The following is a 57,671-nucleotide window of genomic DNA, read 5'->3' as shown; positions in this document are numbered from 1 at the left end:
CTGATCGACGCCATGCTGGCCCACCCGATCCTTATCAACCGCCCCATCGTGGTCACCCCCCTCGGCACCAAACTGTGTCGCCCCTCGGAAGTGGTGCTCGATATATTGCCCGATCAGCAAAAAGGGGCCTTCGCCAAGGAAGATGGCGAGCAGGTGGTGGACGAGCAGGGCAAGCGCCTCAAGTAACCCCTTAAACCCCTTCGACGGGCCGGGTTTTACCCTGTTTCGGGTGGGACCCGTGCCCTTTTTGAAAAAGTTGCCCCTGCCAATCGTTTTACCGCTTTTTCTGTGATACCAATCACTGTACCATCGCCGCCCGACCTGCCACCCGGCCGCATTTTTCCTTGCGACGGCGCTGGCGTCACCCGATACATGCTGTCACCCGGAACGTGAATGACCCCAGGATGGGACCCGCCACTAACCTGTAGGTTTGTGGTCTGTGTGTCGCGTGGGTCGGCCGCCTCCCGCCTGACCGTCTCGCGACACCCGTCTGCAGACTTGCCGTATGAAACTCCTCTCTTCATAGGTGCAAGATGACACTGTTATTGAGTCTGGTCGGTATGCTGGCCCTGATGTTTATCGCCTGGCTGGCGAGTGAAAACCGCCGTGCCATCCGTTGGCGAACCGTGCTGGGGGCGCTTGCCCTGCAGACCGGCTTTGCCGCTCTGGTGCTTTATTTCCCCCCCGGTCAAATCATGCTCGGTGCCATGAGCAATGGCGTCTCCGCCCTGCTCGGTTTTGCCGACAGCGGCATCCGCTTCGTGTTCGGCGATCTGGCGACCAACGGCTTTATCTTCGCCGTGCGGGTGCTGCCGCTTGTTATCTTCATCAGTGCGCTGATTGCCGTGCTCTATCACTTCGGCATCATGCAGTGGGTGATCCGGGTGCTGGGAGGTGGCATTCACCGCCTGCTCGGCACCAGCCGCGCCGAATCCCTGGTGGCCACCGGCAATATCTTCCTCTCGCAAGGGGAATCTCCGCTGCTGATCCGCCCCTTCCTGGCCGGCATGACTCGCTCCGAGCTCTTTGCGGTGATGACCTGCGGCATGGCCTCGGTGGCAGGCTCCGTGCTGGGCGGCTACGCCGGTCTTGGCGTGGAGCTTAAATACCTTATCGCTGCCTCCTTTATGGCGGCGCCGGGGGGCCTCTTGATGGCGAAGCTCCTGGTGCCCGAGCAGGAGCGGGTGCGTGAGCAGGACGAGATCACCCTCGACAAGAGCGACTACAGCAACGCCATCGACGCCCTGGCGGGCGGTGCCATGAACGGCATGAAGATCGCCGTGGCCATCGGCACCATCTTGCTGGCCTTTGTCAGCGTCATCACCATGATCAATGCCGGCCTCACCATGGTCGGCGAGTGGTTCGGCTGGAGCGCGCTGACCCTGCAGCAACTGCTCGGTTACCTGTTTGCCCCGGTGGCCTGGCTGATTGGCGTACCGGCTGACGAGATGATGGCGGCAGGATCGCTTATCGGTCAGAAGGTGATCATGAACGAGTTCGTCGCCTATCTGGACTTCGCCACCATCAAGGATCAGTTGAGCGCCCACTCCCAGATCATCATCACCTTCGCCCTGTGCGGCTTTGCCAACCTGGGATCGATTGCGGTACAGCTTGGCTCCATCGGTACCCTGGCCCCTGAGCGCCGCCACGATGTGGCCAGCATGGGCCTGCGCGCCGTACTGGCCGCCACCCTGGCCAACCTGATGAGCGCCACCCTGGCGGGGATCTTCGTCTCCCTGGCCTGATAGGGTCGTGCGCTATCACACCCCGCCCGCCACCAGACGCGGCGGGGTGTTGTTTTTAAGGGGGGAAGGGATTACTTGGCAATTGTCAGCGGGGAGAGGAGAGAGTAGCGTGACGGTGCTTCAGGCATTACCTAAGAAGGAAGTCTCCATGACCCGTCTCTCTCGCGCTTTTGCGATCTCCCTGCTGCTGGCCAGCGCCGTGCCAGCGTTTGCCGCCGCCACCTATACCTCGGATCTGCTGCTGTCGGCGAACTTCAAGGCCCCCTGGGCCAAGGCGACCCAGGGCATCAAGAACCTGCCCAAGTGGGTGCGCAGCGGCAACGGCACCAGCTCCCCGCTCGAAGCCGTGGCCGGTACCCCCTATCAGAGCGGCTCGGTCTGCAAACCCCACGACTGCGCCAGCCACTACATGCAGCTGCTGGTGGATGCCAAGGCCAAGCGGGTGTGGGGCGTGCTGATTGATCTGCCGGATACCGATGCCGCCCGCGAAACCCCGTCGAAGTTCGCCCGCTACACCTGGCTCGGCCAGCCGGATGAGGCAATGCGGGCCGCCCTGATGAAGCAGGTTGAGGCCGACCCCAACTGGAAGTAAGCATCGAAAAGAAAAAACCTCTGCCCGAGCAGAGGTTTTTTTATGGCGAAGGGGCAACGCTCTAGCGGCTCAGGATCCGCACCGACTTGATGCGGTTGTTGAAGTCGGTCGCCTCCTGCTTGCCTCCCTTGCGGGTGTAGTAGCCGCCGCGAAAGTCGGTCTCCTCGAAGAAGCGCACCACCCAGCCATCCGGCACGGTGAAGGAGGAGATGCGGTTGGCAAAGCCGTAGCGGCCGAGATCCGCAATATCTCGGTCGATGCTCAGGGAGTCGCCGCTCTGGTGGGCACCGTCGAACACCAGCAGGGTGCTGGCACCGTCGCTCTCATCGAGTGTGGTGGTGATGCAGCTTGCCTTGGCCGCCTCGCAAAACAGGCTGTTGTTGCCTTGGCCCTGCTGGCAGCGGCGGCTCACCTTCTGGCGCGCCAGCCACTCGCTGCGCCCCGCATCGGCATAGACGCTGTTGAAGGGGGTCAGGGTACAGACGTGGATACGCCCGCCGCCCTGGCTCTGGCCGTTCACCACGATCTGGGGATTGATAAGGATATCGGCGCGGACCGCTGTGCTCAGGGTCAACAGCGCCAGCAGGACAAACAGCTTGTTCATGGATGAGATCTTGCCAGTTCAAGGGGCGGCAAGGATTGCCGAGACGCCGCCTCGATGCAAGAGGGGGCGGCGCCTGCTGCGACACGCCTTGCCCGCCACAGGCGTCAAGATGCAGGGCCAAAAGCAGAACACCGGCACAAGGCCGGTGTTCTGAACAGCATGGCGGCGGGCCCGACGGGGCGCGCGGTCAGGGCGGCTTAGGCGTAGAAAGCCTCGACGGTGCCCTTGACGGTGATCAGCATGGCATTGCCGTAGCGATCCTTGGCCTTGGGGGAGGGGATCTTCACCCAGCCTTCGCTGATGCAGTACTCCTCGACATTGGTGCGCTCCTTGCCGTTCACGCGAATGCCGATCTCGTGCTGGAAGCACTCGGCCACATGGTGCGGGCTGCGCGGGTTGGCCGCCAGGCGGTCGGGCAGGGCCGGTTTGTTGTCGCTCATTTTATTTACCTGAGTTTGATAAAAAGTGGGTCATTGTAGGCAATGCCCGCCATGGGCTCAAGGCTGGTGGCACGCAACTTCACCTTCACTTCACCGAGCGGGGGTAGGCTAACGTTTTCAATTGGAGCTTCATTCTATGCCCACCATAGTCACTCACGCCGCCGTCCCTCTCTGCCTTGGGCTAGGGCTTGGCAGCCGGATCATCCCGCCGCGTCTGCTGCTGGCCGGTGTCGCCATCGCCATGCTGCCCGATGCCGATGTGCTCGCCTTTAAACTGGGGGTCGCCTACGGCCATGTCTTTGGCCACCGCGGCTTTACCCACTCCCTGCTATTCGCCTTTGCTCTACCCACACTGGCCATGCTGTTTCACCGCCAATTTCGGGCGAGCGCCGCCACCGTCTGGTCGTTTCTGCTGGTCTCGCTACTCTCCCACAGCCTGCTCGATTCGCTCACCACCGGTGGCAAGGGGGTGGGCTGGCTCTGGCCGTGGCGTGATGAGCGTTTCTTTGCCCCCTGGCAGGTGATCCGGGTAACCCCCTTCAAGCTGGAGGCCTATCTCACCGCCCGAGGTAAAGCGGTGATCCTCTCCGAACTCTGCTGGGTCTGGCTGCCGGGGGTTGTATTGATGCTGGGATTGTTAGGGTGGCGGGTGTGGGGAAGGGAATGGTAGTGATTGCCGGTTATATCGTGGCTGGACCAAATCCAAACCGGCAACGCTGGGTTTTCCATCTTTTTGAGTGCTGGTGATGCTACGCATTGTTCAGAAAAATGGGTGAATTATTTTTTAGCACAGACTTCCACAGCACTTTTTATACTTTTTCCCACTTTTACATGGGCAAGGCTCGTTTCTGCCAACTTTCCTTGATTCTGTTTCATTCCTTGTAGGAAACGGTGTATGTAAGTGTAAGGGGGGATGCCCGATGGTCATATTACCGATGTAAACACTCCCACCTCCAACACCAACAGCTAATGAGCCATTCAATATGTCAAAGCCAACCTTGCAGTCAGTTATTTCCATTGACGATGACTTCAATACTTGGCCATGCCTTGTTATAACTTCGAGGTCTCTGTTTTCACGACAGTTAATTTTAACACCACGATGAACCATCTCTAATCGTTCAACAATTAAACTATGTGGAGCCTCAGAACGTAGAATTAAACTTATATCTCCAAGGTTTTTTCTAATGGTTATTCTGGGGCCGACAACCTCAACATCCCAATTAGATGTTGATGTAATCCATTCATTATCTACAATTTTTAATATTTCAATTCCATCGCGGTCTGCTAGGAATGCATTAATCCGAAAGGGAGCACCTTTACATTCGGGCTTTTTGATCGAAAAAATTGAATCACCATCTATTTGGATAAGTGACTCTACATTTTTACAGGTTAAGGTACCAATCTTGATCGTTGGCTCAACAAGTCCTAAATCAAATGGGCCAAATGAAAATCCTTTTTGCTTACATATAGGGTTTTTAGAGCGAAGCTTTATGGTGTCTTTTGATAGAATTCTTCTTGAAACTCTATCATGACAACCGCCACATAATAAAACTATGTGTTCTGGATTGTGCTCTATGGCTTCAGAAAATGTAGGTTCTACATGTTCATACTGATACACTGCATTTCCGCAGTTTACACACCCAAAACCACAACGCTGACGCACTTCTCGTTTAACTGGGTCAGCAATTGTATCGGTTAGTCCATATTTATTAACTCTCAAACTAGTCCTCCTATGGGGCTAATTCCTCAATGTTCGTCGTACCTTTGCTGCGTAAAGCACTATAGATATGTAGTTGATTTAATTATTAAGTGCTCTAGATAAAAAAATCTAACTGAAGACGACAGTTTTCTTCTACACAAATTTTTATTTTTTCGCTAGATATTTTCCCGAATCCTTTCAGCTCAAATACCCCTAAACAAAATATATATGAGCATAGCATGGCAAAATAATAACTTTTATACCGTTCAATAGATGATTTACTTGTTCTGAATGGGCTTAAAACTGCCCCATGAGAGCGCTCATTTCTCATGTTAAATAACAATAAGGAAAGAAGTAACTCCATTCTGACGTTATGCGTTGGTACGTTTTTTTCATTAGTGAGATCTAAGCATTTATAAGAGGCGTCTCTTATTTTTTGCGTCCCCTTTTTGCCAGATAAATAAAGCTTTAAAAAACTCGCACCCTTATTTATTCGCTCGGTGGATATAGTTCCTGTTGCTTGATTAGTATCATCAAGCGCAAATCGTTTAATGAATTCATCGTGAAACTGAGAGCCAAAGCAATGTTTGGCCCGTTTAGACAAATTTTTGCTGTTTTCATCTGTCAGGAAATTAGCCTCACAAATGCGCTTCACTAAAAATCGACATGTCATGAGTGGTATCTGGGCACCCAAAATATCTATAATGGCTTCCCAATCGCCTCTTGACTTTTTCAAAAGCATGTCCGGCAGGCCCTGAACGATCCCTTTAATGCCCTTATTAGGAAAAAAATAACTACCGGCTTCGTCGATCGCTTTGAAGCAATGGTCAAACATATAGTCTGGTCTGTAAGGGAGAAACTCAAGACCATCTATTAGATGACCAACACATGTTTGATATATGGCGTCATCACCATAACCGAGCTGAACTGGTACAAATGGTATCACTCCACTTGCTTTATTTAGCTTTTCCTCGAACTGACGTTCAGCTTTAAATTGAACTGTTTTAGGATATTTATTATGACAAAGAACCCTTTCTTTTTTAAAATCCAAAATAAACCTCATGTAGTATAAATAATATAACGATAAACAGCCGCGAGATGGAAGATTGCACTAGCCCGAACACATCTAGTATGTTGGACTAAAAATAGTAGGTTGGTGCTAAACGAAGTGAAGCCCAACGTTTACCGCGAAATATATCGGTAATTCCGTTTTACGGATCTACCACATCCTTGTTTATCTCGCTCTGGTTGGCGCAATAATGCTCGGCTGTTGGGCTTCGAGAAGCTCTGCGCCAACCTACAAAAACCATGCTACCGCCCCTGAGTGACAGCCCCCAGTTCGCTGCTGTTAACCTGCGTGATAGCAACAATCGCAGCCATGGTGCGTTCCCTATAGAGGGATTGTCGTTTGGCTATCTTAAGGGCAAGGGATGAGCGTTGAGAAGCATGTTTTGGCGGGAATCTGTGTTGGGTCAACAAATTAGTCATTAAGGCGTGGGCTGAGTGAGCATCTTGTTTGGCTGGAAATGTACCATCCCCTCACCCCAGCCCTCTCCCAAGGCGAGAGGGGACAAAGACGCTGGGGCGTCAACAAGCAAAAATAGAAAGGGAGCCTATCAGGCTCCCTTTTTGCAGACATGGTCAATGGCATGTGGCCCATGCCGCTCCTTATCGATTGGTCGCTGCCTTCATCCCTTCCACAAACTCTTTCAGACGGGTCAGCATATGCTCCGGGTTCTGGTGGTGGGTTTCGATGATCTTTACCACGGCGGAGCCGGAGATGGCACCGGCGGCGCCAGCGGCGATCGCTTCACGCACCTGAGCCGGTTCGCTGATGCCAAAGCCGAGCAGGGCGGGGGGGGCGTTGAACTCGCGCAGGGTATTGATCAGCCCTTCCACCGGCATGCCGGCCTTGGTCTCGGCACCGGTCACACCGGCGCGGCTCACCAGATAGGTGTAACCATTGCCGAGCTCCGCCACCTGTTTCAGGGTCTCGGCGTCGCCATTGGGCGGGGCGATAAAGATGCTGTCGATGCCAAACTTGTCGGCGGCCGCCTTGTAGGGGGCGCACATCTGCACCGGCACGTCGGCGACCAGCACCGAATCCACGCCCGCCTGCTGGCACTTCTCGTAGAAGCCATCGATTTTGCGCACATAGACCAGGTTGGCGTAGACCAGGAGGCCAATGGGCAGCTGCGGGTACTTGGCGCGGATACGGCCTAGCAGCTCGAAGCAGTCGTCCGGAGTGGTGTGGCTGGCAAAGGCACGCAGGGCGGCGCCTTGAATGGTGGGGCCGTCCGCCACCGGATCGGAGAAGGGAATGCCGAGCTCGAGGGCGTCGGCACCCCCTGCTACCAGCGCATCGACGATGGCCAGCGACAATTCGGGGGTGGGGTCACCCAGCATCACGAACGGCACAAAGGCGCCCTGATTGGCTTCATCCAGACGGGAGAAGAGTTGTGCGTAACGGTTCATGACAAGGTTCCTTCTTTCTCGATGCTTTCTGTTTCCAAGATGTCAGCCACGGTGAAGATATCTTTGTCGCCACGGCCGGAGAGGTTGACGATGAGCACCTGCTCTTTTTCCGGTTCACTGCGGGCCATCTTGAGGGCATGGGCCAGCGCGTGGGAGGACTCCAGCGCTGGTATGATGCCTTCGGATTTGGCCAGCTCCTGGAAGGCGTCCAGCGCCTCCTTGTCGGTCACCGAGGGGTACTCGGCACGGCCGATGGCGGCCAGGTGGGCGTGCTGCGGGCCGACGGAGGGGAAATCGAGCCCTGCCGAGACGGAGTAGGACTCCTGAATTTGGCCCTGATTGTCCTGCATCAGGTAGGAGTGCATGCCAAAGAAGACCCCCTTGCTGCCGTGACCGAGCGGCGCACCGTGCTCGCCACTCTCGATGCCGTGACCGCCCGGCTCGACGCCGATGAGGCGCACCGACGGCTCATCGATAAAGTCGGCAAACATGCCGATGGCGTTCGACCCGCCGCCAACGCAGGCGATCACCGCATCGGGCAGCCGCTCTTCCTTCTCGAAGCACTGGGCCTTGGCCTCTTCGCCGATCATCTTCTGGAACTCCCGCACGATGGTCGGGAAGGGGTGCGGACCGGCGGCGGTGCCGAGCAGGTAGTGGGCCGACTCGTAGTTGGCGGCCCAGTCGCGCAGCGCCTCGTTGCAGGCATCTTTCAGGGTGGACGAGCCTGAGTGCACCGGAATGACGGTGGCGCCCATTAGCTTCATGCGAAAGACGTTGGGCTTCTGGCGCTCGCAGTCCTTGGCACCCATGTAGACCCGGCACTTGAGGCCGAGCAGGGCGCAAGCCAGCGCAGTCGCCACGCCATGCTGACCGGCACCGGTCTCGGCGATGATCTCGCTCTTGCCCATCCGCTTGGCCAGCAGCGCCTGACCCAGCACCTGGTTGGTCTTGTGGGCGCCGCCGTGCAGCAGGTCTTCACGCTTCAGATAGAGGCGGGTCTTGGTGCCCTTGGTCAGATTGCGGGTCAGGGTGAGCGGGGTCGGACGACCGGCATACTCGGTCAGCAGGGTCTGAAACTCGGCGATAAAGGCCGGATCATCCTTGGCATCGACAAAGGCCTTCTCCAGCTGGAGCAGGGCGGGGATGAGGATCTGGGGCACGTACATGCCGCCAAATTCACCAAAAAACGGGTTGAGCAGGGTCATGGTTTCTTCCTTGTATCTTGAGTCGAAAACGGAACATCAATTACGAAACAGCGATTCAGTAGTGGCCTCACAGGGCGCGCTTACAGTTGGCGCAGGGCGGCAAACGCAGCCGCCAGCTTGTGCGCATCCTTCTGGCCCGGGGCACTCTCTACCCCGGAGTTGAAATCAAGGCCGAGGCAGCCCACTTGCGCGGCTTGCAGGGCGTTGTCGGGGTTAAGGCCGCCCGCCAGCATCAGCTTGGCTTTATCGAGATTGGCCAGCAGGGCCCAGTCGAATGCCTGACCGGTGCCGCCGCTCTGGCTGCCGACTTTCGTATCCAGCAGCAGCCGATCCGCCGGATAGTCGAGGGCAGGCAGCGGTTCACCACTTGTGATTCCTACCGCCTTCCAGATCTGGCAGCCAGCCGGCAGCAGCGCGCGCAGTCCCTCGATATAGGCGGCATCTTCATCCCCGTGCAGCTGCACCGCGGTGAGGCCGAGCGCCTCCACCGTCTTGACGATGGTGGCGGGCTGGGCGTTGCGAAATACCCCGACATAGGCGAGCGGCGCGCCCGCCATCACGGCGCGAGCGGCAGGAATGTCTACATAGCGCGGGCTTTTCGCCACGAAGATCAGGCCACCGAATACCGCACCCGCCTGATGGGCTGCGGCGGCATCCTCGGCGCGGGTGAGGCCACACACCTTGTTCTGGCCCAGTACCAGCTTGCGTACTGCGGCCTCCAGATCCGGCTCGGCCATCAGGGACGAGCCCACCAGAAAGCCCTTGGCGTGGTGGTGTAGATCCGCCACCTGGGCGCGGTGGTTGATGCCGGATTCGCTGATCACCACCCGATCGCCCGGAATAGCTTTGGCCAGCTGTTTGGTGCGGGCGAGATCGACGCTCAAGTCGCGCAGATCCCGGTTGTTGATGCCGATCACCGGCGCACCAAGGGCGATGGCGCGGGTCAGCTCCTCCTCGTTGCTCACCTCGGTGAGCACGCCAAGGCCCAGCTCTTTGGCCACCGCGAACAGGGCGCGATAGCCCTCGTCGGTGAGCACCGAGAGCATCAGCAGGATGGCGTCCGCCTGATAGTGGCGAGCCAGATAGACCTGATAGGGGTCAATCATGAAGTCCTTGCAGAGCACAGGCTGGCTGACCCGGCCCCGCACCCGCGGCAGGAAGGCAAAATCCCCCTGAAAGAACTTCTCGTCGGTCAGCACCGAGATGGCGGTGGCGTATTTGCCATAGATGTCGGCGATGGCCTCCGGGCTGAAGTCGTTGCGGATCAAGCCCTTGGAGGGGGATGCCTTCTTGCACTCCAGAATAAAGCGGGTGGAGCCCGCCTTGAGCGCCCCGACGAAATCCCGATCGCTTGGGGTCAGCGTGCTTTGGAAGCTCTCCAGCGGCTGGGCCAGCTTGCGGGCGGCAACCCACTCCTGCTTGGCCGCCACGATTTTGCCGAGAATGGTCTGGCTGATGGAGGCCATGTTCAGAAAAGCATGGGGGGCAATAAGGTCTGACATCTCGTTATCCTTGCGAAGCTGGCTCTTGCCCGTTGGGCGTATTGAATGACTGCTGTGCGACATGGTGGCTGACATCATGCCTCCTGATGGCCCGTTTCCTGATGGCTTAGAATGGCCAGCCGGGCGGCGAGATCCGCTGCCTTGCCGCTCGCCAGCACAGCCAGCACCTCGGCCGCCGCGCTCTTGAGATCTTTTGCCTTGCCTGCCATCAGCAGCAGCGGGGCTACGTTGGCGGCGATGGCGGCGTTGTGGGCCGGGGTACCACGTCCTTCCAGAATGGCGGCGGTGATGGCGCGGTTCTCTTCAGGCTCCCCCCCCTGAATGGCGCTGACCGGGTAGGTCTCGAGACCAAAATCAGCCGGGGTCAGCAAGTACTCGCGAATTTCGCCGTCACGGATCTCGGCCACCTGGGTCGGGCCGTGGATGGCAATCTCGTCGAGCCCGGCGCCGTGTACCACCATACCGGTTTTCAGACCCAGTGCCAGCAGGGTTTCGGCGATGGGGCGCACCAGCTCGGGGGCATAGACTCCCATCAGCTGATAGGTGGGGCGGGCCGGGTTGATAAGGGGCCCCAGTACATTGAACAGGGTGCGGGTCTTGAGGGCCTGACGCACCGGCATGGCGTGGCGGACCCCGGCGTGGTACTGGGGGGCGAACAGAAAGCAGATGCCGAGCTCATCCAGGCAGCGGCGCGCCTGCTCCGGGCTCATGTCGAGCTTGATCCCCATCTTGTCCAGCAAATCGCTTGAGCCCGACTTGCTCGAGACCGAGCGGTTGCCGTGCTTGGCCACTTTCAGGCCGCAGGCGGCGGCCACCAGTGCCGAGGTGGTGGAGACGTTGATGGTGTTGAGGCCATCGCCACCGGTGCCGACGATGTCGCAGAAGGCGTAATCCGGATGCGGGAAGTCGCGCGCTTCGGCCAGCAGCGCCTCGGCTGCGCCGGCGATCTCCTCCGGGGTCTCCCCCTTGAGTTTCAGCGCCGTCAGCAGGCTTGCCAGCACTATGGGGTCCACCTCGCCGCGCACCACCTGGCTAAAGGCGTCACGGGCGGCGTCGCGAGTAAGAGACTGTCCCTGATAGAGGGTGTTGAGATGATGATGCATGGGGTCTCCTTACCTTAACGCACGCTGCTTTCGGGACGGGTGATATGGGCGAGGGCCTGGGTCAGCAGGCGGGCCCCTTCCGAGGTCATGATGGATTCCGGGTGGAACTGAAAGCCCAGTACCCGTTCGTCCGCCTGCTCGATGGCCATGGGCATGCCCTGATAGTGGGCAATCACCGTCAGCTCGTCCGGCACATAGGTGGCGACCAGCGAGTGATAGCGGGCCACCGGCAGCGGGGTCGGCAGACCGGCGAAGGCGCCGTGGCCGTTGTGCTCAATCAAAGAGCGCTTGCCGTGGACGATTTCGCCCGCCGCACCGACGGTGCCGCCGTAGGCTTCGCACAGGGCCTGATGGCCGAGACAGATACCGAGGATGGGCACCTGACCGCGGGCCAGCTTGATCAAATCAATCAGGCAACCCGCTTCATGGGGAGCGCCCGGGCCCGGGGAGAGCACCAGCACGGCATCGCCCTCGCAGGCGGCGATCTCGCTCATGATGCGGCTGGCCGGCAGGCTATTGCGGTAGATCCGCACCGGATAGCCGAGGGAGCGGAACTGGTCGACGAGGTTGTAGGTAAAGGAGTCGAAGTTGTCGAGCAGGAAGATATTAGTGGCTGTTGATCCAGTACTCATTGGCTCACGTCCTTATGTTGCTCCTGCTGGGCGCTCAATGCTTGCAGGGAGGTGCCATGGCTGGCGGCGATGGCGGCCAGCACGGCGGCCGCCTTGGCGCGGGTCTCGTCCGCCTCGGCCTGGGGTTTGGAGTCATAGACCACGCCGGCGCCGGCCTGCACATGGGCCACGCCATCTTTGACGAAAGCGGAGCGGATCACGATGCAGGTATCCATCTCACCCGCGCCGTTCAGATAGCCCACGGCGCCGCCGTAGCTGCCGCGGCGCTTGCCTTCCACCATGCGAATCAGCTCGCTGGCGCGGATCTTGGGGGCGCCGGTGAGGGTGCCCATGTTCATGCAGGCCTGATAGGCGTGCAGGGCGTCAAGGTCGGAGCGCAAGGTGCCGACCACCTTGGAGACCAGGTGCATCACGTGGCTGTAGCGATCAACTTTCAGCAGCTCCTTGACGTAGCGGGTGCCGGGCTCCGAGATGCGGGCGATGTCGTTGCGGCCCAGATCCACCAGCATCAGGTGCTCGGCCACCTCTTTTTCATCCTGACGCAGTTCCAGCTCGATGCGGCCATCGAGATCCCGGTTGATGGTGCCATCGGGGTTGAAGCCGCGGCGGCGGGTGCCGGCAATGGGGTACATCTCGACATCGCGACTGGTAGCGCAGAACTTCACCGCGCTCTCGGGCGAGGCGCCAAACAGGGTGAAACCCTCATCCTGCACGTAGAACATGTAGGGGCTGGGGTTGGTCTGCTTGAGGCGGCGATAGGCGGCGATGGGGCTGGGGCAGGGCAGGGAGAAGCAGCGTGACGGTACCACCTGGAAGATGTCGCCGCGGCGGATAAAACCCTTGAGCTTCTCCACTTCGGCGCAGAATTGCTTGTCGCTCTTGTCCACCTGCATGCCGCCATGAATGCCCTCGGCCGGGGGCTGGGGAGCAAGTGCCCGCTCGGCCGCCTGCTGGCAGGCCAGCTTGAACTGCTCGAGGCGATCGCTCAGGCGGTTGTAGCGCTCATCCAGCTCGCGCTCGTCGCTGTCGCCGCCAAAGATGCAGGCGAGCAGCGCCGTAGAGCGTGCGATATGGTCGATGGTGATCAGGGTCTCGGCCACATAGAAGCAGTAGTCGGGGCAGTCGTTGCTCCCCTCGGGGACCTCGGGCAGATCCTCAAAGGAGGCGATGAGGTCGTAGGCGAAGCTGCCCGCCATAAAGAGCGCCTCTTTGCCCTGCTCGCACCCAAGCTCTTGCTGCAGGGTGCGCAGCACGTCCAGCACGCTGGTGCCCTTGAGGCGGCTGTCTTCATCGAGCGCCCGATCCGATGCCGGGAAGTCGAGTTGCAGCTCGCCAGCCACCTCGCTCTGTTTGATGACGGTGCTGAGGCGCTCGCTCAGCAGGCGCTGCAGCTGGACGCCGTTGTCATTGAGGCTGCGTACCCGCACGGTGCGGCCACGGCACTCGATGCGCAGGCAGGCATCCACCAGCAGCAGACTCTGTTTGCCCGCCTTGGAGTCGATCTCCACCGATTCCAGCAGCAGGTTGTTGGGGCGGCCCTGACAGAGCTGGCTGTAGAGCGCCAGCGGGTCGGCCACATAGGGGGCGTTTAACTTGAGGGTATCGAATTCACCCAGTGGCAGGCGATATGTGGCTGTCATAGTGCGTTCCCTTGCGTGTGATGCGTGTTACCGATGTTCATGACGTCTAATACCTTTAAAAATGCCTTTGAAATTGAATGGATCTGGTTGCGCTTGTCAGGGACGCCATCGCCAGGTCGGTATGCTTGTCTGAATTCTCGGTTTCATCACAGGTCCATTTGCCGGATAATAAAAAAGCCCGCTGGGGTCAGCGGGCTTTTTCTTTGGTTCTTTGTTTGCTGTCAGATTACAGGTACAGCAACGACCACACGCCCGCATGTCAGGGAGTGTGCCACCACCAAATGGTCAGGATGGAAGTCGTTTGCATGATAAATTCCTGTAAAAAGATGTTTGCAATGAAGTGCCTACAGAAAACGATAAAGCCGCGGCCAAGTCAAGTCGCTTTTTAGCCTTCTTTCACCGAATTACTACAAACAGTGACCTGACCACGAGAGCGGAATAATCTGATGAGATTCGATCTTCACTGCCATACCACGGCCTCCGACGGGGTGCTAAGCCCGGCAGAACTGGTGCGCCGCGCCGCCGAAAAAGAGGTGGCGGTGTTAGCAGTTACTGACCACGATACCCTTGCCGGGCTTGATGAGGTGCGCCAAACCATCGCCACCGAGCAACTGCCGCTGCGGCTGGTGAGCGGGGTCGAGATTTCCACCGGCTGGGAGCACCACGAGATCCATATCGTGGCGCTGGGCGTGGATGAAAAAAATTCACGTCTGGTGGAATTTTTGCGCGGGCAACAGGCCCGCCGCGAGGCCCGTGCCGAGGAGATAGGGCGCCGTCTGGAGAAGTGCCTCATCCCCGGCACTTATGAAGAGGCCAAACAGCTTGCCGGTGACGCCGCCGTGACCCGGGCCCATTTCGCCCGGGTGCTGGTGGCGCGCGGGGTGGCCGACAACATGCAAAAGGTATTCAAAAAGTACCTGAGCCGCGGCAACAAGGGCTATGTGCCGGCCGAGTGGCCCGAGATGCGCGATGCCATCGCCGTCATTCACGATGCCGGCGGCCTGGCTGTGCTGGCCCACCCGAGCCGCTACGATCTCACCGCCAAGTGGATCAAGCGGTTGCTGGTGGCCTTCAAGGCCGCAGGTGGTGATGCTATGGAGGTCTCGCTGCCCCAGCAGAGCCCCCAGGAGCGGGCCAATCTTGGCCAGTGGGCGAAAGATCAGGATCTCTATATTTCGGTGGGGTCCGATTTTCACTTCCCCTCCAACTGGACTGAGCTTGGCCGCCACCTCTGGCTGCCCAAAGAGGGCACGCCGCTCTGGCTGGCCTATCCCGGCCACTTCGGCCTGAGCGCCGAGGAGCATGCCGGCCTGCTGGCCAGCCGTTAATGAAGCGGGCGCCGCAACGCCAAACAGATTAAGGTAGTGTCATGGGGTTGCGTCCATGACCATCAAGCGGGCAGATGTTGCTGCCCCCATTGCGAGAACATGTTATGAGTCAGCACTTTTACGTACATCCGGAAAACCCCCAGGCGCGTCTCGTCAGCCAGGCGGTGCAAATTCTGCAAAACGGCGGTGTCATCGTCTATCCCACCGATTCCGGCTATGCCCTGGGCTGCCAGATGGGTGACAAGGGAGCGCTGGAGCGTATCTGTCGCATCCGTCGCATCGATCCCAACCACGACTTCACCCTGGTGTGTCGGGATCTCTCCGAGATCGCCACCTACGCCAAGGTGGACAACAGCGCGTTTCGCCTGATCAAGAACAACACCCCGGGTGCCTATACCTTCATCTTCAAGGCCACCAAGGAGGTGCCGCGGCGCCTGATGAATGAGAAGAAGAAGAGCATCGGCATCCGGGTACCGGACAACAAGATCGCCCAGGCGCTGCTCGAAGCCCTCGGTGAGCCGCTGCTCTCCACTACCCTGATCCTGCCCGATTCCGAGATGGCGGAGTTCGACCCTGAGGAGATCTTCGACAAGCTGGGCAAGCAAGTGGATCTGGTGGTCAACGGCGGTTATCTGGGCGAGCAGCCCACCACGGTCGTGGACTTCTCCGACGACGAGCCTGTGCTGCGTCGTCGCGGTGCCGGGGATCCGACTCCGTTTGAGTGAGACCGCTGAACCCGTGTCCGTGACGGCCACGACGATTCCCGGCGAGACGGGGGAGGGGGCAGCAGCCCTCACCCCTATCGCGAAAGTCCTGGGGCAGCCCTATCACGAGCTGCCCCAGGATCTGTTCATTCCGCCCGATGCGCTGGAGGTGTTCCTCGATACCTTCGAGGGGCCGCTCGATCTCTTGCTCTACCTCATCCGGCGCCAGCAGCTCGATATCCTCAACCTGCCTATCCTGCAGATCACCGCCCAGTACATGGAGTACGTAGAGCTGATGCAGGGGCTCAATCTGGAGCTGGCGGCGGAATACCTGCTGATGGCGGCCTGGCTGGCGGAGATAAAATCCCGCCTGCTGCTGCCCAAGGCGCCCGAGCTGGAAGATGATGAGGAGGGGGAGGATCCCCGCGTGACCCTGATCCGTCGCCTGCAGGAGTACGAACGCTACAAGGTCGGCGCCGAGCGGGTGGACGCGCTGCCCAGGGTGGAGCGGGAGATCTTCATCGCCGCCGCTCTGCCGCCGGATTTTGGCTCCCTCAAGCCGCTGACTCCCGATGTTTCGCTGGTTGAGCTCGCCCTTTACATGCAAAGTGTGGTAAAACGCGCGACTCATTTTGAACATCACCAGATCCGCCGTGAGCAGATCCCGACCCGGGTGCGGATGGCGGAGATCCTCGCCATGCTCTCCCTGGGCCAGACCCTGCGCCTTGAACAGGTGCTGCGGGCCGAAGAGGGGCGCATGGGCGTGCTGGTGACGTTTCTGGCCTTGCTGGAGCTGTGCAAGGAACAACTGATCTGGATCCTGCAGGCAGAACCACTGGGTCCAATCCATTTCGCGTTGGCGGCAGAAGAGAGCGTGACAAGTGAACAGACCCATTGAGCTCGCGCCCTGTTTGCTCAGCGGTAGCCAGCGCCGCTGGGACAAGCTCCATTTCGCGTTGGCCGAGCAGAGCGAGGAGGGCAACCGTGGCGCTGCCCACTGAACGACTCAAGACGCTGATCGAGGCCGCCCTGTTTGTCGCGGGGCGCCCGCTCAATATCAGCGAGCTGAAAAACAGCGTGCTGGCCGACTATCCTGTCACCACCCGCTATGTGCAGCTGCTGCTGGCGGAGCTCAAACAGGATTACAGCGAGCGTGGAGTGGAGCTCAAGGAGGTCGCCTCCGGCTGGCGCTTTCAGGCCCGCCAGGATTACGCCGAGGAGCTTTCGCGCCTGTGGAGCGAGCGGGCCCCGCGCTATTCGCGCGCCGTGATGGAGACGCTGACGCTGATCGCCTATCGTCAACCCATCACCCGGGCCGAGATCGAAGCGATCCGCGGGGTGGCGGTGTCGAGCCAGATAGTGAACACGCTCAAGGATCGTGGCTGGGTGCGCAGCATCGGCCACAAGGAGGTGGTGGGGCGCCCCGAGCTGCTTGCCACCACCCGGGCATTTCTGGACTATTTCAACCTGCAGGGTCTGGAGCAGCTCCCCGAGCTGGATCCCGAACTGCAACCCTCGTTGGCCACCATGGTGGATGAGGGGAGCGAGCCTGATGTCGGCGACAAAAATGCTGACCGGGTCTCTTAATCATGCAAACGGTGGCGGACTGCCCGAAGGGCCCCGCCACAGTGACAACCGTTGCCCCCATGCCGGTGGGCAGCGATCAACAATCAGGTAACCCCGATGAGTGAAAAACTGCAAAAAGTGTTGGCCCGCGCGGGTCACGGCTCCCGTCGTGAGATGGAGGCCCTGATCACCGCAGGTCGGGTCAGTGTGGATGGCAAGGTCGCCACACTGGGGGATCGCGTCGAAGTGAACGCCGTGATCCGGGTGGATGGTCACCAGGTCAAGACCCGTGCCGCAGAGGAAGTGATCTGCCGCGTGCTGGCTTACCACAAGCCGGAAGGGGAGATGTGTACCCGTCACGATCCGGAAGGTCGTCCCACCGTGTTTGATCGTCTGCCCAAGATGGAAGGGGCCCGCTGGATTGCAGTCGGCCGCCTCGACGTCAACACCTCCGGTCTCTTGCTGTTCACCACTGACGGTGAACTGGCCAACCGCCTGATGCACCCGAGCCACGAAGTGGAGCGGGAATACGCGGTGCGGGTGTTTGGCGAGATCACCGAAGCCATGCTGCAGCGCCTGCGCAAGGGCGTCCAGCTGGAAGACGGCATGGCCAAGTTCAACAAGATCAAGCCGGCCGGCGGCGAGGGGCTGAACCAGTGGTTCAACGTCACCCTGACCGAGGGGCGCAACCGTGAAGTGCGCCGCCTGTGGGAATCCCAGGAAGTGCAGGTGAGCCGCCTGATGCGGATCCGCTACGGCGATGTGAAGCTGGATCGCGCTATCCCGCGCGGTGGCTGGCAGGAGCTCAAGCTGCCCGAGGTGAACTACCTGCGCGGCCTGGTCAATCTGCCGCCGGAGACCGAATCCAAGGTCGATCTGCAGCAAGATGGCAAGAGCAGCCGTCACAAGCAGGCCGCCCAGATCCGCCGGGCCGTCAAGCGCCACAAGGAGATGCAGGGCAAGGAGCCGCGCGCCCGCGCCACCACCGCCCGTCGCAAGCCGACCTCCTCTACCCGCAACTCGGGTACCGGCAGCAAATAAGCACCCGCCATGGCGCAGGTGGCCCGTCAGCTACCGGTGCCACCAGCAGTTATCAAAGCCCGCACCCCATGGTGCGGGCTTTTTTTCAGTGTCCGGCAGCGGCTCCTATCGGATATGCTGGTGATGTTATGCCTTTGTCAGAAAGATGGCTGTCCCAGTAATTGTCAGAAAGATGGCTGTCCCAGTAATTGCTGGTAGATGGATTTACACAGAAATCAGGGATTTCTGGCGGACACAATGCGAATGCATTTTATGATGCTGCAAAAGAATACAATGTAAAGATTGTCAGCGAAACGCCTACGGGAGTGAATGGCATCACTGAGGTGAGGTATTTAATCCCGACTAAAGACCGTGCTGGGAATCTTACAGGGGAGTACAAAGCAACACCTGAAACAAAAACTATCTATGACCCTAAAATATTTAATGATCAGAAAATGTTGGAGCTTGGGCAACAGGCTGCTGCTAAGGGCTATAAAGATGCACTAAACAGTCCTAATGGCGCCGCTAATGTTAGTGTTGATGGGATTAGCTTCAGGATATATGTCGATAAATCAACTGGAACTGTAAGAAATTATCACCCTAATTGATTTTTTTCGGGAGCCGATATGAATAAAAACCTATTTGAAATGTCATGTGTACGCTGGTTTAGATGAAGTTATTATAGGGTATTTCAATGCCATGTTTTCTGGCCGAAATTTCTTAGATGTTATTGAGCACATAGTGAAAAGGCATGGTTTTAATACAGATGGCGCTTATTGTAACTTTCCAGATATGAATAGTTATGATGAAAGTGAGCATTTTGAAGGGGTTGAGTTTGCCGTTGGCTACCCCCCTTCTGAAGCAGATACTGTCATTGTTAGTGAAGAAACTTGCTATCACTACGTTCGTCTTGCGTGTGAAAGATTTTTAACGCTGCATCCTGAGCACTCATTAAAAATCAATAGCTTAATTGATAAAATCCCAGTCAAAGCCCGTAGACTCGATTAGCAAGGCGTGATCGGGCGAACGAGAAATAAGATAACAAAGTGAGGCCAATACTAGCCTCACCGTTTATTCGATTTTTATATCTTGCAAATAAGGAGCTTAGTCATCCCCTCATATGAGCCAAGCGTGGCGCGGGTTTGAGAGAAAATCTCGTATGTTGGGCTAAATCTTGTAGGTTGGCGCTGAACGCAGTGAAGCCCAACGTTTACCGCGAACGAAATTCTGGGACACCCACTTTTTTAGTTAGCAGATGCCCCGTAAACCCTCGCCCAATCGGGCGAGGATATAAGGGGAGCTAATCTGGTGTGTTCTGCGAGGCGACATACGCCTTGGAAATCTGGGAAATCTGGGACACCCACCTTTTTGACAGTGGCGTAGTGCTGTTCTTGACTTGAGAGGTCACCGTTGAGGGATGCGCCATGACCATTGCCCGTTCACGTCAAATCAGCTTGCAGGATACGCCTTACTACCACGTGGTCAGCCGCTGTGTGCGGCGAGCCTTCCTGTGTGGTGACGATGCCCATTCAGGCCAGAGTTACGAGCATCGGCGTCAGTGGGTGGTCGACAAGTTGGGGCAACTATCGCGGTTGTTTGCTATCGGCATTTGTGCTTATGCGGTGATGAGCAATCACTATCATCTGGTGCTCAAGGTGGAGCCCGATACCGCAGCCAACTGGAGTGAGCGGGAGGTGGCCGAGCGCTGGGCTGCGCTTTTCCAGTGGCCGCTGTTGGTTAGGCGTTGGTATCAAGGGGAGATGTTGATCGAGCCTGAACTGGCTGTTGTGCAGCAATTGCTAGCCCAATGGCGGGAGCGGCTTCACTCCATCAGTTGGTTTATTCGGCTACTCAATGAAAATCTGGCCCGTCAGGCCAATCAGGAAGATGGTTGCAAAGGCCATTTCTGGGAGGGCCGCTTCAAGAGTCAGGCTTTGCTCACCGAATCAGCCTTGCTGGCCTGTATGGCGTATGTTGACCTCAATCCGATACGAGCCGCGTTGACCGAGCGGCTAGAGCTGAGTGACTACACCAGTATCAAGCAGCGCCTTGACGAGCCTGCTACGACTGAGGTTTTGCCACCCCTTTTGCTGCCGTTTGCCAGCCAGGGGAAGCCTGAAAAATTGCCCTATGCCTTCACGGACTACCTAATGTTGGTTGATTGGACAGGTCGTGCAATTCGGCCCGACAAGCGTGGTCATATTCCGGCTCACCTTGGACCTATTCTGGAACGACTAGGCCTTGATGCTATCTGCTGGTTGAAGCAGGTGACGCTGTTTAGGCGACAAGGGATCAGAGTGGTGGGAGACAGAGAGCAATGCCAGCAGTTTGCTCGCCATTGTGGCCAGCGGCGATGCCATCAACCACGCCTTTGATTACTTGGCGTTCACCCTGTCGATAGCTCTGGGTATTGCACACAGTTCAGTGAATGACTGTGTAGGGGCTGTTGCTTTCTAAACCTGAAAATCTCTCTCACTAGCTGACTTTGCAGGTGTCAGTTCGAATTCACTCACCCTCATTGTGTCTGCAAGCAGCCTGATAGTGGCTTACTCAAAAATGTGGGTGTCCTAATTACTACTTTTCCTAATTACTACTTTCAAGGCCCACCTCTTCGGTGGGCCTTTTCGTTGGTCCCTGCTGCGTCCGTTATTGTTCAATGTGCAGAATTGCTGAATTAATGGGGTCGAGCGGGTGGCTGGTGGGGGCCGGGGTGGTTGCCCGGCGTGGCCGGGCTTGTTAGCCTTTGCGGCTCTGACAGAGGAGTGAACCATGAGCAAGGTACTGGACGAGCTGCTGGCGTTGCTGGCGCTCGAGAAAATCGAGGAGGGCCTGTTTCGGGGCCAGAGCCAGGATCTCGGCCTGCGGGCCGTGTTTGGCGGACAGGTGATGGGGCAGGCCTTGTCAGCCGCCAAGCAGACGGTCGCCGCCGATCGCCAGGTGCACAGTTTCCACTCCTACTTCCTGCGCCCCGGCGATGCCAACCGCCCCATCGTCTACGACGTGGAGAATATCCGCGATGGCCAGACTGTCTCCACCCGCCGGGTCAAGGCCATTCAGGGCGGCAAGCCCATCTTCTATCTCAACGCCTCGTTCCAGATTGAGGCCGAGGGGTTCGAGCACCAGGCGCAGATGCCGGCGGGGATCACTCCTCCCGAGCAGCTCAAGAGCGAGCTGGAGCTAGTGCGCCCCTACGAGCAGCAGATCCCGCCGGCGCTGCGGGACAAGATCATGTGCGAAAAGCCTATCGAAATTCGTCCGGTGACCCTGGTCGATCCGATCCGCCCCGATGTGCACGAGCCGCTGCGCCACGTCTGGTTCAAGGCTAATGGCCAGATGCCGGACGATCTGCGGGTCCACAAATATCTGCTGGCCTATGCCTCCGATTTCCACTTCCTGTTCACCGCCCTGCAGCCCCACGGCGTCTCCTACTGGGAGCCGGACATGCAGGTGGCCACCATCGACCACTCCATGTGGTTCCACCGCGATTTCCGGCTGGACGACTGGCTGCTCTACGTAGTGGATAGCCCGAGCGCCAGCGGCGGGCGCGGCCTGGTGCGCGGCCAGTTCTTCACCCGTGATGGGGTGCTGGTGGCCAGCACCATGCAGGAAGGGGTGATCCGCCGGCGCGGCAGCTAGGCGTCGTCAATGGCCGGAAAGAGAAGGGGGGTGGCATGGCCATCCCCCTTCTGTTATCGCCGTGAACAATCAGCGGGTCTCTCCCCGTCATCCCCCGCGCTGGTATTTGAAGCGCTTCTTGCGCCGGTAGGGGTAGACATCCTCGAACAGCCCCTCCTTGATATTGCCTTGCAGTTTTTGCCAGTAGCTGGCATCGAACAGCTCCTTGTGTAGCTGCATCATGATCTCCCGCACCTGAGGCTTTTGCAGCAGGAAGGTGGCGAACTCCTCGGGGAAGATGTCGTTGGGGGCCACCGAGTACCAGGGCTCGGCGCTCCACTCATCCTCCGGATAGCGCGGCGGCGGGATCTGGCGAAAGTTGCACTCCGTCATGTAGCAGATCTCGTCGTAGTCGTAGAACACCACCCGGCCGTGGCGGGTCACGCCAAAGTTCTTGAACAGCATGTCCCCCGGGAAGATGTTAGCTGCGGCCAGCTGCTTGATAGCGTTGCCGTACTCCTCCAGTGCGAGCCGGGTCTGCTGCTCGTCCGCCTTGTCCAGATAGAGGTTGAGGGGGATCATCTTGCGCTCGGTGTAGAGGTGCTTGATCACCAGCTTGTCACTGGTGATGGTGAGCGCCGAGGGGGCCACTGCCTTGAGTTCGGCCAGCAGCTCCGGCGAAATGCGCTCCAGTGGGAACTCGAAGTTGGTGAACTCCTGGGTATCGGCCATGCGGCCGACCCTATCGTGCTGTTTCACCAGCCGGTACTTCTCTTTGACCTGGGCGTGGCTCACCTCCTTGGGGGGGGTGAACTCGTCCTTGATCACCTTGAACACCACGTCGTAGGAGGGGAGGGTAAACACGCTCATCACCATCCCCTTGATGCCAGGGGCGATGACGAACTGCTCCCGGCTCTGGGCCAGATGTTGCTGGTAGTGGCGGTAGAGCTCGGTCTTGCCGTGCTTCTGGCAGCCGATGGCGTTGTAGATCTCGTAGTCCGCCTTGTGGGGCATGATCTGGCGCAGGAAGATCACGAACAGGGCCGGCACGGGGGCATAGACCATGAAGTAGGCGCGGGCGAAACCGAACACGATGGAGGCGATGGCCGGCTCGAAGATGACGGTATCCACATAGATGCTCTGGCCCGTGCTGAGCAGGGGCAGGATAAAGGGCAACACCTGTCCCTTCACCCGGATGAGCCCCACCAGATAGGCCCCCTTGTTGCGATAGAACACCTCTTTGAGCAGCTCTATGGTGAAGGGCTCCTCATGGAGGATTTGCGGGCCGTTCTCGGCAAGATGGTGGTGGATGTCGACAATATCCCGCTGTTTGTCCTCATAGGGCAGGGTGAAGCTGTAATCCCCCAAGAGCTGGCTCAGGGTCTGCGGCAGGTGGGCCAGAACGGTGCGATAGACCCGCAGCAGGCTGCCCAGATCCGGGTGCTCCCCCCGGCTGAGAAACGGGTGGATATAGAGGTTTTCGTCACGGATGTTGCGGTGGCGAAAGATCCGGCGATAGACGGAGTTGAAGAAGGACTCGGCCACCTCGAAGTTCTCGCAGTGGGGCAACAGATCGCTGAAGGCCCCCTTCACCCGTTTGAGCAGCGCCTGGGTGGCGTGATGCTCCCCCATCATCTGGCGGATGGAGCTGGCGGTGGCGCCCACATGGTGATCATAGAGGCGGATCCGCTCCCGTCCTGCGAGCTGGACCCCCAGCCAGTCACTGTTCTCGAAGCGGCTCTTGCTGCCGCGGGTGATCTCGAGAAAGCGGCTGTAAAACGACTCGAAGCGTTGCAAGATGGTCTCGGCGACGGCCTGTTCCAATGGCTGCGGCATCTCTCTCTTCCTTGTGCTGTGTCGGGCCGATAGCGCGGGCAAAGGTGCGCGTTTTCTGCGCACGTCTGGCCACTATGGCAACATTCAAACGTCTGTTCAAGTGGCAATTTTCGGGGATAAACGGTAGATTGCGCCCCTGTTTTACCGACTGTTTGCCGTCTGTTTTCGCAGCTCGGCCCGGCCCAAGAGGAAACCCAATGAAACTCTATTTTGTCCTGGTGGCACCCGCTCGCGCCGCGAACGTGGGGGCTGCCGCGCGCGCCATGAAAACCATGGGCTTTGACGCCATGCGACTGGTGGCGAGCCGGGTGCACGAAGAGGAAGAGGCGGGCTGGGTCGCGCACGGTGCGCAGGAGATTTTGACCAACGCCGAGGCCTTCGACACCCTGCCGGAAGCCCTGGCCGACATGGATCTGGTGATCGCCACCACAGCCCGTCAGCGTGGCCGCTATCAGCACTACCTCACTCCGGCGGAAATTCGCGATCAGATCCGCGCCAAGCCGTCGCTGGACAAAGTCGCCATCGTGTTTGGCTGCGAGGAGTCGGGGCTCTCCAACGAGCAGCTCGCCCAGGTCGATCTCATCAGCTACCTGCCCCTCAAGGTGGGGTACCCGTCGCTGAACCTCGGTCAGGCGATCATGCTGTATGCCTACGAGCTGAGCCAGCTGCTGGATGGGCCAGAGGCCTTAGCAGAAAAAGGGGATACCGTTGGGCAGGTTCGTGTGCTGAAACAAAAAACAGCAGAAATTCTGGGTGAACTCGGAGTTTCACAGGATGAAAAGCTGCATCAATGGGTGATGGACCGGGTACCCATGCTGCCGCAGCGGGATCTGAATATGCTCCATTTGCTCTGCAAAGACCTGATCCGCAAGTTTGGACAAGAGGTTTAGGTTGACAGCCGGGCGCCCGGCGCGGTATTGCTAAAAGCCAGCTTCGTTCAAGAGAGTTCGTCATGCCCCTTTTCAGCCACATCACCACCACCACCATTATTACCGGTACCACCACAGGTGGCACTGGGGCCGGTTGATGCGCTGACGAACAAGCACAGAAATCTGAAAAGGCCCGTACCCACCCAGTACGGGCCTTTTTTGTTGGGTTATTTTCATACCGTTTTTCAAGGGATTACAGGGAGAGAGTGCGATGAGAGTGTTGAAGTTTGGCGGTTCGTCACTGGCCGACGCAGAGCGTTTTTTACGGGTAGCCGATATCGCGGTGAATACCCATGGCCAGTCTCAGGTCGCCCTGGTGCTGTCGGCACCGGCCAAGGTGACCAACCACCTGGTGGCCCTGGTGGAGCAGACCAGTCGCGGCATGGATGCCACCAATACCCTGTTTGAAATCAACGGTATCTTCTCCCGCCTGCTGGCCGGATTGAAGGCGGCTTACCCGGCGCTCGATGAGAAGGCGCTGCAGGCCCGGCTGACCAGTGAGCTGGATCAGGTGGAGCGGCTGATGCAGGGGATCCGTCTGCTGGGGCTGTGTCCGGACAACGTGCAGGCTCGCATCCTGAGCCGTGGCGAAAATCTCTCCATCGCCTTTATGCACGAGCTGTTGCGGGTGCGCGGTATCGAGCTGGATCTCATCGTGCCGGAGCAGCTGCTGGTGACCGACGGCGGCTATCTGGAAGCCCATGTCGATATCGAAGCCTCCCGCCTGCGCTTTGCCGCCAAGGGGCTGCGTTCTGACTGTCTCTACCTGATGCCGGGCTTTACCGGTGGTAGCGACAAGGGCGAAACCGTGCTGCTGGGGCGCAACGGCTCCGACTACTCCGCCGCCGTGCTGGCCGCCTGCGTCGATGCCGAGTGCTGCGAGATCTGGACCGACGTGGAAGGCTGCTACAACTGCGACCCACGCCTGGTGCCTGATGCCTATCTGCTGAAAACCCTCTCCTACAAGGAGGCGATGGAGCTCTCCTACTTCGGCGCCAAGGTGCTGCACCCGAAAACCATCGCCCCTGTGGCCCAGTTCCACATCCCCTGCCTTATCAAGAACAGCTTCAATCCCCAGGGACCGGGCACCCTGATCGGGGTTGAGCAGGGGGATGATGATCTGAAAGTGAAGGCCATCTCGGATCTCTCCGGCATGTGTATGTTCAACGTCTCCGGCCCCGGCATGAAGGGCATGGTGGGCATGGCGGGCCGCATCTTCTCCGCCGTCTCCCGCGCCGGGGTCAGCATCGTCCTCATCACCCAATCATCTTCCGAGTACAGCGTCAGCTTCTGTATCCACAGTTACGATCTGGACAAGACCCGCAAGGTGCTGGAGCGCGAGTTCGAGCTGGAATTCAAGAACCAGCTGCTCGATCCCCTCGAGATCATGCAGGATCTGGCCATCATCTCCCTCATCGGTGACGGCATGCGCACCAGCAAGGGGATGGCGGCGCGCTTCTTCACCTCGCTGGCCCAGGCCTCCATCAATATCGTCGCCATCGCCCAGGGCTCCAGCGAGCGCTCCATCTCTGCCGTGGTGCGTGCCGGCAAGGTGGCGGAGGCCATCAAGGCGTGTCACCAGAACTTCTTTGGCAGCCAACAGTTCATCGATTTGTTCGTGGTCGGAGTCGGCGGAGTCGGCGCCGCTCTGGTGGATCAGATCGCCCGTCAGCAGCCGGTGCTGGCCGAGCAGGGCACTGGCCTTCGGGTAGTGGGTATTGCCAACAGCCGCCAGATGGCGGTCAACAAGGATGGGCTGAATCTGGCCAACTGGCGTGAGCAACTGGTGGAAGCCCGTGACAGCTTCAGCCTGGAAGCGGTGCAGAAGCTGGTGGAAGACAGCCACCTTATCAACCCGGTGATCGTCGATTGCACATCAAGCGAGGCCATCGCGGTGCAATATGCCGACTTCCTGGCCGCCGGTTTCCACGTGGTCACTCCGAACAAGAAGGCCAACACAGGGTCGCTTGATTACTACAAGGCGCTGCGCCGCACCGCCCGCCAGACTCGCCGCAAGTTCCTCTACGAAACCAACGTGGGCGCGGGCCTGCCGGTCATCGAGAACCTGCAGAACCTGATCAAGGCCGGTGACAAGCTGCGTGCCTTCGATGGCATCCTGTCCGGATCGCTCTCCTTTATCTTCGGCAAGCTGGACGAGGGGATGAGCTTTTCCGAGGCGACCAAGATTGCTCGTGGCAACGGCTTTACCGAACCGGATCCCCGCGATGATCTCAACGGCATGGACGTGGCGCGCAAGCTGTTGATCCTGGCCCGCGAGGCAGGCATGGCGCTGGAGCTTTCCGACGTGGAAGTGGAGCAGGCGCTGCCGCCGGGCTTTGATGTCAGCGGCGACGTGGAAGCCTTTATGGCCCGCTTGCCCGAGGCTGACGGCTGGTTCCGCGATCAGTTCGCCCTGGCCCAGAGTGAAGGCAAGGTACTGCGTTACGTGGGTTCCATCGAGGGTGGCAAGTGCAAGGTCGCCATCAAGGCGGTCGGCGCCGACGAGCCGCTGTTCAAGGTAAAAGACGGGGAGAACGCGCTCGCCTTCTTCTCTACCTATTACCAGCCGATCCCGCTGGTGCTGCGCGGCTACGGCGCCGGTACCGAGGTGACTGCCGCCGGCGTCTTCGCCGACGTGCTGCGCACCCAGAACTGGAAGCAGGAGCTGTAAGCATGAGCGCAGAGATGAAGCGAAACGAGAGCGTGGTGGCCTATGCGCCGGCCTCCAGCGCCAACCTGAGCGTAGGATTCGATGTACTGGGGGCGGCGCTCGCCCCCGTGGATGGTTCCCTTTTGGGGGACAGGGTCCAGGTCAAACCGGCAGAAGTGCCGTTTGCCCTCTCGGCGGTGGGCCGCTATGCCCACAAGCTGCCGGATGATCCCAAAAAGAACATCCTCTATGACTGCTGGCTCGCCTATGGCGAGGCGCTGGAAAAGCGCGGTCAGATCATGTTGCCGCTGGAGATGGTGCTGGAGAAGAGTCTGCCGGTCGGTTCGGGTCTCGGATCCAGCGCCTGCAGCGTGGTGGCGGCGCTCGAGGGGCTCAACGCCTTTCACGGCAACCCATTGAGCGAGCACGAATTACTGTTGCTGATGGGGGAGATGGAGGGCAAGATCTCCGGCTCCGTTCACTACGACAACGTGGCCCCCTGTTATCTGGGCGGCATGCAGCTGGTGGTGGAGGAGGGGGGCGTTATCAGCCAGGGCATTCCGGTATTTGACGAGTGGTACTGGGTGGTCTGCTACCCGGGCACCGTCGTCTCGACCGCCGCCGCCCGCGCCATCTTGCCGGCCCAGTATCGTCGTCAGGACTGCCTCACCTATGGCCGCCGGCTGGCTGCGTTCGTCCATGCCAGCTACACCGGTCAGGAGCCGTTGGCTGCGAGCGTCTTGAAAGACGTGATTGCCGAGCCCTACCGCGCGGCGCTGATCGAAGGCTTTAACGAGGTGCGGGCTCAGGCGGCCCAGAACGGGGCCCTGGCCACCGGCATCTCGGGCTCAGGTCCCACCGTGTTTGTGGTGATGAAGGATCTGGCCCAGGCCGAGCGGATGAAAGATTGGATGGAAGCGCATTTCGTGCGCAATGAAGATGGATTCGCCCGGGTTTGCAAACTCGATATGGCCGGGGCACGGGTAACAGGAAGCGAGCTATGAATCTTTACAATATCAAGGACAAGAGTGAACAGGTGAGCTTCGCCCAGGCGGTGCGTCAGGGTCTGGGCCGCGAACAGGGGCTCTTCTTCCCCGAGCACCTCGAACCGCTGGCCGACGTGGACTCCCTGCTGGACCTGCCGCTGGTAGAGCGCTCGGCGCGCATTCTGAGCCACCTGCTGGGGGACGAAGTGGCCGCGGCCAAGGTACACGAGCTGGTCAATGCCGCCTTCACCTTCCCGGCGCCGCTGGTCAAATTGAAAGACGGCACTTATGCCCTCGAGCTGTTCCACGGCCCGACCCTGGCGTTCAAGGACTTCGGCGGCCGCTTTATGGCCCAGTGCCTCGCGGCCTTTAGAACCAACGACAAGATCACCATTCTCACCGCCACCTCCGGCGACACCGGCGCCGCCGTGGCCCACGCCTTCTATGGGCTGGAAGGTATCGAAGTGGTGATCCTCTATCCCAAGGGCAAGATAAGCCCGCTGCAGGAGGCGCTGTTCTGCACCCTCGGTGGCAACATCCGCACCATCGCCATCGACGGCGACTTCGATGCCTGTCAGGCGCTGGTGAAGCAATCCTTCGACGATGAGGAGCTGAAAAAGGCGATTGGTCTGAACTCCGCCAACTCCATCAATATCAGCCGCTTGCTGGCCCAGGTTTGCTACTACTTCGAAGCCGTGGCCCAGTTGCCAAAAGCCGATCGTGCCAAGGCGGTCATCAGCGTGCCCTCCGGCAACTTTGGCAACCTTACCGCAGGTCTTATCGCCAAGGCGCTGGGGCTGCCGGTGAAGCGCTTTATCGCCGCCACCAACGCCAACGACACCGTGCCGCGCTACCTCAAAACCGGCCAGTGGGATCCGCACCAGACAGTGGCAACTCTGTCGAACGCCATGGACGTGAGCCGCCCCAACAACTGGCCACGAGTAGAGGAGCTGTGCCGCCGCAAGGGCTGGGCGCTGGAAACCTTAGGGTCAGGCATGCGTGACGATGCCCAGACTCGGGATGCGTTGCAGCGCCTGCACCAGCAGGATTACCTGTGCGAGCCCCACGGCGCCATCGCCTGGGATCTGCTGGGTGAACAGCTGGCCGAGGACGAGGTAGGGGTGTTCCTCTGCACCGCCCATCCCGCCAAGTTCAAGGAGTCGGTGGACGAGATCCTCCATCTCGATGTGCCGCTGCCCGGCCCGCTCGCCAAGCATGCCGAGCTGCCGCTGCTCTCCGTTAATTTGCCAGCGGAGTTTGCCCGGTTAAGAGCGTTTTTGGTGGGCTAACAGCTGTGTCGAGATAATCGATAGAAATAAAAATCCCCCAGTAATGGGGGATTTTTTGTTTTATGCATAGGGCAAGGTGAATGAGTTCTGAGCCAGCCGAGGAATGACTGGCTCAGAAAAGTGGGATGTTCCAAATTTCTCTATATGACTTTATTTTTTCCTAAAAATGACTATGCCTGCTTACATAAACTCATATCGTAGTCAAAGTGATTTTTAAATATTTCACACAAGAGCTCTGATAGCTCATCAGAGTCATGTTTGTATGTCAACTCATTCATGAAATCATGTTTAAAGTTGCCACTTTCTTCTACCCATTGCATTACTATGTTTGATAGTATGTTTAATACATGAAAATTTTCATGCACCACTTTTAAACGATCGGCGCTAATATTTTTATGGGATGACGTATAAACATCTAAGTCCTTCTGATTGATAAATGGAGCTTTATGTTTTTCTGTTAGTTCTAAATATTCATCTTTAATATTTTTGCCCGTGCTACAAGCTCCAGTCCAGCAAAAAAACTCTGGATGCTTTGACTTGTCTTCACAAAAAACAAAGAATTTTGATAATAAAAACCGTATGGGTAACATTTCCTCTTTGAAGGAGTAGTCATACTCTTCGTTTTTTATATCATTTATTTTGCTATATGTCTTTGGCCAAGATAATACGTTGTTCAGTATTTCATCTGGAGATGAATAGAGTAATTCTTTACACAAAGCATTGGATATATAAATATATTCATCTTTAGAGTAATGGTTGACGGTGAAATTACTATCTTTTTCTAAAAGGTCTTTTGCTGAATGGCATAGATCAACAAAGCGTATTCCAGGAATAGCTTCAAAAAAGAAAGAATCTTCATGGCCTACATCCATAGGAAAAGCAACGCCAGGATTAATTGCTAGATCACAGATCAATAAAAATATTGCAATCAATGGGTCATTAAAAGACGGTGGACATTTTTTTTCTATAATTTGCAAATATTGTTCAAAAGCAACACCATATACTCCTGATAGTAATCCTTTCTCATTAAAGTACTCCATATCAAAAAGAGTTCTATTGGAAAAATATAAAAACTGTAGTTGTATAAATCGCGCTTGACCCTCAAAGATTTGCTTTAGCCCTAGTGGTGGAATAACCCGATTTTGTTCTTTAAATGCATTGAATTCATGATGTTCTGAATCAGTTTGGTTTTTTATGAGAGCTTTTAGTTTTTCTGTTTTTATCTCAATATTTTTATCTTCTGTAAAAAAACTAGATAGAGCATCAAATATATTTATGTATGTATACGCAGTGGAATGCCCATAGCTGAGTAAAAAATCCTCATTGTTTGCATTGTTTAAGATTATTTTAGGCTCTATAACTAGGTTTTTATAGTACTTTAAGTCATGGTAGTTGTTTAGTACATTATTTAAATTTTGAAATAAAATATCTTCTGGTGTATCGGTTGTCACATTATCTAAATAGTATTTTATTAATGGTTTCTGTAAGCCTATTTCAGATAATATAATCTTTAAAAAAGACTGCATGGTAAGAAACCGCACAGGTGAAAGCATGCTTAAAATGAAACCAGAGGTTGAGCCAATATGTTGTCGCCAGTGAATTGTCTCGTGTAAAAACGTTGAGTATGCAATTAATGTTTCAGTATCAATATTTTTGTGATTTATGACTCCTGACTCTAAATTCTCTAGCTTCTCATGTATATAATATGCAAGCCTTATTGTAAAATCCTCAGTGTTATAAGTACCTAATACGTTGTTGAAAACCATATTGTCAGTATTATCAAAGGATTCTTCATAGATACTTTTTGAGTTAAATAAGTTGTTCATGGAGTCCTCTTTAGAAAAATCAGTTGGGAAATCGAAGAATTCTTATTGGATAGGGGGATATGCTATGAAGAGCCACGCTACCGCCTGTGGATTGCAGCTTCCAATATGCTCCATTAACCAGCAAAGGCAGCAGCCCGTCGCAGCAATAGGAACCGGATGGCTATGATAAGCCAATCGAATCTGGTCTCACCAGTCAAAAATTGACGTAACTATCAGGAATATCTGCGTTTTATGCGCTGGCTCAAGAAATCGACATTGTCGGAAACAGGATTCCCATGGCCCTTGATTTTATTGGGGTCGGCGAGCGTCGCGGGGAAGAGGGGGCTTACTTGCTGTTGAGGTGGAGCTGGCCGGGGAGAATTCCGCTTAGCCAATCGGCGCTATAGTGCGGCTATGGTGCCCTGTGCTCCGTGGCCCTGGCTGGCGAGGCGGGGGATCTGCGGTAACAATCAGCTGTTGTGATAACAGTTACTTGCAATCAGATCATCATGCAAACGGGTCACCATGCCAACACATCACAATAAGGAACGTCATATGAAGCGTATTGCCATCCTGTTCAGCCTGCTCTGCGGCAGCGTGCTGCTGGCCAATCCGGTCTTTGCCAACGACGCTGCCCAGTTGCAGTGCGAGGCGCAGGCCGCGGCCAAAAAACTGGCGGGCGCCGCCAAGACCAGCTTTGTCGGCAAGTGCGTGAAAGATGCCGCCGGCGCCGCGACCGTCAAGTGCGAGAAAGCCGCAGCAGACAAGAAGCTGGCCGGTGCGGCCAAAAACAGCTTTATCCAGAAGTGCGTGAAGACGGGCGCGGCGGTGGATCCGGCGGCCAAGTGCGAGAAGGCGGCGGTCGACAAGAAGCTGGCTGGCGCGGCCAAGAACAGCTTTGTCCAGAAGTGCGTGAAGGATAGCGCCGCCAAGTAAGACGTTTTCTTATCCGGTGTGTTTGCGGGGGGCCATCAGGCCCCCCTGCTTTTTTTGGGGGGGGGAGGGGCTCGCTTGTATACGGTGGCTGGCAACCGCCTGCTGGGGGCGTATCGCTGTGGTAGCAAGCCACTGGGGCTAGGGGTTAAAAAAGCGTCCTCTGAACCGGCTCTGCCACCAGATAACGCGGATCAACCCCCTCTATCCCGCCGATCAGGAAGGGGCTCCGGGGATCGTGGCGTTGCTTGTGTTTGATAACGGCGCTCTGGCTATAGGTGGCGTAACAGTAGGTGCAACCATGCAGGCAGGTGTTGTAGGCGCCGATATCGATGCTCTTGACGCAGCCACAGGCCTCGCGCTGGCCGGGATCTTTTTTGCCGTCGACCCGGCGGTTGAACAGCGCGTGGATCAACTGATCATCGATGCACTTGCCATGGGCGATGCCGAGATGGGCGAGATCCACGGCCTCGGCACAGGTTTCTATGGTCATGCCGAAACGGGCGGCGGTCTGCGCCATAAAGGCTGCCAGCTCATCCAGCGCATCATGGTTATCCAGACCGTTATCCAGCAGGTCGTGAAAGACAAGGTTCTCGACTGCGCGCAGGTTCTTCTCTGTCTTCTTGTAGAGGTCGGCAAAGCTGATGACAACCCTGTGGGTTTTGCCGGCCAGGAGGGACGCAATCTTGTAAAAGAGCCGCTTGTGTTCGGCCAGATCGACCAGATTGCACAGCAGTATGGGGTCGTAGCGCCAGATGACTTTATGGGGGCCAATTCTGTCTGATAACTCGCAGAAGGTCTTGATGGCGTTATGGGGCCTGGGGACCCGGCTCTCCAGGGCTTTGGGGTAGCCGGTCAGGGTGTATTGAAAATAGTAGCGATGGCCGAGGGCATCGAGTTCATCCAGGTGGTGCATCAGCATGGCTGGCTGCCGGGTCCAGAATACGATGGCATCGACCTCATCCGGATGCAGTGACACCCGGGTGATTTGGTGGGCATTGAACGGATTGCGGGTGAGTAAAAAACCGGCCCTTATCCGGTTCATCAACCAGGGGGTATAAAAGGCCGGGATATCGGTTCTTCTGCTTGCGCTGATGATCATGGCATTGCGGCACTCGCCCCGGGGATTGGCAAGGAGGGGATAGGCCGCTCCTCGCCAACCCGCAGGGCATGAATATCAGGCCCCGGATTCAGGCGGCGTGTGCTCCGGTGCGCCGCTTAGCAGATCCAGCCCCTCGTCCTGACTCAGCACCAGGTAGCGCTCGTACTGGCGCAAGACATCGGCGCTCAGCTCGTCGCGGGTCAGGTACTGGATGTCGTAGCCGGCGCGGCCGTCGGCAAAGTAGGTGATGGGCTCGAAGATGCGGGCATCCGGGTCATGGTTGTGGGCCGCTTCCAGCGGGTTGAAGGCGGGGGCGGGGCGGGCCTCGATGCGCACTCCGTAGCAGAAGTCGCGCCGCCCTTCCTGGGGCACCAGCAGGTGGCACTGATCCGCATCTTCCTGCACCACCCGGCTGGCGAGGCCGCGCGCCTCGAACTCGCGGCACAGGGCGGTTAGGGCCGGCAGGGCGGTATCACGCAGGAAGGTGTGAGCATCGGCCTCGGTGGAGGGGCGCAGCAGGTGATCCATGCGGGTACGCCACTGCTTGCCGTTCCAGAAATCGGTGGCGGGGGAGAGGCGACGCGCCGAGTGCTCCCGGTCGGCGACCAGCCCGCGCCAGAGCCCCAGGCAGAGCAGCACCATGATGATGGCAAACGGCAGGGCGGCGATCAGCGTCATGGACTGCAGCGCCGCCAGCCCGCCGGTGGCCATCAGGGTACCGGCGGTGATACCGAGCAGCACGGCCCAGAACAGGCGCTGCCAGATCGGGGAGCGCTCCTTGCCCTGGGTGGCGATGTTGTCGATGACGAAGGCCCCCGAGTCGGCGGAGGTGACGAAAAAGACGCTGATGAGGATCACCGCCAGCGCCGAGGTGATGTCGGATCCCGGCAAGAGGTCAAAGAAGTTGAACAAGAGGGTGTCAACGTTGCCGACCGAGCTGGTCAGGGTCTGCCCCCCGGAGCGCTGGCTGACCCAGATGGCGGCGTTGCCGAACACCGTCATCCACAGCAGGTTGAAGGCGGTGGGCACGAACAGGACGCCGAGGATGAACTCACGCAGGGTGCGCCCACGGGAGATGCGGGCGATAAAGAGGCCGACGAAGGGAGACCAGGAGATCCACCAGGCCCAGTAGAGCAGGGTCCAGTTGCCGAACCAGCCCGCCTGGCTGGTCTCGCTGTAGGTAAAGGTGCGGAAGGTGAGCTGGGTCAGGGACGAGACATAGTTGCCGATGTTCTCGGACAGGGCCCCCAGCAGATACTGGGTGGGGCCGGCCAGCAGCACGAACAGCAAGAGCACGATGGCGAGGAAGAGGTTCAGCTCGGAGAGGCGCTTGACCCCCTTGTCGAGGCCGGTGACCGCCGACAGGGCGGCCAGGGCAATGACGACGCCGATGAGGCCGAAGCGAAACAGCTCCCCCGAGGTATCGATGCCGGTGAGCCGGGTGATCCCAGCCGAGAGCTGCAGCACCCCGTAGCCCAGGGTGGTGGCGATACCGAAGATGGTGCCCACCAGGGCGAAGATATCCACGGCGTGGCCGAGCGGCCCGCGGATCCGCTCCTTGAAGATGGGGTAGAGGCCGGAGCGGATAGTCAGCGGCAGGTTGTAGCGAAAGCCGAAGTAGGCCAGCACCAGGCCGACGATGGCGTAGATGGCCCAGGCGTGAAAGCCCCAGTGAAAGAAGGTGGTCACCATGGCTTCGCGGGCGGCGGCCGGGGTGAGGGGCGCCGCCTGGGGCGGCGAGACGAAGTGGGTCATGGGCTCGCCCACTCCGAAGTACATGAGACCTATGCCCATGCCGGCGGCAAACAGCATGGCGAGCCAGGAGGTGAAGCTGAACTCGGGGCGCGCATCGTCCGGCCCGAGGCGGATGTTGCCGTAGTGGCTGAAGGCGAGCACCAGCAGCAGGATCAGGAACATGCCGACCACCAGCACGTAGAACCAGCTGAAGTGCTGGGCAATCCAGCTCTGGCCGTCGCCAAAGAAGCGGGCGGCCGCCTCTGGCGCCAGCGAGCAGACCGCCAGCAGGGTGATGATAAACAAGAGGCTTGGGATAAATATCGGTAAAGACAATGTGCAGCGCGGTGTGTTCATGGGACACCTTTGAGTAGGGAGGGCTTTGTCAAGATACTATAAAGCCATAGCACGCCAAACAGACAAACCCTGATTAATCCTTGGTCACTGTCACACCTTGACGCTAATCGTGGGTTAACGGGTGGAGGTGGCTCACAGGTCCGCATAAAAAAATCCGAAACCGCTTCAAGCGGTTTCGGATTTTTATCGTTAAGGGGGGCAGTGCCTGCCGGCGGCGAATTCCCGGGAGGACGTTTGCATTCCCGTGTCAGATGCCGTTATGGCTGGCGTGTCGTGCTCAGGCCAGCTCATCCTGGCCGACGCGAATGACCAGCTTGCCGAAGTTTTTGCCTTCCAGCAGTCCCTTGAGCGCCTCGGGGGCGTTTTCCAGACCATCCACGATCTGCTCCAGATAGTGGATCTTGCCCTCACTCACCCACTTGCCCATCTGCTCGGCGAACTCGCCATAACGATGGCCGTAGTCATCGAAAATGATGAAGCCTTTCACGGTGGCCCGCTTGGTCAGAATAGTGGACCAGGCCCAATCCAGATGATCGGGCCCCTGGGGCAGGGCGCTGGCGTTGTAGTTGGAGACGGTGCCGCACAGTGGGATGCGGGCCTTGGCGTTGAGCATGGGCAGCACGGCCTTGAGCACCCTGCCACCGACGTTCTCGAAGTAGATGTCGATGCCATCCGGGCAGGCGGCGGCCAGTTGCTGCTCGAAGTCGCTTGCCTTGTGGTTCAGGGCAACATCGGCGCCCAGTTCCTCGCGGGCCACCTGGCATTTCTCGTCGGATCCGGCGATGGCAACGACCCGGCAGCCCATGATTTTCCCGATCTGGGCGACGGTGGCGCCGACCGGGCCGGTCGCGGCGGCGACCACCAGGGTTTCACCGGCCTTGGGCTGGCCGATATCCATCAGCCCCATAAAAGCGGTGAAGCCCGGCATGCCGAGCACGCCGAGGGCGTGGCTGACGGGGGCCTGTGCCGGATCCAGCTTGAACAGGAAGCTGCCGTCGGAGACGCCGTAATCCTGCCAGCCCACCCCGTAGCTCAGTACCCAGTCCCCTTCCTGATAGTCGGGGTGGCGGGAGGCGACGACCCGGTTGATGGTGCCGCCCACCATGACGCCACCGATGGCTACGGGTTCGGCGTAGGAGTCGGCATCGCTCATGCGACCGCGCATATAGGGGTCGAGGCTCAGGTAAACGGTTCTGAGCAGCAGTTGCCCCTCCGCTATGCTCGGGACTGGGGTGGTCTTGAGGGCGAAGTGTTCGGCACTCGGGGTACCGACGGGACGCGCGGCCAGGGTCATCTGGCGGTTTTCGGTTCGGCTCTGGTTCATGGTATTTCCTCACATTACTGGGTGTCAGAGCCATTGCGCAGCTGGTTTGCCCGCAACGGCGCGAGTCGGGAAGGCGTCATCCTTATGGCATGGTGAGCGCCTTCTTTTTGCAAAATTAGACCGGTCGTCTAGTGTTGGTTGCCAAAAAAGCCCGACATCTATCGGGCCTGTTTATTCAGGGGGCCAGCAGCTGGAGCGTCATGGTGTAGGCGTGTTCCAGCTGTTGCCCCTCCCGATCCAGTTTGCCGAGCAGGGCTGCCCCCAGCCAGAGCTGGTAGAGGTTGGTCGCCAGCGGCTGGGTTGCTCTGTGACTCAGGCTGCCATCGGCGATGGCCTCTTCGATGGCCAGCGCGAGGCGCCGCACGACCCTGTCTGTACCGGTCTTCAGGATGAGGCGCATGGTGTCGGAGAGATCCGCCACCTCGGCGCTCAGCTTGACGACCAGGCAGTCGCAACAGCTCCCTTTCCAGTGGGCGAAGTAGCGTAGCAGGCGTTCGCGTCCCGGTTTGTCCTGGCCACCGAGCAATGCCTCCATCTCCACCAGATAGCTGTCGATGTAGTGACTCAGCAGGGCTTCGCCAAACTGCTCTTTTGACTTGAAGTAGTGGTAGAAGGAGCCCTTGGGCACCCCGGCCTCTTGCAGCAAAAAGCTCAACCCCATGGCGTTGAAGCCGTGGGTGGTCAGTATGGTGCGGCCAGTGTCGAGCAGATGCTGGCGCGTGTCTTGGTATCTGTCGGTCATGGCGGCATGGTAGTAGTTACTAGACCGGTCGTCTAGAAAAAGATCGCCAATAATGCCTCTTTTTTGTTCAGGGTGTGTGTTCTGTATGTGGGCAAGCAGGGCTAACCCCTTGTTCGGGATGGCATTACCGGCGTATCAGGTCGAAACGAGAGGGGGGGGCTTTGTCTCGCCCGTTCCCGGTGATTTACGCCGATTCCCGCTTCTGCAGATTGGGGGTGATGATATGGCGGTTGGGGGCGAGCTCGGGTTGCTGCATCCGGGTCAGCAGGCGCAGGGCGGCCTGGCGGCCTATCTCGCGGGCTGGCGAGCTGACAAAGGTGAGGGCGGGGGCGGTGAGCTCGGCCTCAGCCACGTCGTCAAAGCCGAGCAGGGCCACCTGCTGGCCGATGTAGTTGTCCTTGCCCACGGTGCGACCGCTGGCTTCCACCCCGTAGATGCCGCCGAGGGCCACCTCCGGGTAGTGGCACAGAATGGCCGTTACCTTGGGATGCTGGTGCAGCAGCTGGGCTATGGTGTCGGCGGCGCTGCGCTGGGTGCGATCGCATTCGAGCACCCACTCGGGTTTGAAGGGCAGGCCGTATTGCAGCAGGCTGGCGCAGTAGCCGCCGATCCGCTCGGCGCGGGTCAGCGAGTCGGCCCGCCCCCCCACATAGGCGATATGGCGGTGGCCCTGATCGATGAGGTAGGTGGTGGCTTGCTGGGCGGCATGGGTGTTGTCCGGGCCGATAAAGTCCACGTCATCGCGATAATAGGAACGGGCGGCACACACCACGGGCAGCTCGGAGTCGAGCAGCGCCTCCATGGTTTTGGCGGCCGCGCCGCGCACCGGATTGAAGATGATGCCCGCCACCCCTTGGCGCGACAGGGACTGGATGCTCTGCTGCAACCGCTCCGGACTGTGGCCGCACTGGGTCAGAAACAGCAGATATCCCTGCTGCTCCAGTACCTCGCTCACCCCGGCAGTGACCTCGGTATAGAAGGGGTCGGTGATGTCCCGCAAGATCAACCCCACCAGGTTGGACTGCTGGCTGCGCAGGTTGGCGGCGGCGCTGTTGGGCACATAGTCGAGCTGCTTGATCGCCTGCTGCACCCGCTCTGTGGTGGCGGGGGAGATGCGCCCCTTGCCCCGCAGCACCATGGAGACGGTAGTGACCGAGACTCCCGCCAGCTGGGCAACGTCGGTGATCTTGGGGTTTTTTGATAAGGGGGACATAGGCGAACGGGCGACAGCAGATGGATACCGAGGCCACAGCATACCCCCTCGTCTGCCTGAGTGAAACGTTACATCATCTTCGAGCCGATCTGGCTCACAGTTTCGCAACGCCTATCCTGCCAGCTCGGTCATTCTGTGATCATCTTGGCAATTGCGAAGTGATAAAACGTTTTATCATCCAGCAAAACCTGATGGGGGGCTGTCGCCCTTGCTTGCCAGCAAGGGAGTGGACAACGGCGACAGTGACCGACATCGGGCGTGCCCTTAACCTTACAAGGATCAGACACATGGCCAAGTCACCCGCCAAATCCACGATATGGGAGTTCCTGCAAAGCCTAGGCAAGACCTTTATGCTGCCGGTCGCCCTGCTGGCCTTCTCCGGTATCCTGCTCGGTGTCGGCAGCTCGCTCACCAGCGATGCGGTCAAGCAGAGCATGCCCTTCCTCGACAACACCCTGCTGCAACTGCTCTTCCTCTGGATGACCAAGGTGGGGCTGGTGGCCTTTATCTATTTGCCGGTGATGTTCGCCGTCGCCATTCCTCTCGGGCTGGCGCGCGAGGAGAAAGGAGTGGCGGCTTTTGCCGGTTTCGTCGGCTACGCGGCCCTCAACCTCTCCATCAACTTCTACCTGACGGTCGCCAACGTCATCGGTGACGCCGCGGCGGAGAAGGCCTACGGGGTGAAAGCCATCCTCGGCATCAGCTCCATCGATACCGGTATTCTGGGGGCCATCATCGTCGGGGTGATCGTCGCCAAGCTCCACGCCCGTTTTTACACCTACAAGATGCCGGATGCGCTCGCCTTCTTCGGCGGTGCCCGCTTCGTGCCCATCATCACCGCATTGGTGCTGGGTGTCGTCGGTCTGGTGGTGCCCTTCGTCTGGCCCTGGTTCGCCGCCGGCATCAATGGCATTGGTGCGCTGATTTCCCACGCCGGCCCCTTCGGTCCCTTCCTGTTCGGTACCGGTGAGCGTCTGTTGTTGCCGCTGGGTCTGCACCACATCCTGGTAGCGCTCATTCGCTTCACCGAGGCGGGTGGCACCCAGCTTGTGTGCGGCAACGAGGTGAGTGGCGCCCTCAATATCTTCTATGCCGAGCTCTCCTGTGCCGATACCACCCAGTTCTCGGTCTCGGCCACCTCCTTCCTCTCCCAGGGCAAGATGCCGGCCTTCCTCGGCGGTTTGCCGGGGGCGGCGCTTGCCATGTATCACTGCGCCCGTCCGGAAAATCGCGGCAAGATCAAGGCGCTGCTGGTCTCCGGTGTGGTGGCTTGCGTCATCGGCGGGATCACAGAGCCGCTGGAGTTCCTGTTCCTGTTCGTGGCACCCGTGCTCTATTTCGTTCACGCCATCCTGACTGGTCTGGGCTTTATGACCATGGGGCTGCTCGGCGTCACCATCGGCAACACCGACGGCAACCTCATCGATTTTCTGGTGTTCGGCGTGCTGCAGGGCACCGCCACCAAGTGGTACCTGGTGCCCGTGGTAGCGGGGATCTGGTTTGCCATTTACTACAGTGTGTTCCGCTTCGCCATCGTGCGCTTTAACCTCAAAACCCCGGGCCGGGAAATCGAAACCAGTGAGGCCGCGCAGCCGACCGGCAAGAAGGCAGGCAACAGCGGTTACAACGGCGAGATCATCCTCAATGCCCTGGGCGGTGCCGACAATATCCTGGCGCTGGATAACTGCATCACCCGCCTGCGCATGTCGGTGCAGGACATGAGCCGGGTCGATGACAAGCTGCTCAAAGCCAACGGCGCCATCGGGGTGATCAAGCTCGACGAGCACAACCTGCAGGTGGTGATAGGGCCCCAGGTCCATCTGGTGAAAAACCAGCTGCAGAGCCTGATGGGGGCCTGATCCGGCCCACCTTTTACCTTAATCCCCGGGGGCGTCATGCCCCCTTGTTCATTCGTATCTTTGCTGGCGAGAGAAAAAGAGATGCCCAAAACAGACCCCTTTGATTTTGACCGCCAGGTCGCTCGCCACGGCACCTACTGCACCCAGTGGGACTATGTGGCCGACCGCTTTGGCCACGCCGACTTGCTCCCCTTCACCATCTCCGACATGGATATCGAGACCGCCCCCTGCATTCGCCAGACCCTGGTCAAGCGTCTCGAACACGGGGTCTTCGGCTACAGCCGCTGGAACCACGACGACTTCAAGGGGGCGGTCACCGGCTGGTTCGCCCGCCGCTACGGTGCTCGCCTCGACCCCGAGAGTCTGGTCTACGGTCCTTCCGTCATCTACATCATCGCCCAGCTGGTGAGCCTCTGGTCCAAACCGGGGGAGGGGGTGCTGGTGCACACCCCGGCTTACGACGCCTTCGGCAATATGCTCAGCGCCAACGATCGGGTGTTGCTCCCTTGTCCGCTGATAAAGGGGGAAGGGAGCTATCACATTGACTGGGCCTGCTTCGAGCGTCAGACGGCCCGCCCCGATTGCCGCATCCTGCTGCTGTGCAGTCCCCACAACCCCACGGGGCGGGTCTGGACGCGGGATGAGCTGGGCCGGATGGCGGACATCTGCCAGCGCCACGGGGTCAAGGTCATCTCGGACGACATTCATATGGACATGAGCTTTGCCCCCTATCTGCCCTGGAGCGAGGTGGCCCTGGATGATGGCTGGGCGCTGGTCAGTTCGGGGTCGAAATCCTTCAACATTCCGGCGCTGGGTGGTGCCTACGCCTTTATCCCCAATGAGGGGGCGCGGGCGGATTATCTGCGGCAGCTTAAGGCTGCCCATGGCCTCTCGTCTCCCCCTATCCTCGGGGTGTTGGCCCATATCAGCGCCTATCGGGAGGGGGATGTGTGGCTCGATGCCCTGAAAGCCTACTTGCACGGCAATCTGGCGCTGGTGGCGGCGCGGCTCAACGCCGCCTTCCCCGCCATCGACTATCGGGTGCCCGAGGGAACCTACCTCGCCTGGATTGATTTGAACGGGCTCGGTATCGACTCGGCCGAGCGGATGGATGCGCTGCAACGCTTGCTGGTGGAGAAATACCGGGTCGCCATCATGCGTGGCGACACCTATGGCCCCGAGGGTAGGGGTTTTATCCGCTTGAACGTCGGCTGCTCCCGCCACAAGGTGGAGCAGGGGCTCGCTGCCTTGATCGGGGCGCTGACGGAACTGGTAGCAAAATAAAGCCCCGCCGATTGGCGGGGAGAGGGGGTCAGCGGTAGCGGCCGCGCACCGAGCCACTGGTGCGACCCGCCATCTTGATCAGGCTCTGGCGGGTGTGCAGGTGGCACAGCGCCACCCCGAGGGCATCGGCCGCATCGGCCTGCGGGGTGGCGGAGAGTTTCAGTAGATGGGTCACCATGTGCTGCACCTGCTCCTTGGCGGCGCCGCCTGTGCCTACCACCGCCTGCTTGATCTGGGTGGGGGAGTATTCGCTCACCGGCAGGGCCGCGTTGACGGCGGCCACGATGGCGCTGCCCCGGGCCTGTCCCAGCTTCAGGGCCGAGTCGGCGTTGCGGGCCATAAAGACCCGCTCGATGGCAAACTCGGTGGGCTTGAACTGGGTGATGATCTCGCACACCCCGTCGTAGACCTGCTTGAGGCGCTCCGGCAGCTCGCCGCAATCGGTGCGAATACAGCCCGACCCCAGATATTCGGCCTTGCCGCCGACTACCCGGATAACCCCGTATCCGGTGATCCGCGATCCCGGGTCAATGCCCAAAATAATGCTCATGGGTTGTGATTGCTCTGAACGCGAGTGATGGCCGCCAAGATAGCAAACTGTGGCCCGCTTGGCTGTACGTCTGCACTCAAGCGGCCAAACATTGCTCAGCCACGGGATAAAGAGGTGTCCCCGGCCGTCAATCAGCCCTCGAACAGGGTGACTGTGTCGCCATCGCGCAGGCTGCCGGCGCCGCGCACCACCACCCTGTCACCGGCCTTGAGGGCACCGCTCACCGCCACCTGCTGGCTGTCGCCAAACAGCACTGTGACCGGTATCCGGTTGACCTTGAGCCCTTTTTCTCCCTGTTCGACCCGGTAGACCACGCTTCCCTCGGTGCCGAGCACCAGGGCATCCCGTGGTAGCTGCATGCTCTGCTGCTCCCCAAGGGGCAGGGCCACTCGCACCGGCGAGCCTATGATGAAACGACCTGCATCGGGTTTGAGGCGCAGCTCGATGAGGCGCGATCTGGGGTCGGCGCTGACCGCCCGCTGGTAGTAGACACCGTGGCCGCTCAGCTGTTCCCCTTCCATCCGCAACCGGGTCTGGGGCGCCAGCCGGTCGGCCCAGACGATGGGGACCTGCAGGCGGATATCCGGCAGGTCCGGATTGACCAGCTCCAGTGCCCGCTCGCCGGCATCCACATGCTCCCCCGGCTGGATGAAGTGGTTGTTCACTACCCCGTCAAACGGGGCGAAGATGTGGCTGCGGCGCAGCTGCTCTTCAATCTGGCACACCTGCACCCGGGCCAGCCGCTCGGCCAGCTCGGCTTGCTCCACGTCGTAACGGGCCTTGTCATACTGGCTCTGGGAGGTGCTCTTCTGCCGGTGCAGCGTCGCCAGCCGGCCAAACTCGGCCCGGGCGAAGCGCACATTGCTCTCCCACTTGGCCTGCTCGGCCCGGGCCTGCTCCAGCGACAGTTGCAGCGCCGCATTGTCGAGGCGTAGCAGTTCGTCCCCTGCCTTGACCCGGCTGCCAAATTCGGCGATCCACTCCACTCGGCCACTCACCTCGGCGCTCAGCGCCGCCTGCTGGCGGCTCGCCACAGTGCCACTGACCCAGATGCTGGCCGCCGTCTCTCCCAGGGTCACATCCGCCAGGGTGACCACCTTCTCCTGGGCCCGGGCGGTGCTCAGGCTCCCCGCCAGCAGGGCCGCTGTCATCAGCATCCTTGTAACCATTTTTGTAAAAACGGGTGTCATCGATGAGCTCCTTGCTCAGGCCCGCTGGCGCAGGTGAAGTGGGGTGTCGGCCCGCTCTCCCAGTCGCAGGAAGGCGGGTAACAGGATCAGGGTAAACAGGGTGCTGCAGCTCATGCCGCCGACGATGACGGTGGCCAGCCCACGGTAGATTTCACTGCCCTCGCTCGGGCTCAGCATCAGCGGCAGCATGCCGAAGATGCTGGTGAGGCTGGTCATGGCGATGGGGCGCATCCGGCTTTGCAGGGCGTCGGTCACCGCCTGCGGGCGGCTCATGCCCTCCCGCTCGGCGGTGCGGGTCTGGTGCATCAGCAGGATGGCGTTGTTGACCACCAGCCCCAGCAGAATGACGAAGCCGATGATGGTCAGCAGATCCATCGGCAGGGGCACCAGGAGGCCGCTCAGGTGGAGCGCCAGCACGCCGCCGACGGTGGCGAGCGGCAGGGCGAGCAGCACCAGGATGGCGTCTTTCAGGGAGGCGAAGACCCCCCACAGCAGGATCAGCAGGATCATCACGGCAAACAGGAAGATGGCCCCCAGGTTGTCCAGCGCCTGCTGCAGGCTGTCGGCGTTGCCGTCGATGCGCAGCTCTCCTCCGGCGGGCAGCAGCGGCCGGATGGCGGCGAAGCTCTTGTGCTGCAGTACTTCTAGCACTTGCTCCATGCTCATCCCCTCGGGTGGGGCTATCTGCAGGCTGATGCTGCGCCGGCCGTCGGCGCGAAAGATGCTGGCCGGGCCCATGTCGTGCTCCACCCGCAGCAGTTCGCCAAGGGGGACGATGCGCCCGGACGGAGTCGCCAGTGGCACGGCCCGCAGTTCGTCGGGATTGGCGGAGCTCTGTCCCATCAGCAGGATGTCGAGCCGCTCCTCCCCATCGAAGTATTCGCCGACCCGCAGGCCGTCACCGAAGGTCTGGATGATGGCGGGCATGGGGGTACGATCCCAGCCCACCTCGGCGAGACGCCTGTCTTGTGGCACCAGGCGCAGTTCGGGGGCGGTGAAATCGAGATCGGGTTGTGGCCTCACCTGGGCGCCCGGCAAGTCCTGCTGGACGATGGCCACGGCGGCGCGCGCGGCCTGGTAGAGGGCTGGCAGATCCCCCCCCTGCAGCAGCAGGGAGATGCCGTTCTCGCTGTCAAAACCACCGAACAGCGAGCCCTGACCGCCGAAGGCCCGGGTGTCGGGAATGCCCACCAGCAGCTGCTTCATCAGCAGCTGCTCCAGCTCCTTGATGCGGTTCTCATCCCTGGGTCTGACCCCGATCTGGGCACCGCCCGGGTAGCGCAATATGTAGTAGTTCTTGAGGGCGGGCTCCTGCTCCCCCTTCATGTAAGGGGCGAGGCGGGCGATCAGGGTATCGATCACCTCCTCACGCTGGGCCTTGAGGTTGACCCCGGGGGTGAAGCTCATCCAGACGTCCACCGCATCGCGCTTCACATCCGGCAGGTAGTTCATCCTGGGCAGCAGGGCCCAGGTAGCCAGGGCAGGCAGGCTCATCATCAGAGTGATGATGGTCCAGCGCCGGCGGGGCGTGCCGGTCCAGCGGATCACATGGCGGGTGGTGCGCTGCCACAGCGAGTCATAAGGGTCGATCAGCCGCTCGCGCCCCATCCAGCGCGCCGCCACGGCGGGCAGCACGATCACCGCCACCAGCATGGAGACGGTCACGGCGCAGGCGATGGTGAGGGCAAGGTCTGCAAACAGCTGCCCCTCCACGTCGTTGAGCAGCAGAACTGGCAGGAAGATGGCGACCGTAGTCAGGGTGGAGGCCACCAGGGCGGTCCACACCTGGCGGGTGCCTTCCAGCGCCGCGGCCGGCTTGCTCAAATCCCCCTTCTCGTGACGCCGGTAGATGCTCTCCAGCACCACGATGGCGGCATCCAGCACCATGCCGACCGCGAAGGCGATCCCCGCGAGCGAGATGACGTTGAGGGTTCTGCCCATCATTTTGAGCAGGCAGAAGGTGAGCATGATGCTGATGGGGATGGCGAGAGCAATCATCAATGTTGCCTTGAGCCGGCGCAAGAACAGCCAGAGGATGGCGCAGGAGAGCAGCACCCCCAGCCCCAGGTTGGCGGTCACCATGCTCACCGCCCGGTTGATGTAGAGGGAGGCATCAAACGACTGCTCCATATGCAGGCCGACCGGCTCCAGCACCTCGCGGTTGAGCTCGGCCACCCTGGCCTTGATCCCTTCGAGTGCCGCCAGGGCGTTGGCCCCGCTCTCCTTGAAGATCTGGGCCGCGATGGCGGTGTTGCCGTTCTGGATCCGCAGCACCGGGTTCTCTTCCCGCGCCAGCCTGATCTCGGCGACGTCCCGCAGATAGATGGGCAGGCCGTCGCGCCAGTCCACCACCTTGTCTCCCAGACTCGCCACGTCGTAACGGCCGGCGAAGCGCAACTTGTACTCCCAGCGGCCGATGTCGAGGGTACCGGCCGACACGTCCCAGCCGGTACCGGCCCGGCTGGCCAATACTGGGATCTCTACCTCCAGCTCGGCGGCGCGGTAGGGGTCGAAGCGGATCTGGATCTGGCGCTCGTTGATCCCCTGGATATCGACGGTCGATACCCCGGGGATCCGCTCCAGCTCGGGTTTGATCCGTGCCTCGATCAGTGCCTGGTGGTCATCAATTTTCCCTTTGCTGCCAGGCAGCTGCTGGATGAAGAAGAAGGTGAGGGTGTCGTTGCTGCTGTAGTTGTTGACGTAGGGGCCGCCGATGTTGTCCGGCAGGCCGGAGACCCGGTTCAGGCGCGAGATGACGTCGAGCTGGGCCCGCTGCATGTCGGTGCCGAGGGCGAACTCCAGATCGATTTCGGTGAAGCCGGGGTAGCTGTTGCTGATGAGACGCTTGAGCCCCTGTACCCCCTGCATCTCCTGCTCGATGGGGTCGGTTACCTCCGACTCCATCTCCTGGGGCGAGGCCGAGCGCCAGTCCACCGAGATATTGAGGTGTGGGCGCTCTATGTCGGGAAACAGCTGGACTGGCAATCCCCGAATGCTGAGCAGGCCCAGCAGAAAAATCAGCACGATCGAGACCGCCACCCAGATGGGGCGTTCGATCGCCGTTTTGGCGAGGTTCATTCACTCTTCCTGAGTTTTGTTGTTATTGGCCATTCCGCTGGCCTTGCTTCCAAAGTCCCTGAAACAGGGACTCAAGCATTTAACTGGAATTTCCCCCGCTTGTAAACGCATGGTTAACAAACAAAAAACCGGCCACTTGGGCCGGTTTTCAGGAGTCAACGGGATCAGGCTGCGTTGTCGACCCGGTTGGGCTGGGAGAGGCCTTCCAGCTCGCCCGGGGCGAAGTTGTCCACCTGGATGGCTTCATAGCGCAGGGCGTCGGCGGCCAGCAGCTTGTCCGCTTCATCCTTGCTCAGGATGGAGTGGGACAGGGCGGCGGCAACCAGCTCGGGCAGGGCCATCTTGCGGGGCAGCTTGCCCTCTTTCTGGGCCTGCACCAGCTTCTTCTCGTAGGGCTGAACCGCCACCATGGCCTGGAAGGCGCGCTCCATCAGGCCGACCGGATCCGCTTCGTCCTTGCCAACATAACAAAGCGCGGTCAGACGATCGCGGAACTCGCCCGGTTTCATCATGGCCAGGCAGATGGCGTGGCAGCGATCATCGGCCGGCATCTTGTAACCGACGCCAAACGGGAACACCACCCGCTTGAGCACGGCACCCACCACCTTGTTCGGGAAGTTCTGGAAGAAGCCTTCGAACGCCTTGCCGATGAGGTAAAGGTTGCGCTCCACCGCGTACTGCACGAACGGCAGATCGGAGACCATGCGACCCTGATCCTCGTAGTGCTTGAGGGTGGCGGAGGCCAGATAGAGGTGGCTCAGCACGTCGCCAAGACGGGCGGAGATCATCTCCTTGCGCTTGAGATCGCCACCCAGCATCAGCATGGAGATGTCGGCGCACAGGGCCAACCCTTTACTCATGCGTGACAGCTGCTTGTAGTAGCGAGCGGTTTCGCCGGCCACCGGGGCGCTGTTGAACTGACCCAGGGTCAGCCCCTGGAACAGGGCGCCGAAGAAGTTGCCGGTACCGAAGGCGATGTGCTTCATCAGCAGGGCGTCGAACTTCTCGAGACCGCGCTCCACGTCGGTGTCGGCCGCTGCTTCCAGCTCGGCAAACACGTACGGGTGGCAGCGGGTGGCACCCTGGCCGAAGATCATCAGGTTGCGGGTCAGGATGTTGGCCCCTTCCACCGTGATGGCCACCGGAATGCCCATGTAGGCGTAGCCGGTGTAGTTTTTCGGCCCAAGCTGGATGGCGCGACCGGCGTGGATGTCCATGGAGTCATCCATGATCTGGCGTGCCATTTCGGTCATGTGGTATTTGGAAATCGCCGTGACGATGGCCGGTGCCTGACCGAGGTCCAGGGAGCCTGCGGTCATGCGGCGGGCCCCTTCCAGCTGATAGGTCAGGCCACCGATGCGGGCCAGCGCTTCCTGTACCCCTTCAAACTTGCCGATGGACATGCCGAACTGCTTGCGCACGTAGGAGTAGGCACCCACGGTGCGACTCGCCATGTGGCCACAGGCGGTGCCGAGGGCAGGCAGGGAGATGCCGCGACCGGCAGAGAGGCATTCGACCAGCATGCGCCAGCCACGACCGGCGTAATCCGGGCCGCCGATGATCCAGTCGAGCGGAATGAACACATCTTTGCCGAATGTCGGGCCGTTGAGGAACGCCAGCCCCATGGGGTAATGACGATCGCCGACACGCACGCCCGGGTGATCGGTCGGGATCAGCGCACAGGTGATGCCGATCTCTTCCTTGTCGCCCAGCAGTTTTTCCGGGTCATAGAGCTTGAACGCCAGTCCCAGCACGGTGGCGCGCGGCGCCAGGGTGATGTAGCGCTTGTTCCAGTTGAGGCGGATGCCGAGCACTTCCTCGCCCTTGTGCATGCCCTTGCAGACGATCCCCTTGTCCGGGATGGCGCCCGCATCCGAGCCCGCTTCCGGACCGGTCAGGGCGAAGCAGGGTACTTCCTTGCCGTTGGCCAGCCCCGGCAGCCAGAAATCCTTCTGGGCCTGGGTACCATAGTGCATCAGCAGTTCGCCCGGGCCGAGGGAGTTCGGCACCATGACGGTGACCGCCACGCTCAGGCTTTTGGTGGCGATACGGGTGACGATGGTGGAGTTGGCAATCGCGGAGAACTCGCGGCCGCCATAGGATTTCGGGATGATCAGGGAGAAGAAGCCTTCCTTCTTCAGATAATCCCACACCGGCTCCGGCAGGTCCTTGGTCTCGTTGACGATCTTGAAGTCGTCGACCATGGCGAGCAGGGTTTCGACCTGGTTGTCGATGAAGGCCTGCTCCTCTGCGGTCAGCTCGGCCTTGCCGTAGCCGTGCAGCTTTTTCCAGTCGGGGTTGCCGCGAAACAACTCGCCATCCCACCAGACGGAGCCGGCTTCCATGGCCTCCCGCTCGGTGGCCGACAAGGGCGGCAGTATCTTCTTGAAGATGCCGAATACCGGACGGGTTACCACCTTTTTACGGATGGAGGGTACGCCGAGCACGACGGCTATCGCCAGCACCAGCAGGATTAGCAATGTGATCATACCGAAGTTCCTTCTATTTCACTGTTTCCGTTGATTTATTGTTGGTTGTTACACGGCCAGGGCCTGCCTGGTCGACTCCACGGGCGCCCCGACTCCGGACGCCAGATAAGGAATAACGTTGCGCACCAGCCCTTCCACATCGAGCTGCTGGCCAAAATCGGCCTGGGCGATGTCGCGCAGGGCATCGGCGGAGGCCATGGTGAACACGACAGTGCCCAGGGTGAAATGCAGGCGCCAGAAGAGATCTGCTGGCGACAGGGCCGGATTGGCCTTGGAGATGGCCTGGGTGATCCGCTGCAATACAGCGCCGTAATGGGCGGTGATGAAACGGCGCAGGTGGCCCTGGCTGTCGATGTAGCCGCGTCCCAGCAGCTGCATGAAGAGGGCAGGGCCGTTGGCCCGCACGGCAACCAGTTTCATCAGGGGATCGACAAAGCTTTCAAACACCTGTAGCAGGCTCAGCTGATCCTGCGCCATCAGGGTACGCAGACGGGCGTCCAGTTCCGGCATGAACAGGCTTAGGTAGCGATCGAGCACAGCCTGGATCAGCTCCTTCTTGGAACCGAAGTGATAATTGACGGACGCCAGATTGACATCGGCCTCACTGGTGATCAGGCGCAAAGAGGTATCAGCAAATCCCCGCTCGGCAAACAGCACTTCCGCGGCATCGAGAATACGGTTTTTGGTATCGATTTTACTCACTGTACACCTCACTTAAACGAATGTTTAAAAAGTACGTTTCATAAGCTCAAGTGTCAAGAGAGTGTGAATAAGTGTTAGCGAAATGTTTTTTGCGAAAAGTACAACGGAAGGGGAACTTAAGTCACACGGCGGGACTCTATATCTATGCCACTGCAATTAAACATTAAGTCTCGCCCAACCTGCTTCATGCTAGTTGGGCATTTTTTTACCCGCTCCTTGCCGATAACGGACGGCAGGCAAAAAAAAACCGCCGCAGGGCGCGACGGTGGGGAAAGTGAGTTTTCCTCATCCTGAGGCAAACTATCGATGCGAGTTCAGGCATTCATCGATGGTGCCAGTATGCCAGCCCGCGCCAGCCAGACTATGTCAGGTTCTCGTCATTTTGTGACAAAGTATGGCAAGGGGCGACATGGCCCCGACATCCGCCCTTTGTTATGCTGACGACTCCAGTCTGAAGGGGAGAGAAGATGAAGTACCCGGTCGATACCCACACTCATACCGTTGCCAGTACCCACGCCTACAGCACCATCCACGACTATCTGCCCATCGCCAGGGCCAAGGGGATCAAGCTGTTTGCCACCACGGATCATGGACCGGACATGGCCGATGCTCCCCACTTCTGGCATTTCGTCAATCTGCATGTGCTGCCGAGGGTAGTGGACGGGGTCGGCATCCTGCGCGGCATCGAGGCCAACATCAAGAACATAGATGGCGAGATAGACTTCCCCGAGCGCTACGAGTCGCGGCTCGACATGATCATGGCGGGCTTTCACGAGCCGGTATTTCCCCCCTGCGATCAGGCCACTCACACCCAGGCGATGATCAACGCCATCAAAAGTGGTCGGGTCGATATGATTAGCCATCCCGGCAACCCGGCCTTCCCCATCGATATCCAGGCGGTAGTCAAAGCCGCCGCCGAATACCGGGTGGCGCTGGAGGTCAACAACTCCTCGTTCAGCCACTCCCGTGCGGGCAGTGAAAGCAACTGCCGCGCCATCGTCGAGGCGGCGCGCGACCTTGGCGCCTATCTCACTTTTGGCTCTGATTCCCACGTGGCCTTCAGCCTGGGGGATTTCGATCATTGTCACCGTCTGGTGACCGAGGCGGGCTTCCCAGAGGAGCGGATCCTGGTGCGCTCACCCCGGGCTTTGCTCGATTTTCTCGAGAGCCGTGGCCGCGCCCATATTCCCGAGTTCTCCGATTTGTAAGTTTGCAGGTAACACCATGAGCCAACTCATAAAATCGTCTTGGCTCGATTGACTTGTAGGCCGTTTTTTCTGAATCTGAAGGCATTGGCCGGTATAGCTCAGTTGGTAGAGCAGCGCATTCGTAATGCGAAGGTCGCAGGTTCGACTCCTGTTACCGGCACCAGATGACAAGGGCTGGCTTCATCGTGAAGCCGGCCCTTTTCTATGCGTGTGTCTCCAGGGCTTGCTCCACATAGAGATAACCAATCCCCATCACCTGCTGGGGGCGGGTGAGTTCGCCGAAGCGGATGTGGGTGGCATTGACCGCATCGCTGCAATCGAACGGATTGGCGCCGGTCTGGTGGATGATGGTCTGCAGCCATGGCTCGCCAAATTGGCAGCTGCGGCCATAGAGCCAGATGCGGTTGATGTTGAGGATATTGAGGAAGTTGTAGAGACTCAGGCCGATGGCGCGGGCCCCTTCATCGACCAGGGTTCGGATCATGACATCCCCCTGATGGTAGAGGGCGAGCAAACGGACCGTGTCGAGCTCTCCGCCTTCCGGCGCCGGGTTATCGGCACTGGCCTGCTGTTTGAGAAACACCCGGGCGCGCTTCTTGATGGCAAAGAGGGAGGCGACCGTCTCCAGACAGCCGTAACGGCCGCAGGCACAGGCGCTGCCATCCGGGTTGATGATGGTGTGGCCTATCTGGCCGCTGCCAAACAGGGCGCCCCGGTAGACCTGGCCGTTGATGATAAAGGCCGAACCTATGCCGTAGTCGACGTTGATGACGCAAAAATCCCCGTTTGCTTCCCGGCCCTGCCACTTCTGCGCCAGGGCCAGCATGATGCAATCGTTATCCACCATCACCTCGCAGCCGAGGCGCTCTTCCAGCAAATACTTGAGTTCGACCGGTGCATGCCAGGGGGCCTGCGGCATGGTCTGGGAGACCCCGGTGGCCGGGTTGACTTGGCCATGTATCGCCAGCGCCAGGCGGATCGCCACACCCTTGTGGCGGCGCTTGTGCTGGTAGTAGCAGGCTTCAATCAGGCTCAGTAACTCCTCCGGCGTTTGCGGCGAGATTTTCTGACCTGCGTAGTCGTCGAGCGGGGTGATCAGATTGTCCACCAGTATGCTCTCCAGGCTGGTGGGACTGATGTTGAGGCAGAGGATCGCCCCCTGGCCGCTGGCGATGCGGTAGCTGCCGCCACTGATGCCGCGCGCGGAGAGATTCTGCTCGCTGTGGCTGATGGCGCCGTCGGCGACCAGTTCGTCGAGGATCTTGCTGACCGCCGGGATGGAGAGTTCGCAATGGCGGGCCAGGGTGGACTTGCTCGCCTCCTTGAGCTGGTAGAGCAGGGCCAGCAGCACCTGTTTGTTGTGGTGGCGGACCTTCTGGTTGTTCAAGCCGGCGTGTCTCATTTCACTAAACCCTGCTTACTGTATTGCGTGATCTTTGAGCGAAAATCACTGAAAACCCTATTCTAAACTGGCCTCATCGAAACGTTTACTAATTAATGTTGAGTGAGGCGAGATAGATGAGATCGGATGTACGAGTCTGGGAAGAAACCGTCACCCTGCCGACTTACGAGGTTGGCCCCGAAGATCCCAACCCCATGTTCCTCGAGAAGCGGGTCTATCAGGGCTCCTCGGGGGCCGTCTACCCCTATGGCGTGATAGATACCCTCACCGGGCAGAAGCAGATGAAGCCCTATCAGGCGATCTGGCTGGAGAACGACTTCATCAAGGTGATGCTGCTGCCCGAGCTGGGGGGCCGCATCCACCGCGCCTATGACAAGGTGATGCAGCGGGATTTTGTCTACTACAACGAGGTGATCAAGCCCGCCCTGGTGGGGCTGGTGGGGCCCTGGATCTCCGGCGGGATCGAGTTCAACTGGCCACAGCACCACAGGCCCACCACCTTCATGCCGGTGGACTTCACCATCCAGGAGTGCGAGGGCGGTGCCAGGACCGTCTGGCTCGGCGAGGTGGAGGCGATGCGTGGCTTGCAGGTGATGGCCGGTTTTACCCTCTATCCGGACAGGGCGCTTATCGAGATCACCGGCAAGGTGTTCAACGGCAACGACACGCCGCGCCACTTCCTCTGGTGGTCCAACCCGGCAGTCAAAGGGGGGGATGATCATCAGAGCGTCTTCCCGCCGGATGTGACCGCCGTCTATGACCACGGCAAGCGCGATGTCAGCGCCTTCCCCATCGCCCGTGGCACCTACTACAAGGTGGACTACTCGAGCGGGGTCGATATCTCCCGCTATCGCAACATTCCGGTACCCACCTCCTACATGGCGGACAAATCCGACTACGACTTCGTCGGCGCCTACAGCCATGGCGAGCAGGGCGGGCTTTTGCATGTGGCGGATCACCACGTCTCCCCGGGCAAGAAGCAGTGGACCTGGGGCAACTGTGATTTCGGCCTTGCCTGGGATCGCAACCTGACCGATGACAATGGTCCCTATATCGAGCTGATGACCGGGGTCTATACCGACAACCAGCCCGACTTCACCTGGCTGGATGCGGGCGAAGAGAAGGTGTTCGTCCAGCACTTCCTGCCCTACAACACCCTGGGCACTGTGCAAAACGCCAACACCCGCGCCGCCCTCAAGCTGGAGCGTACCGAGGGCGGGTTCTTGTGCGGCGTCTATGCGGTGGCGCCGTTATCCGCTGCCCGTGTCGAGGTGAGCGACGAACAGGGCGTATTGTTCACGAAAGCCCTTGAACTGCAGCCGGGCCAGGCCTGGCTGGAAGAGAGCACCGCGAGCAGTGAAGGGCGCCTGCGGGTGAGTCTGCTCGATGAGCACGATCAGACGATCCTGAGTTACCTCGAACACCAGCCGGCAGGCGAGGCGCTGCCGGAGCCGGCCACGGTCCCTGCACCTGCCGCCAATCTCGACTCGGTCGACGAGCTCTATTTCATTGGTCAGCATCTGGAGCAGTACCTGCACGCCAGCCGCTCTCCCTTTGATTACTACCTGCGGGCGCTGGAGATCGACAGCGGCGACTATCGCTGCAACCTGGCGCTGGCGACCCTCGAATACAACCGCGCCAATTATGAGCAGGCGCTGGAGTATGCCAATCGGGCGCTGGCCCGGGCCCATCGCCTCAACAAGAACCCCCAGTGCGGCAAGGGGAGCCTGCTGCGCGCCCATATCGAGGAGCGCCTCGGTCGGCTCGACGCCGCTTTCGATGACTTCCACAAGGCGACCTGGAGCGGCAACTGCCGTGACAGCGGCTTCTTCGGGTTGGCCCGCATCGCCATGGTGCGCCGTGACCCCGCGCAGGCGCTGCAATTTGTCGAGAGGAGTCTCGCGGTCAACGGCACCCACTATGGCGCCATTGCCCTCAAGGGGTTGGCGCTGTTGGAGTGCGGCGAGCGGGAAGCGGCACTTGCCTATCTCGACCAGCAGCAGGCGCGCCACCCTCTTCACTACCAGCTGGCCTTGCTGCGCTGGCTGGGGAGCGAGCAGGCGGCGGATCTCGAGGCGCTGGCACGTCTTTGCAACGGGCGCGGAGTCAATCTCTGCTTCCTCACGAGTGCCTTGCTTGAGCTGGGGCGCCCCGAACTGGCCCGCCAACTGCTGCAGGCCCTGCCGGTGGAAGAGAGCCTGCCGCTCTTGTTTCAGGCCAGCCTGCAACCACAAGGGGCGCAGCAGGAGGCGCTGTTGCGGCGGGCCGAGCAGGCCCTGGGTTGCCGGGTGCGCTTTCCCAACACCCTGGGGGAGGTGGCCATGCTCGAGCGGTTGCCACACAGCTGGTTTGCCCGCTATCTGCTGGGCTGCTTTCACTACAGCAAGCGCAACTACCAGCAGGCGGTCTCCCTGTGGCAATCGGTGTGCGAGCTGGCGCCCGAGTTTGCCGCGACCTGGCGCAACCTTGGCATCCATCACTTCAACAAGGGCGGCGATCTGGCGGCAGCAGAACAGTGCCTGAGCCGCGCTTTTGCCCTCAAGCCGGACGATGCCCGCCTGCTGTTCGAGCTCGATCAGCTGCACAAACGCTGCGCCGTGGCCCCCGCCGAGCGACTGGCTTTGCTGGAGGCCCATCGCGAGGTCGCTCTCAAGCGCGACGATCTGACCGCCGAGCTGCTCAGCCTCTACCACATCACTCATCGGCTGGAAGCCGCGGCCGAGATATTGCGGCTGCGCGAGTTCCACCCCTGGGAGGGGGGCGAGGGCAAGGTGACCGGCCAGTACCTCATCAACCAGCAGCGCCGGGCCCTGGCCCTGATGGCAGCAGGGCGTCACCAGGAGGCCATCCCGCTGCTCCAACAGGCGCTGCACTATCCCCTCAACCTGGGGGAGGGGCGTCTGGTGGGGCAAACCGACAACGACATCCACTACCTGCTGGCGCTCTGTCATCTCGCCTGTGACGACCAGAGCCTGGCAAGCCAGTGCCTGCAGCAGGCCTGCCTCGGTCAGGCCGGGTTGGGTGCGAGCCGTTACTACAACGATCAGCCGGTGGATTACCTCTTCTATCGGGGGATGGCGCTGGCGCAGCTGGGCCGGGGGCAGGAGGCAGAGCGCCTGTTTGAGGGCATGGTGACCTGGGCTGAAGAGGCCATGAAGGCCCCCGTGGAGGCGGATTTCTTTGCCGTGTCGCTACCCGACCTCATCGTGCTCGACGACGATCCGCAGCAGCAACACCGCCAGCACTGCCTGCTGGTGCGGGCGCTCGGCCAGCTGGGGCTGGGACGGCGGGAGGCCTGCGAGCAGACGCTTGGCGAGCTGCTTACCCTCAACCCGGCCCATGACAAGGGGCATCTGTTTACCCTGATCTGCCGTGAGCTTGTGCTCACCCCATAACAAAAACCGGCGCCCCGCCACTGTGAGGGGCGCCCCTGCACCCTACAATCGACAAAGATGATAAGGATGAGTCATGGAACGCACGAAAAATCAATCAGATACGAATGGGCTCAATATGAGCTACGTCTGGATGATCTGCCTGGTGGCTGCCTGTGGTGGCCTGTTGTTTGGGTATGACTGGGTGGTGATTGGCGGGGCCAAGCCCTTCTATGAAGCCTATTTTGCCATCACGGATCCGGCCCAGTCCGGCTGGGCCATGAGTTCGGCGCTGGTGGGCTGTGTGCTGGGAGCGGCCATCTCGGGTTGGACGGCCGATCGCTTCGGTCGCAAGAAGCCGCTGATCCTGGCGGCCATCCTGTTTACCATCTCGGCCTGGGGCACCGCCGCCGCCGGCAGCTTCGATCTGTTCGTGGTCTATCGCATCGTGGGCGGTATCGGAATTGGTTTGGCCTCGGCGCTCTCGCCCATGTACATCGCCGAGATAAGCCCGGCCGACAGGCGCGGCAAGTTCGTGGCCATCAACCAGCTCACCATCGTCATCGGCGTGCTAGCGGCCCAGCTGGTCAATCTGATGATCGCCGATCCGGTGGCGAGCAACGCAACCCAGGCCGATATCCTCGCCACCTGGAATGGCCAGTCCGGCTGGCGCTGGATGTTTGGCGCAGAGCTGGTGCCGGCCCTGGCCTTTCTGGTTCTGATGTTCTTTGTGCCCGAGTCACCGCGCTGGCTGGCCAAAGATGGTCAGTATGAGCAGGCGTCCCGCATGCTTGGCAAGATTGGCGGCGATGCCTATGCCAAGCAGACCCTGGCCGAGATCCGCCAGACCCTGGTGGGCGAGGAGGCGCATCGGGTGTCGCTGGCGGAGCTGGGCAAGCCCTCGGTGCGCCCCATCCTTATCATCGGCATGGTACTGGCGGTGTTTCAGCAGTGGTGCGGCATCAACGTCATCTTCAACTACGCGCAGGAGATCTTTGCCTCCGCCGGGTTTGACATCAACAGCACCCTCAAATCCATCGTCGCCACCGGCCTTATCAACCTGCTGTTTACCCTGATTGCGCTGCCCATGGTGGACAAGATAGGGCGCCGCAAGCTGATGCTGATTGGCTCGGCCGGGCTGACCATTATCTACGGCATGATGGCGGCAGCCTATGCCAGCGGCGTGTTGGGCTTGCCGGTGTTGCTGCTGGTGCTGGCAGCCATCGCCATCTATGCCCTGACCCTGGCGCCTGTCACCTGGGTGCTGCTCTCGGAGATCTTCCCGAACCGGGTGCGTGGTCTGGCGATGTCGGCTGGCACCCTGGCGCTCTGGATTGCCTGCTTCGTGCTGACCTATACCTTCCCGCTGCTCAATGCCGGGCTGGGAGCCTCGGGCAGCTTCCTGCTCTATGGCCTCATCTGTTTCGCCGGTCTCATCTTCATCTACCGCAAGGTGCCCGAGACCAAGGGGGTGACTCTGGAGGCGCTGGAAGCCCAGCTGGCCCAGGGCAAGGTTGAGCTGACGTCGACCAGGGCGAGCGCCTCCGCATGACGGTTTACACATTGAGCAACCCGCACCTTCGGATGCGGGTTTCAACACAAGGGGCTTGTTTGCTGGGGCTGGAGGATGAGCAGGGGCGCCCGCTGCTGCGCGAGAGTGACCCCGATGCATCTTGTGATCCCGGGCAAAGCGCCCTGTTTCCCATGATGCCGCTGGCCAACCGGGTAGCTGGCAACCGTTTTGAGCTATGGGGGGAGGAGCATGGCT

Annotated in this window: 47 protein-coding genes, 1 tRNA gene and 1 other annotated feature (2 of these 49 running past the window's edge); of the genes, 25 read left to right on the top strand and 23 right to left on the bottom strand. The window is 59.7% G+C overall.

Annotation, left to right across the window (positions count from 1 at the left end; genetic code table 11):
* The 3 genes from arsC to ACB034_RS03950 all read left to right on the top strand — a co-directional run.
* Positions 1–186, top strand: partial view of a glutaredoxin-dependent arsenate reductase gene (arsC, locus tag ACB034_RS03960; RefSeq protein WP_371172149.1) — the final stretch only. It extends 240 nt beyond the left edge of the window; only the last 186 of its 426 coding nucleotides appear in the window; its start codon lies beyond the left edge, outside the window; the stop codon is at positions 184–186.
* A 347-nt stretch (positions 187–533) separates the two neighbouring features.
* Complete coding sequence (locus ACB034_RS03955; RefSeq protein ID WP_042072942.1) at positions 534–1,745, top strand: NupC/NupG family nucleoside CNT transporter; 1,212 nt, start codon at positions 534–536, stop codon at positions 1,743–1,745.
* A 148-nt stretch (positions 1,746–1,893) separates the two neighbouring features.
* Positions 1,894–2,337, top strand: a complete 444-nt coding sequence (locus ACB034_RS03950; protein ID WP_371172148.1) for an inhibitor of vertebrate lysozyme family protein — start codon at positions 1,894–1,896, stop codon at positions 2,335–2,337.
* 61 nt (positions 2,338–2,398) lie between these two features.
* On the opposite strand, the gene ACB034_RS03945 is transcribed toward ACB034_RS03950, so the two are convergent.
* Positions 2,399–2,941 carry a beta/gamma crystallin-related protein gene (locus tag ACB034_RS03945; RefSeq protein ID WP_371172147.1) on the bottom strand — a complete coding sequence of 181 codons (543 nt, stop codon included), beginning with the start codon at positions 2,939–2,941 and terminating at the stop codon, positions 2,399–2,401.
* Positions 2,942–3,138: 197 nt separating this feature from the next.
* Entirely contained in the window at positions 3,139–3,381 is a 243-nt protein-coding gene (locus ACB034_RS03940) for a DUF3297 family protein (RefSeq protein WP_005332143.1), read from the bottom strand.
* Between the two features lie 136 nt (positions 3,382–3,517).
* Between ACB034_RS03940 and ACB034_RS03935 the strand changes: the two genes are divergently transcribed.
* A complete protein-coding gene (locus ACB034_RS03935) occupies positions 3,518–4,051 on the top strand; it encodes a metal-dependent hydrolase (protein WP_371172146.1) in 534 nt (177 codons plus the stop codon).
* Between the two features lie 114 nt (positions 4,052–4,165).
* On the opposite strand, the gene ACB034_RS03930 is transcribed toward ACB034_RS03935, so the two are convergent.
* The 8 genes from ACB034_RS03930 to ACB034_RS03895 all read right to left on the bottom strand — a co-directional run bounded on the left by ACB034_RS03930 (position 4,166) and on the right by ACB034_RS03895 (position 13,637).
* On the bottom strand, positions 4,166–5,101 hold the full coding sequence (locus tag ACB034_RS03930) for an SEC-C metal-binding domain-containing protein (protein ID WP_371172145.1): 936 nt from the start codon (positions 5,099–5,101) through the stop codon (positions 4,166–4,168).
* 94 nt (positions 5,102–5,195) lie between these two features.
* Positions 5,196–6,131: a hypothetical protein gene (locus ACB034_RS03925; RefSeq protein ID WP_371172144.1), complete on the bottom strand. Its 936-nt coding sequence runs from the start codon at positions 6,129–6,131 to the stop codon at positions 5,196–5,198.
* A gap of 617 nt (positions 6,132–6,748) precedes the next feature.
* Entirely contained in the window at positions 6,749–7,555 is an 807-nt protein-coding gene (gene trpA, locus ACB034_RS03920) for a tryptophan synthase subunit alpha (protein WP_005350211.1), read from the bottom strand.
* A complete protein-coding gene (gene trpB, locus ACB034_RS03915) occupies positions 7,552–8,760 on the bottom strand; it encodes a tryptophan synthase subunit beta (RefSeq protein WP_223378499.1) in 1,209 nt (402 codons plus the stop codon). Before trpB ends, trpA begins: the two co-directional genes overlap by 4 nt.
* An 80-nt stretch (positions 8,761–8,840) precedes the next feature.
* Positions 8,841–10,337 carry a bifunctional indole-3-glycerol-phosphate synthase TrpC/phosphoribosylanthranilate isomerase TrpF gene (gene trpCF, locus ACB034_RS03910; RefSeq protein ID WP_371172143.1) on the bottom strand — a complete coding sequence of 499 codons (1,497 nt, stop codon included), beginning with the start codon at positions 10,335–10,337 and terminating at the stop codon, positions 8,841–8,843.
* Complete coding sequence (trpD, locus tag ACB034_RS03905; protein WP_371172142.1) at positions 10,337–11,365, bottom strand: anthranilate phosphoribosyltransferase; 1,029 nt, start codon at positions 11,363–11,365, stop codon at positions 10,337–10,339. The genes trpCF and trpD overlap by 1 nt, the downstream gene beginning before the upstream one ends.
* Positions 11,366–11,379: 14 nt before the next feature.
* On the bottom strand, positions 11,380–11,997 hold the full coding sequence (locus ACB034_RS03900) for an aminodeoxychorismate/anthranilate synthase component II (RefSeq protein ID WP_371172141.1): 618 nt from the start codon (positions 11,995–11,997) through the stop codon (positions 11,380–11,382).
* Complete coding sequence (locus ACB034_RS03895) at positions 11,994–13,637, bottom strand: anthranilate synthase component 1 (protein ID WP_371172140.1); 1,644 nt, start codon at positions 13,635–13,637, stop codon at positions 11,994–11,996. The genes ACB034_RS03900 and ACB034_RS03895 overlap by 4 nt, the downstream gene beginning before the upstream one ends.
* Before the next feature lie 446 nt (positions 13,638–14,083).
* Here ACB034_RS03895 and ACB034_RS03890 point away from each other — a divergent pair, with 446 nt between their 5' ends.
* The 9 genes from ACB034_RS03890 (at position 14,084) to tesB (ending at position 21,891) form a co-directional block, all read left to right on the top strand.
* Positions 14,084–14,965 carry a PHP domain-containing protein gene (locus tag ACB034_RS03890; protein ID WP_371172139.1) on the top strand — a complete coding sequence of 294 codons (882 nt, stop codon included), beginning with the start codon at positions 14,084–14,086 and terminating at the stop codon, positions 14,963–14,965.
* 104 nt (positions 14,966–15,069) lie between these two features.
* A complete protein-coding gene (locus ACB034_RS03885) occupies positions 15,070–15,690 on the top strand; it encodes an L-threonylcarbamoyladenylate synthase (RefSeq protein ID WP_026457056.1) in 621 nt (206 codons plus the stop codon).
* A complete protein-coding gene (locus ACB034_RS03880) occupies positions 15,683–16,567 on the top strand; it encodes a ScpA family protein (RefSeq protein WP_042072916.1) in 885 nt (294 codons plus the stop codon). The genes ACB034_RS03885 and ACB034_RS03880 overlap by 8 nt, the downstream gene beginning before the upstream one ends.
* 86 nt (positions 16,568–16,653) lie before the next feature.
* The gene (gene scpB, locus ACB034_RS03875) at positions 16,654–17,256 is read left to right on the top strand and encodes an SMC-Scp complex subunit ScpB (protein ID WP_216994067.1); all 603 of its coding nucleotides are present in this window, start codon (positions 16,654–16,656) and stop codon (positions 17,254–17,256) included.
* Between the two features lie 96 nt (positions 17,257–17,352).
* Positions 17,353–18,276, top strand: coding sequence for a 23S rRNA pseudouridine(2605) synthase RluB (gene rluB, locus ACB034_RS03870; RefSeq protein WP_026458107.1), 924 nt, complete (start codon positions 17,353–17,355; stop codon positions 18,274–18,276).
* A gap of 188 nt (positions 18,277–18,464) precedes the next feature.
* Positions 18,465–18,863 (top strand): CdiA family toxin C-terminal domain-containing protein, encoded by a 399-nt coding sequence (locus ACB034_RS03865; protein ID WP_268855758.1) that lies wholly within the window; start codon positions 18,465–18,467, stop codon positions 18,861–18,863.
* Between the two features lie 46 nt (positions 18,864–18,909).
* On the top strand, positions 18,910–19,263 hold the full coding sequence (gene cdiI / locus ACB034_RS03860; RefSeq protein ID WP_371172138.1) for a ribonuclease toxin immunity protein CdiI: 354 nt from the start codon (positions 18,910–18,912) through the stop codon (positions 19,261–19,263).
* 416 nt (positions 19,264–19,679) lie between these two features.
* Positions 19,680–20,630 carry a transposase gene (locus ACB034_RS03855; RefSeq protein WP_124239126.1) on the top strand — a complete coding sequence of 317 codons (951 nt, stop codon included), beginning with the start codon at positions 19,680–19,682 and terminating at the stop codon, positions 20,628–20,630.
* Between the two features lie 394 nt (positions 20,631–21,024).
* Entirely contained in the window at positions 21,025–21,891 is an 867-nt protein-coding gene (gene tesB / locus ACB034_RS03850) for an acyl-CoA thioesterase II (protein WP_042072908.1), read from the top strand.
* Positions 21,892–21,978: 87 nt separating this feature from the next.
* Here tesB and aceK read toward each other — a convergent pair whose 3' ends face one another.
* A complete protein-coding gene (aceK, locus tag ACB034_RS03845) occupies positions 21,979–23,706 on the bottom strand; it encodes a bifunctional isocitrate dehydrogenase kinase/phosphatase (RefSeq protein WP_371172137.1) in 1,728 nt (575 codons plus the stop codon).
* A gap of 197 nt (positions 23,707–23,903) precedes the next feature.
* Here aceK and ACB034_RS03840 point away from each other — a divergent pair, with 197 nt between their 5' ends.
* The 4 genes from ACB034_RS03840 to thrC all read left to right on the top strand — a co-directional run bounded on the left by ACB034_RS03840 (position 23,904) and on the right by thrC (position 29,560).
* Positions 23,904–24,596 carry a tRNA/rRNA methyltransferase gene (locus tag ACB034_RS03840; protein WP_371172136.1) on the top strand — a complete coding sequence of 231 codons (693 nt, stop codon included), beginning with the start codon at positions 23,904–23,906 and terminating at the stop codon, positions 24,594–24,596.
* A gap of 69 nt (positions 24,597–24,665) precedes the next feature.
* Positions 24,666–24,798: a sequence feature (Thr leader region), on the top strand.
* 48 nt (positions 24,799–24,846) lie between these two features.
* Positions 24,847–27,306 carry a bifunctional aspartate kinase/homoserine dehydrogenase I gene (gene thrA, locus ACB034_RS03835; protein ID WP_371172135.1) on the top strand — a complete coding sequence of 820 codons (2,460 nt, stop codon included), beginning with the start codon at positions 24,847–24,849 and terminating at the stop codon, positions 27,304–27,306.
* A gap of 14 nt (positions 27,307–27,320) precedes the next feature.
* Positions 27,321–28,289 (top strand): homoserine kinase, encoded by a 969-nt coding sequence (thrB, locus tag ACB034_RS03830; RefSeq protein ID WP_371172360.1) that lies wholly within the window; start codon positions 27,321–27,323, stop codon positions 28,287–28,289.
* Positions 28,286–29,560: a threonine synthase gene (thrC, locus tag ACB034_RS03825; RefSeq protein ID WP_371172134.1), complete on the top strand. Its 1,275-nt coding sequence runs from the start codon at positions 28,286–28,288 to the stop codon at positions 29,558–29,560. The genes thrB and thrC overlap by 4 nt, the downstream gene beginning before the upstream one ends.
* Before the next feature lie 170 nt (positions 29,561–29,730).
* On the opposite strand, the gene ACB034_RS03820 is transcribed toward thrC, so the two are convergent.
* Positions 29,731–31,386, bottom strand: coding sequence for a hypothetical protein (locus tag ACB034_RS03820; RefSeq protein WP_371172133.1), 1,656 nt, complete (start codon positions 31,384–31,386; stop codon positions 29,731–29,733).
* A 534-nt stretch (positions 31,387–31,920) separates the two neighbouring features.
* Between ACB034_RS03820 and ACB034_RS03815 the strand changes: the two genes are divergently transcribed.
* Positions 31,921–32,301 (top strand): hypothetical protein, encoded by a 381-nt coding sequence (locus ACB034_RS03815; RefSeq protein ID WP_371172132.1) that lies wholly within the window; start codon positions 31,921–31,923, stop codon positions 32,299–32,301.
* A gap of 145 nt (positions 32,302–32,446) precedes the next feature.
* Here the strand turns inward: ACB034_RS03815 and ACB034_RS03810 are convergent, their stop codons facing one another.
* The 5 genes from ACB034_RS03810 to ACB034_RS03790 all read right to left on the bottom strand — a co-directional run bounded on the left by ACB034_RS03810 (position 32,447) and on the right by ACB034_RS03790 (position 38,770).
* A complete protein-coding gene (locus ACB034_RS03810) occupies positions 32,447–33,400 on the bottom strand; it encodes a DUF1848 domain-containing protein (RefSeq protein WP_371172131.1) in 954 nt (317 codons plus the stop codon).
* 75 nt (positions 33,401–33,475) lie between these two features.
* Entirely contained in the window at positions 33,476–35,491 is a 2,016-nt protein-coding gene (locus ACB034_RS03805; RefSeq protein WP_371172130.1) for a BCCT family transporter, read from the bottom strand.
* A gap of 277 nt (positions 35,492–35,768) precedes the next feature.
* On the bottom strand, positions 35,769–36,815 hold the full coding sequence (locus ACB034_RS03800) for an NADP-dependent oxidoreductase (RefSeq protein WP_371172129.1): 1,047 nt from the start codon (positions 36,813–36,815) through the stop codon (positions 35,769–35,771).
* 175 nt (positions 36,816–36,990) lie between these two features.
* On the bottom strand, positions 36,991–37,557 hold the full coding sequence (locus ACB034_RS03795; RefSeq protein WP_026457158.1) for a TetR/AcrR family transcriptional regulator: 567 nt from the start codon (positions 37,555–37,557) through the stop codon (positions 36,991–36,993).
* Positions 37,558–37,741: 184 nt separating this feature from the next.
* Entirely contained in the window at positions 37,742–38,770 is a 1,029-nt protein-coding gene (locus ACB034_RS03790; protein ID WP_061475808.1) for a Mal regulon transcriptional regulator MalI, read from the bottom strand.
* Positions 38,771–39,057: 287 nt separating this feature from the next.
* Here ACB034_RS03790 and malX point away from each other — a divergent pair, with 287 nt between their 5' ends.
* Positions 39,058–40,629, top strand: a complete 1,572-nt coding sequence (gene malX / locus ACB034_RS03785) for a maltose/glucose-specific PTS transporter subunit IIBC (protein ID WP_371172128.1) — start codon at positions 39,058–39,060, stop codon at positions 40,627–40,629.
* Positions 40,630–40,710: 81 nt separating this feature from the next.
* Positions 40,711–41,913, top strand: coding sequence for a MalY/PatB family protein (locus ACB034_RS03780; protein ID WP_371172127.1), 1,203 nt, complete (start codon positions 40,711–40,713; stop codon positions 41,911–41,913).
* Between the two features lie 28 nt (positions 41,914–41,941).
* Here ACB034_RS03780 and ruvC read toward each other — a convergent pair whose 3' ends face one another.
* The 5 genes from ruvC to ACB034_RS03755 all read right to left on the bottom strand — a co-directional run bounded on the left by ruvC (position 41,942) and on the right by ACB034_RS03755 (position 49,922).
* Positions 41,942–42,463, bottom strand: a complete 522-nt coding sequence (gene ruvC / locus ACB034_RS03775; protein WP_042027609.1) for a crossover junction endodeoxyribonuclease RuvC — start codon at positions 42,461–42,463, stop codon at positions 41,942–41,944.
* Positions 42,464–42,594: 131 nt separating this feature from the next.
* The gene (locus ACB034_RS03770; protein ID WP_371172126.1) at positions 42,595–43,614 is read right to left on the bottom strand and encodes an efflux RND transporter periplasmic adaptor subunit; all 1,020 of its coding nucleotides are present in this window, start codon (positions 43,612–43,614) and stop codon (positions 42,595–42,597) included.
* 54 nt (positions 43,615–43,668) lie between these two features.
* A complete protein-coding gene (locus ACB034_RS03765; RefSeq protein ID WP_371172125.1) occupies positions 43,669–46,731 on the bottom strand; it encodes an efflux RND transporter permease subunit in 3,063 nt (1,020 codons plus the stop codon).
* 164 nt (positions 46,732–46,895) lie between these two features.
* Complete coding sequence (locus ACB034_RS03760) at positions 46,896–49,220, bottom strand: acyl-CoA dehydrogenase (RefSeq protein WP_371172124.1); 2,325 nt, start codon at positions 49,218–49,220, stop codon at positions 46,896–46,898.
* Between the two features lie 48 nt (positions 49,221–49,268).
* Positions 49,269–49,922, bottom strand: coding sequence for a TetR/AcrR family transcriptional regulator (locus ACB034_RS03755; RefSeq protein WP_026456593.1), 654 nt, complete (start codon positions 49,920–49,922; stop codon positions 49,269–49,271).
* A gap of 467 nt (positions 49,923–50,389) precedes the next feature.
* Here ACB034_RS03755 and ACB034_RS03750 point away from each other — a divergent pair, with 467 nt between their 5' ends.
* Complete coding sequence (locus tag ACB034_RS03750; protein WP_371172123.1) at positions 50,390–51,130, top strand: phosphatase; 741 nt, start codon at positions 50,390–50,392, stop codon at positions 51,128–51,130.
* An 87-nt stretch (positions 51,131–51,217) separates the two neighbouring features.
* Positions 51,218–51,293 (top strand) — tRNA-Thr (locus ACB034_RS03745).
* Between the two features lie 39 nt (positions 51,294–51,332).
* On the opposite strand, the gene ACB034_RS03740 is transcribed toward ACB034_RS03745, so the two are convergent.
* On the bottom strand, positions 51,333–52,532 hold the full coding sequence (locus ACB034_RS03740) for an ROK family protein (protein WP_371172122.1): 1,200 nt from the start codon (positions 52,530–52,532) through the stop codon (positions 51,333–51,335).
* Positions 52,533–52,648: 116 nt separating this feature from the next.
* Between ACB034_RS03740 and ACB034_RS03735 the strand changes: the two genes are divergently transcribed.
* The 3 genes from ACB034_RS03735 to ACB034_RS03725 form a co-directional block, all read left to right on the top strand.
* On the top strand, positions 52,649–55,927 hold the full coding sequence (locus ACB034_RS03735) for a DUF5107 domain-containing protein (RefSeq protein ID WP_371172121.1): 3,279 nt from the start codon (positions 52,649–52,651) through the stop codon (positions 55,925–55,927).
* A 73-nt stretch (positions 55,928–56,000) separates the two neighbouring features.
* Positions 56,001–57,455, top strand: a complete 1,455-nt coding sequence (locus ACB034_RS03730; protein WP_371172120.1) for a sugar porter family MFS transporter — start codon at positions 56,001–56,003, stop codon at positions 57,453–57,455.
* Positions 57,452–57,671 carry the 5' end (the start) of an aldose 1-epimerase gene (locus ACB034_RS03725; RefSeq protein WP_371172119.1) on the top strand. Its footprint extends 638 nt past the window's final position, so 220 of the gene's 858 nt are visible here — the first part of the coding sequence; the start codon lies at positions 57,452–57,454; its stop codon lies beyond the right edge, outside the window. The genes ACB034_RS03730 and ACB034_RS03725 overlap by 4 nt, the downstream gene beginning before the upstream one ends.

Source organism: Aeromonas sp. S18(2024), from assembly GCF_041402525.1.
In the GTDB taxonomy this organism is placed as follows: domain Bacteria; phylum Pseudomonadota; class Gammaproteobacteria; order Enterobacterales; family Aeromonadaceae; genus Aeromonas; species Aeromonas enteropelogenes.
The sequence above is the reverse complement of the archived record's forward strand: the minus strand, read 5'-3'. Positions and strand labels throughout refer to the sequence as shown.

Excerpts from the sequence above, each read along its gene's own strand:
- ACB034_RS03955 (WP_042072942.1), top strand. The coding sequence starts at position 534 with ATGACACTGTTATTGAGTCTGGTCGGTATGCTGGCCCTGATGTTTATC.
- ACB034_RS03950 (WP_371172148.1), top strand. The coding sequence starts at position 1,894 with ATGACCCGTCTCTCTCGCGCTTTTGCGATCTCCCTGCTGCTGGCCAGC.
- ACB034_RS03945 (WP_371172147.1), bottom strand. The coding sequence starts at position 2,941 with ATGAACAAGCTGTTTGTCCTGCTGGCGCTGTTGACCCTGAGCACAGCG.
- ACB034_RS03940 (WP_005332143.1), bottom strand. The coding sequence starts at position 3,381 with ATGAGCGACAACAAACCGGCCCTGCCCGACCGCCTGGCGGCCAACCCG.
- ACB034_RS03935 (WP_371172146.1), top strand. The coding sequence starts at position 3,518 with ATGCCCACCATAGTCACTCACGCCGCCGTCCCTCTCTGCCTTGGGCTA.
- trpA (WP_005350211.1), bottom strand. The coding sequence starts at position 7,555 with ATGAACCGTTACGCACAACTCTTCTCCCGTCTGGATGAAGCCAATCAG.
- trpB (WP_223378499.1), bottom strand. The coding sequence starts at position 8,760 with ATGACCCTGCTCAACCCGTTTTTTGGTGAATTTGGCGGCATGTACGTG.
- trpCF (WP_371172143.1), bottom strand. The coding sequence starts at position 10,337 with ATGTCAGCCACCATGTCGCACAGCAGTCATTCAATACGCCCAACGGGC.
- trpD (WP_371172142.1), bottom strand. The coding sequence starts at position 11,365 with ATGCATCATCATCTCAACACCCTCTATCAGGGACAGTCTCTTACTCGC.
- ACB034_RS03900 (WP_371172141.1), bottom strand. The coding sequence starts at position 11,997 with ATGAGTACTGGATCAACAGCCACTAATATCTTCCTGCTCGACAACTTC.
- ACB034_RS03895 (WP_371172140.1), bottom strand. The coding sequence starts at position 13,637 with ATGACAGCCACATATCGCCTGCCACTGGGTGAATTCGATACCCTCAAG.
- ACB034_RS03890 (WP_371172139.1), top strand. The coding sequence starts at position 14,084 with ATGAGATTCGATCTTCACTGCCATACCACGGCCTCCGACGGGGTGCTA.
- ACB034_RS03885 (WP_026457056.1), top strand. The coding sequence starts at position 15,070 with ATGAGTCAGCACTTTTACGTACATCCGGAAAACCCCCAGGCGCGTCTC.
- rluB (WP_026458107.1), top strand. The coding sequence starts at position 17,353 with ATGAGTGAAAAACTGCAAAAAGTGTTGGCCCGCGCGGGTCACGGCTCC.
- ACB034_RS03855 (WP_124239126.1), top strand. The coding sequence starts at position 19,680 with ATGACCATTGCCCGTTCACGTCAAATCAGCTTGCAGGATACGCCTTAC.
- tesB (WP_042072908.1), top strand. The coding sequence starts at position 21,025 with ATGAGCAAGGTACTGGACGAGCTGCTGGCGTTGCTGGCGCTCGAGAAA.
- aceK (WP_371172137.1), bottom strand. The coding sequence starts at position 23,706 with ATGCCGCAGCCATTGGAACAGGCCGTCGCCGAGACCATCTTGCAACGC.
- ACB034_RS03840 (WP_371172136.1), top strand. The coding sequence starts at position 23,904 with ATGAAACTCTATTTTGTCCTGGTGGCACCCGCTCGCGCCGCGAACGTG.
- thrA (WP_371172135.1), top strand. The coding sequence starts at position 24,847 with ATGAGAGTGTTGAAGTTTGGCGGTTCGTCACTGGCCGACGCAGAGCGT.
- thrB (WP_371172360.1), top strand. The coding sequence starts at position 27,321 with ATGAAGCGAAACGAGAGCGTGGTGGCCTATGCGCCGGCCTCCAGCGCC.
- thrC (WP_371172134.1), top strand. The coding sequence starts at position 28,286 with ATGAATCTTTACAATATCAAGGACAAGAGTGAACAGGTGAGCTTCGCC.
- ACB034_RS03820 (WP_371172133.1), bottom strand. The coding sequence starts at position 31,386 with ATGAACAACTTATTTAACTCAAAAAGTATCTATGAAGAATCCTTTGAT.
- ACB034_RS03815 (WP_371172132.1), top strand. The coding sequence starts at position 31,921 with ATGAAGCGTATTGCCATCCTGTTCAGCCTGCTCTGCGGCAGCGTGCTG.
- ACB034_RS03810 (WP_371172131.1), bottom strand. The coding sequence starts at position 33,400 with ATGATCATCAGCGCAAGCAGAAGAACCGATATCCCGGCCTTTTATACC.
- ACB034_RS03805 (WP_371172130.1), bottom strand. The coding sequence starts at position 35,491 with ATGAACACACCGCGCTGCACATTGTCTTTACCGATATTTATCCCAAGC.
- ACB034_RS03800 (WP_371172129.1), bottom strand. The coding sequence starts at position 36,815 with ATGAACCAGAGCCGAACCGAAAACCGCCAGATGACCCTGGCCGCGCGT.
- ACB034_RS03795 (WP_026457158.1), bottom strand. The coding sequence starts at position 37,557 with ATGACCGACAGATACCAAGACACGCGCCAGCATCTGCTCGACACTGGC.
- ACB034_RS03790 (WP_061475808.1), bottom strand. The coding sequence starts at position 38,770 with ATGTCCCCCTTATCAAAAAACCCCAAGATCACCGACGTTGCCCAGCTG.
- malX (WP_371172128.1), top strand. The coding sequence starts at position 39,058 with ATGGCCAAGTCACCCGCCAAATCCACGATATGGGAGTTCCTGCAAAGC.
- ACB034_RS03780 (WP_371172127.1), top strand. The coding sequence starts at position 40,711 with ATGCCCAAAACAGACCCCTTTGATTTTGACCGCCAGGTCGCTCGCCAC.
- ruvC (WP_042027609.1), bottom strand. The coding sequence starts at position 42,463 with ATGAGCATTATTTTGGGCATTGACCCGGGATCGCGGATCACCGGATAC.
- ACB034_RS03770 (WP_371172126.1), bottom strand. The coding sequence starts at position 43,614 with ATGACAGCGGCCCTGCTGGCGGGGAGCCTGAGCACCGCCCGGGCCCAG.
- ACB034_RS03765 (WP_371172125.1), bottom strand. The coding sequence starts at position 46,731 with ATGAACCTCGCCAAAACGGCGATCGAACGCCCCATCTGGGTGGCGGTC.
- ACB034_RS03760 (WP_371172124.1), bottom strand. The coding sequence starts at position 49,220 with ATGATCACATTGCTAATCCTGCTGGTGCTGGCGATAGCCGTCGTGCTC.
- ACB034_RS03750 (WP_371172123.1), top strand. The coding sequence starts at position 50,390 with ATGAAGTACCCGGTCGATACCCACACTCATACCGTTGCCAGTACCCAC.
- ACB034_RS03740 (WP_371172122.1), bottom strand. The coding sequence starts at position 52,532 with ATGAGACACGCCGGCTTGAACAACCAGAAGGTCCGCCACCACAACAAA.
- ACB034_RS03735 (WP_371172121.1), top strand. The coding sequence starts at position 52,649 with ATGAGATCGGATGTACGAGTCTGGGAAGAAACCGTCACCCTGCCGACT.
- ACB034_RS03730 (WP_371172120.1), top strand. The coding sequence starts at position 56,001 with ATGGAACGCACGAAAAATCAATCAGATACGAATGGGCTCAATATGAGC.